This window comes from Methylorubrum pseudosasae, from assembly GCF_029504475.1.
In the GTDB taxonomy this organism is placed as follows: Bacteria; Pseudomonadota; Alphaproteobacteria; order Rhizobiales; family Beijerinckiaceae; genus Methylobacterium; species Methylobacterium extorquens.
This window is the reverse complement of record NZ_JAQGDU010000002.1, coordinates 3,415,797-3,471,814: the sequence shown is the minus strand read 5'-3', so window position 1 is coordinate 3,471,814 and position 56,018 is coordinate 3,415,797. Positions and strand designations below refer to the sequence as shown.

The following is a 56,018-nucleotide window of genomic DNA, read 5'->3' as shown; positions in this document are numbered from 1 at the left end:
AATTCCCACTCGGGGAAATTGCCGGCCTTGATGTTGTCGTAGAGGTCACGCGTCGCGTGGCCGACATCCTTGGCCTGGATCTCGGACGCCTGGGCCGAGGTCAGGTTGCGCACGCCCTGCTTGGGCTCCCAGTGGAACTTGCAGAGCACCGCCTCGCCCTGGTCGTTGACCAGCTTGTAGGTGTTGACGCCCGAGCCTTCCATCTCGCGATAGTTGGCCGGAATGCCCCACGGCGACTTCAGGTGGGTGACCATGTGGATCGCTTCGGGGTGCTGGGCCACGAAGTCGAAGAAGCGCCACGCCTCCTGGCGGTTCGTCACCGGGTCCGGCTTGAACGCGTGGATCATGTCGGGGAACTTGATCGCGTCGCGGATGAAAAAAACCTTGAGGTTGTTGCCCACGAGGTCCCAATTGCCGTCGACGGTCTTGAACTTCACCGCGAAGCCGCGCGGGTCGCGCTCGGTCTCAGGGCTTTCCTTGGCACCGGCCACGGTGGAGAAGCGCACGAACATCGGCGTCTTCACGCCGGTCTCGTTCAGCACGCGGGCGCGGGTGTACTTGGACGCGGGCTCGTCGCCGATCTTGCCATAGGCCTCGAACCAGCCATGGGCGCCAGCGCCGCGGGCATGCACCACGCGCTCCGGAATGCGCTCGCGGTCGAAATGGGTGATCTTCTCGATGAACTGGTAGTTCTCGAGCGTCGCCGGGCCCCGCTCGCCGACCGTACGCGTGCTCTGGTTGTCGCGGACCGGATGGCCCTGACGGGTCGTCAGAATCGGACGGTTCTCGCTCATGCGTCACTCTCTCCTTGGGAGGCAGGGGCTTCAGGGTGGATCGCTCGGCGCGTCCGCACAGCCTGGAACCATTCTGTTTCGATGGTATGACCCAGGCATGACCCATTAGCAAATGCATCGTCACAAACGCTGTGATAGATGCAGCCTATGAATCTTTCCGGGTTGTCCCTGCGCGATCTCGAATATGTCGTCGCTGTTGCCGATGAAGGGCATTTCGGCCGGGCTGCCGAGCGCTGCAACGTGAGCCAGCCGACGCTCTCCGTGCAGGTTCGTAAACTGGAAAACGCGCTCGGGCTGACCTTGTTCGAACGATCCAACCGTCGCGTGTTGCTGACGGTGGCGGGGCAGGGGATCGTGCGGCAGGCCCGGGTGGTGCTGGGCGAGGCACAGCGCCTGCTGGCACTCGCCGTCGAGGGGCGCGGCTCGCCGCTGACCGGCCGGCTGGTGCTGGCCGCGATCCAGACGCTGGGGCCCTATTACTTCCCGCTGGTTTTGCGCCTGCTGCGCCAGGAATTTTCCGCTGCTGACGCTGGCGCTCAGCGAGGCGCGCACCGCCGAGATCCTCGACGGCTTGCGCGACGGGCGGATCGATGCGGCCCTGGTTTCCCTGCCGGTGGCCGCCTCCGGGCTCACCATCTCGCCGCTCTTCGTCGAGCCGTTCCGGCTCGCCTGCCCGGTGGACCACGCCTTCGCCCAGGGCGCTCCGCCGCGAGCGGAAAACCTGAACGGGCCGGACCTGCTGCTGCTCGACGAGGGCAATTGCCTGCGCGACCAGACCATTGCCGCCTGTGGCACCCTGCGCGGCGCGGGCCGCCACGCCACCAGCCTCGAGACCCTGCGCTCGATGGTGGCGGCGGGCGCCGGCTATACCTTGATTCCGGCTTTGGCGATTCCCTCCGGCCCCGATCCGACCGGGCTCACGGTGGTGCGCCACTTCGAGGGCGAGGGCCCCGGCCGCACGCTCGCACTGGCATGGCGTTCCAGCGATCCGCGGGCGGCGGGCCTTGCGCATCTCGCGGCCTTCTTCCGGGCGCACGCCCCGCCCGGCACCGCCGCCTGCCGGGAGGATGAAGCCTATGGTGCCCCACCGCCCGGCGAGCGGGAACGGTGGACCGCCTGACGCCCACCCCGGTGGCAGCATCCCGAAGGCCAATCGCTCGAAGCCGCTTGGCGGCTTCCTGCGATCGCCGTGACAGTTCGGGGAAGAGCGTGTAGCGCGAGCCTCGCGCAATTCTTCTTCCTCTTCCTGCGCGCCATCCAGCATCCAGGCCCGTGCCCGAGACCCGCATCCTCCTGCGCTGGGCGGCGCTCGTCGCCGTCTCGGCCGCTCTTGCCTATGGCCTGAGCCGCGCGCATTTCCCCGCCGCCTTCCTCCTCGGGCCGATGCTCGCTGCGATCGCCTTCGGGGTTCGCGGCGCCGGGCTCTCGCTCGGCCGGCCGCTCTTCCTGGCGGCGCAGGCGGTGATCGGCTGCCTCGTCGCCCGCTCCGCCACCACCGAGATCGCCGCGACCCTGCGCGAGGACGGCCTCATCATCCTCGCGGTCGTCGGCGTGACGGTCGCGGCCGGCGCGCTCACCGGGCTGGCGCTCACGCGGCTGCGCGTCCTGCCCGGCACGACGGCGGCCTGGGGCTCCTCGCCGGGCGGGGCCGCGGCCATGGTGGCGATGGCGGAGGATTACGGCGCCGACCCGCGCTTGGTGGCGTTCATGCAGTACGTGCGCGTCGCCGCCGTGGTGCTCTCGGCCTCGCTCGCCGCGCGCCTCCTCGCCGACGTCGCCGGCCCGGCCGGCGCGGGCGCGTCCGGCGAGACGTGGAACTGGCCCGGCCTCGCGGCAACCATCGCGGTCGCCGCCGCCGGGTTCGGCCTCGCATCGCTGCTGCGGCTGCCCTCTGCCCCCCTGATCGGGCCGATGCTGCTCGGCGCGGGCCTGCACGCCGCCGGCTTCATCGACATCGCCTTGCCCGCGCCGGTGCTCGACGCGGCCTACGCGGCGATCGGCTGGTATGTTGGGTTGCGCTTCAATCGGCGCACCCTGGACGAGACACTCCACGCGCTGCCGGGCGTGCTGACGGCGACAATCGGGATCATCCTGCTCTGCGGCGTCTGGGCCTGGGTCCTGACGCACTGGCTCCCGATCGATTTCCTCACCGCCTTCCTGGCCACCAGTCCCGGCGGGCTCGATTCGGTGGCGATCATCGCCGTCGGGTCGCGGGCCGACGTGTCCTTCGTGCTGGCGGTGCAGACCCTGCGCCTGTTCGTCGTGCTCGCGACTGGTCCGATCCTCGCCAAGTGGATCGCCCGGGCGGTTCCGGGAGAGCGACCGTGACCGCGCTCTACCTCGCCTTCCTGAATTCCTGGCGCGGTCTCGTCCATGGCGGGCGCACGGAGCGGGCGGTCCGGCTCGAACTCGTCCTGCTGGGGCTCGGCCTACCCGTGGCGCTCGCTCTCGGCGGCCATCTGTGGGTCCGGGTGGCGCTCATCGCCAGCCTGCTGCTGATGCTCGGGGCGGAACTCCTGAACACCGCGATCGAGAAGCTGTGCGACCACCTCCATCCCGGCCGGCACGAGCGGATCGGCATCGTGAAGGATCTGGCCTCGGCGGGGGCGTTCCTGACGCAGGTCATCGCGGCCCTGATCTGGGGCGCGGCGGTGATCGACCGGTTCTAGAACGTCGTTCGAACGTCGGCCGTCAGCCGTCTTCCTGCTCGCTCCAGACGACCCAAGTGCCGCCGAACAGGGTGGCCGCAATCACGAGCCACAGGCCGGTTCGGCCGACCAGATCGAGCAGCCACGCATGGACCATCGAGAAGCTGAGACTCAAGGCGCAATCCAGAACGCCGAGATAGAGGGACAGCGCCAGAAGCGCGACGGCGAGAGGGCGGCTCATCGATCCTCCGTCTCCTTCCAGAGGGCCCAGGCCCCCGCGAACACCATCATCCCGATCAGAAGGCGCATCCCCGTATGGCCGATCCGGTCGAGAAGCCACGCATGGGCGGCGGACAGGCTCAAGTCCAGCATCCATCCCCATGCCGTCAGGATCACGGCAATGGCGACGACAATGAGGATTTTTGTCCAGACCGGCATGCCCGCCGCGCTAGCACGTTTGTACTGGTGCGCCGAGCGACACAGGTGACACTTCGCCACAAGTCCTGTGAAAAATGATGCGCATTTCGACACATCCGCGGTGATTAGCCCGCCAGTTAATTAGCTGCGGCTCGCGGATCGGCATCATTGTACCTTTTGTTATTGTTTGCGATGGAGGCCCGGCTGCGTCAAGCGAGCCGGGATCGTCGCGCCCGCGGATCCGTACACGCCCCGCCGAGCCCTTCGAGTTGTCTCACATCTTCGTGAAGAACGCATGGCAACCCTCTTCATCGCCGACACCCATTTCGGCGACGCCCGGCTCGTCGAGCGGCGACGCACCGGCTTCGCTTCGGTGGAGGCCCATGACGAGGCGCTGATCGCCCGCTGGAACGCGCGCGTCGCGGCCGCGGACGAGATCTGGCATCTCGGCGACTTCGCCGCCCATGCCAGCCGCGAGCATTGCGCCCGCGTCTTCGCCCGGCTCAACGGTATCAAGCGGCTGGTGCGCGGCAACCACGACAGCAACCGCGTGCTCGACCTCCCCTGGGCCGAGCCGCCGGTGGAAAGCGTCCGGATCTCCGTGTCGGACGCGGCGGGCCGGTCCTGGCGCCTGTTCCTCGCGCACTACGCCCACCGGGCCTGGCCCGGCCTGTGGCGCGAGACCCGGCACCTCTACGGCCACACCCATGCGACCCTGCCCGACACCACCCGCTCCTGCGACGTCGGCGTCGATGCCTGGGATTTCGCGCCGGTCGGTCTCGCGGAGATCATCGCCCGGCAGGATCGGGCGACGCTGGTGCCGGAGGAACTGGCGGCGTGGGAGAGGCGCTGACGGCCCGTCTCAGCACAGCGTCAGCGGCATCGCCTCGATCACCGTCTCGGACAGGCCCCGCCGCTCCAGCGAGCGGCCGAGCGCCGGGTTGAGCCCGGCCCCGCCGGTGAACACGGCGCAGGCGGGCGGCGCGTCGAGCGCGTGCGCGGGCATCTCGCCGAGAAGCTGGATCACCCGGCGGGCGATGGCCGGGGCCGGGTCGATCCAGGTGACCGGCCACGGGGCGAGGCGCTCGAAACCGGGCAGCAGCAGCGGGTAGTGGGTGCAGGAGAGGCAGACCACGTCGGTGTACGCGCCGTCCGCCCCCTCGACGAAACAGGGCGCGATCTCGGCCAGGATCGCCGCGTCCGAGACCGGCTCGCCGGCCATCTCGGCCTCGGCGTAGCCCGCGAGGTTCTTGGAGCCCACCAGCGTCACGGCGCAATCGCCCGCGAAGTTCGCCACGAGATCGTGGGTATAGGCCCGCGCCACGGTGCCGGGGGTGGCGAGCAGGGAGATGAGGCGGGTCCGCGTCAGCGCGGCGGCCGGCTTGATCGGAGGGACCACGCCGACGAAGGGCGTGACGAAGCGCTGACGCAGGGCCGGCAGCACCAGGGTCGAGGCGGTGTTGCAGGCGATCACCACGAGGTCGGGGGCGTGACGCAGCAGCAGCCGCTCCATCACCGCGATCACCCGCGCCACGAGCCGGTCCTCGGTCAGGGCGCCGTAGGGGAAGGCCGCGTCGTCGGCCGCGTAGACATAGGCCGCGTCCGGCCGGGCGCGGCGCACCTGCTCCAGCACGGTGAGACCACCGAGGCCGGAATCGAAGACGAGAATGACCGGCTGAGAATTCTGGGCCGGCAATGCCGCCGAAAGGGTCGCCCCTGCCATCAGATCGATCCGCATGACCGCCGCCCGGGCTCGCGCATCCATGGAAACCGTGGGGCAACGAGTGTCCGTCGGCGACGGTTAAGGACACCTCACTGCGGCTGCAAAAAGGCCGCGCTTCGGGCCGGGTGCGACAAGGGGTGCGACGAACAGCTTGGCGGGCCTCCACGTTGTCATTCGACATTCGGCGTCTATTTCCGGCGCGCAACGGAGGAAGAGATTCCAACAATGGCAGCCGGCGCAGCACGTCTCACCCATCCTGAGAGCGGCGCGGCCTTCCCGCCGCCCCCGCTCGACGCCCGCCCGATCGACCGCGATGCCTGGATCGCCGCCTTCCGCACCGTGCGTGAGGAGACCGAGCGCCGGGCCGCACCGCTCTCGCCCGAGGATCAGCAGATCCAGTCGATGGAGGATGCGAGCCCGACCAAGTGGCACCGGGCGCACACGACCTGGTTCTTCGAGCAGTTCCTTCTCGGAGACCATCAGCCGGGCTACCGCCTCTTCGACGAGCGCCTGCACTACCTGTTCAATTCCTACTACGTGCAGGCCGGTCCCCGGCAGCCGCGCTTCATGCGCGGCATGATCACGCGGCCGACGGCCCAGGAGACCGCCGCCTACCGCGCCCATGTCGATCGCGCGGTGTCGGTGTGGCTGCGCGAGGCCTCCGACGAGGCCCTGGCGCGGGCGCTGCCGATCCTGGAGATCGGCCTCTACCACGAGCAGCAGCACCAGGAGTTGATGCTCACCGACATCCTGCACGCCTTCGCGCAGAACCCGCTCGATCCGGTTTATGACGCGCACTGGAGCTTGCCTGCGGCGCAGGCATCCGCCGGCCAGTCTGCCCTGAAAAGAGGCATCACCCAGATCGGCTACGACGGTCATGGCTTCGCCTTCGACAACGAGAGCCCGCGCCACGACGTCCTGATGCTGGAGGCCCGCATCGATCGCGGCCTCGTGACCAACCGCGACTGGCTCGCCTTCATGGAGGACGGCGGCTACGCGCGGCCCGAACTCTGGCTCAACGACGGCTGGGTCGCGCTCCAGCGCGAGGGCTGGGAGGCGCCGGGCTACTGGCGGCGCGAGGCGGATGGCTGGTCGACGATGTCGCTCGCCGGCCGCAAGCCGGTCGATCCGGCGGCCCCCGCCGCCCATATCAGCTACTACGAGGCCGATGCCTATGCCCGCTGGGCCGGGCGCGACCTGCCGACGGAGGCCGAGTGGGAGGTCGCCGCCCGCGACGGCCTGATCGACGACGCTTTCGGCCTCGTCTGGCAATGGACCCGCAGTGCCTACGGCCCCTATCCGGGTTACCGGCCGGTGCCCGGCGCGCTGGGCGAGTACAACGGCAAGTTCATGTCGAACCAGTACGTGCTCCGCGGCTCCTCGGTCGCGACGGCGCAGGGGCATGCGCGGGTCGGCTACCGCAACTTCTTCTACCCCCATCAGCGTTGGCAGTTCACGGGCCTGCGGCTCGCCGATGCCGGGAGCTGAACGCACCCGCTCACCCTATCCGCACACCCGTCTGCCCCGCTGTCCCGGAGAAGGCCTTTGACGATCGATCCCCGCATGACGGATTCCCACCGAGCCGAACCGGTTACGGAAAACGGCGTGTTCCTGGCCGATGTCTGGGACGGCCTGGCGGCGAGCCCGAAGGCGCTGCCGGCCAAGTACTTCTACGACGCCGCCGGCTCGGCCTTGTTCGAGCAGATCACGGCCCTGCCCGAGTACTACCCGACGCGCACTGAGCTGCGCATCCTCGACGAGCGGGGCCCGGCCCTGGCCGCCCTGCTGCCGCAGGGCGCGGCGCTGGTGGAGTTCGGCAGCGGCTCGACCGCCAAGCTGCGGCGCCTGCTGCGGCACCTGCCCGGCCTCTCGGCCTACATCCCCGTCGACGTCTCGGGCGAGTTCCTGACGGAGCAGGCGCAGGCCCTGCGCGGCGATTTCCCCGATCTTGCGGTCGAGGCGGTCGTGGCCGACTTCACCCGGCCCTTCGCCCTGCCGGACGGCATCCGCGATCGGGCGCTGGCTGGCTTCTTTCCCGGCTCGACCATCGGCAATTTCGAGCCCGGCGAGGCGGCGCGCCTCCTCGACGTGTTCGGGCGCATTCTCGGCCCGGGCGCGACGCTGGTGATCGGCGTCGATCTCGTGAAGGACCGCGACGTGCTGGAGGCAGCCTACGACGACGACGCCGGCGTCACCGCCGCGTTCAACCTCAACCTGCTCCACCGCATCAACCGCGAGCTGGACGCGGCGATCGACGTCGAGGGCTTCACACACCGCGCTTTCTTCAACGCGCAGGCTTCGCGGGTCGAGATGCATCTCGTCAGCCGCCGGGCGCAGAGCCTGCGCGTGGCCGGGCGCAGCTTCGCCTTCGCGGAGGGCGACTCGATCCACACCGAGAACAGCTACAAGTACACGCTCGACGGCTTCCGGGCGCTCGCCGCCCGCGCCGGCTGGGCCTCGATCGAGGCCTGGACCGACCGGGACGGATTGTTCTCGGTCCACGCCCTGCGGCGGGACGCCTAAGGCGCCTTTCGACGAATCGGCCACCGGTTCGTCGAAAGAACGCGCGTCACAGCAAAGGTTTGGAGGTGTGACCCGACCCCACGTGGTCGGGCACGGCTCTCGGCTCGGCCGCCGGCCGCCGCGTCCGACGCGGGGTGTGGCCCGCGCGTGACGACCGCAGGCTGCAAAGCGCGATCGATAAAATCCGCAGTATCTAAACTATCAAAAAGCAGTTTTTGCGTGGTGTTTGCGCCCCAGGGTTGCCGCACGATCCGCGGCACGCCAGGGGCAAGACATGGTCAAAATCAGTACCGTCGAGAAGTCCGATAGCAGCTTGGTCAACGCCTTGATCACCCGCTACAAGTGGGGCGAGAACACGCTCAATTACGGCTTCAAAGTTCAGGACATCGACAAAAACAGCGTCTCCGACTTCGACGAAGGGTAGTGGCGCAGCTTCTACAAATCGATTTTCGACAACGTCTCAAGCTTCACGAATCTGGATTTCCGTGAGACCTCGTTCGAGGAATCGACGCTCGGGCAGATCCTGGAGGTCGGTGGCGGCGGGCAATCGTCGAATCCGTATCCGGAACTGCCCAACGGCAACACCTACACCGTCGTCAGATTTTTCGGCTCCGTCGCGTCGGCCTCCGAATCCATCTATCGGGGGCAGTGGTCGAGCGTCTGGTACCACGAAATCGGCCACAGCCTCGGCCTCGCCCACCCGTTCGAACAACCGGGCGTCATCGCGGGCGTCCGATCGGAGGCCGATCTGGGCACCAACTTCATCAACTCGTCGCTCTACACCGTCATGTCGTACAGCTCCTTCGTGTGGGGCGAGGACAATCCGTGGACGAGGGCCCAGGACGCCGGCAGAACCTTCATGAACGCGTCGGCCGGCTCCTACATGCCGATCGACATCGCCGCCCTGCAGCACCTGTACGGAGCCAGGGCGGCCAACACGGGCGACACCGTCTACACGTTCGGTGACGATCTCCGGACGAATGCCGGCTTCAACACTATCTGGGACACCGGCGGCAACGACACCATCCGGTACGTGGGCAGCAGCCGCGCCAAGATCGACCTGCGCGCCGCCACGCTGAAGGACGAGATCGGCGGCGGTGGCTTCGTGTCCACCTCGGACAAGCTGAACGGCGGGTTTCTGATCGCCAACGGCGTCGCGATCGAGACCGCGATCGGCGGATCGAAGGACGACATGCTGCACGGTCACGACGGCGACAACACCCTGATCGGCGGAGCGGGCAACGACACGCTCTTCGGGTATGCCGGAAACGATGTCCTCGAGGGGGGTACGGGAAGCGACCGGCTCGACGGCGGCGAGGGCATCGACGCGGCCCGGTTCGCCGGCCAGAGCCGGGACTACGCGATCGTCTACGACGCCTCGACCACGGCGAGCGCGTTCGCGGTCAAGCACATCGCCACGGGCGCGCTCGATACGCTCGCCTCGATCGAAACGCTGGTCTTCGACGACACCGCGCTGGGTTCCCAGGGCGTGTTCACCCACCTCGAAGCCCGGGTCGGCGCCCTTCCGTCCGGCAGCCAGAAGTTCGAGCTGGCGCTCTCGCCCGAGGCGGACGGCCCGATCGCGACGGACGTCGCCGACATCGACGGCGCGTTCACGGCCAGCGCGACGGTGCTGTTTGCCGATCTCGCCGGCGGTTCCTGGCAGCGCGTCTTCGACTTCGGAAACGGGCCGGCCTCCGACAACATCTTCCTGGGGCAGGTCGGCCGCTCGAGCGACATGGAGTTCACGGTCTTCAACGGCGGCAAGGCGGCCAGCATCGTCGCCAGGGGCGCCATCGTCCAGGGCCAGGAAGCCGAGTGGACCGCCGACGTCGATGCCGGCGGCTGGATGCGCCTGTTCAAGGACGGCGCGCTGCTGGCCCAGGGTCAGGGCGTCGTGCCGCGGGACATCGAGCGGGCCAACGAGTTCGTCGGCAAGTCCAACTGGTCCTGGGACACGCCGCTGATCGGCACGGTGAGCGATCTGACGGTGACGGCGCACAACGTCATCCCGGAGATCGACGGCGCCTTCACGATGTTCGCCGAGGCACGCTTCGACAACCTCGCCGGCGGACACTACCAGCGGCTGTTCGACACCGGCAACGGCCGGGACAGCGACAACATCTGGGTTGGCCAGGTCGGGAACGGCGACGACATGGCGTTCGAGATTCTGACCGGCTCGGTCAAGCACCAGATCACAGCTCACGACGTGATCGTCCAGGGTGAGACCGCGGACTGGCAGGCTAGCGTGACGGATGGCGGCTACATGCGCCTGTTCAAGAACGACCACCTCGTCGCCGAGGGGCAGGGCGCCGCCCCGCTCGACGTGACCCGCGCGGACGACCTGATCGGCCAGTCCAATTGGACCTGGGACACGCCGCTGATCGGCAAGGTAAGCGACCTGTTCTTCGTCTGATCCATCGCTCCCGTCCCGAGAGCCGGCCACCGGCTCTCGGGACCACGCGCTACAGGTGGCAGGCGCCCGACAGGGCCTCGTTCTCGGCGCTCGTGAACAGGCGCGAGCGGATGTGGAAGCGCTTCTCGCGGCCGTTCTCCAGGGAGAACATGCCGCCGCGGCCGGGCACCACGTCGAGCATGATGTGGGTGTGCTTCCAGACCTCGAACTGCGAGCGCGAGATGAAGAAATCCGCGCCGCCGACCTGACCCAGATGCACGTCGCCGTCGCCGGTGATGAAGTCGCCGACGGGGTAGCACATCGGCGAGGAGCCGTCGCAGCAGCCCCCCGACTGGTGGAACATCACCGGGCCATACGCGGCCTTCAGCTCGTCGATCAGTTCGAGCGCGGCCGGCGTCGCCGTCACCCGCAGGGGTGTGCCGGCATTGTCGGCCTGCTCGGCAGTCACGGGCTCGATCCGCTGGGCGGCGGGGATCGCGGACTCGCTCATGGTTTCCTCTCCTGATGGATCTTGTGGGCTATCTGAGGCTGAGGCAGCGGATATCCATGCGGCTTGAAGCGCGCCCGAGGATAGCAGACGAGCCCCGGCCCGAACCGCCTGAGACGGCTAGGCCTTTCGGCCACCTTCAGGTGGTGTGAGAGCGACCGGCCCGACTTTTGCGACCTCTGCCGAAACGTCCGTGTGGCGAAAAAATCCGCCGAGGATTCGCGATGTCTCAGCCCGCCCCCGATCTCGCCGCGCCTGCGGTGAAGACGACCTGCCCCTATTGCGGCGTCGGCTGCGGCGTGCTCGCGACTCCGGACGGGCAGGGCGGCGTGGCGATCGCGGGCGATCCCGAGCATCCGGCGAATTTCGGCCGCCTCTGCTCCAAGGGCTCGGCGCTCGGCGAGACGGTCGATCTCGGCGACCGGCTGCTCGCCCCGACCGTCGATGGCCAGACCGTGAGTTGGGAGGGCGCGCTCGGCACCGTGGCCGGCGGCCTCCGGCGGATCACCGAGCAGCACGGGCCGGATGCAATCGCCTTCTACCTCTCGGGCCAGATCCTGACGGAGGATTATTACGTTGCCAACAAGCTGGCGAAGGGCTTCCTCGGCACGCCGCATGTCGACACCAATTCGCGGCTGTGCATGTCCTCGGCGGTCGCCGCCCACCGCCGCGCCTTCGGCTCCGACACGGTGCCCGGCTGCTACGAGGATCTCGATGAGGCCGACCTGATCGTGCTCGTCGGCTCCAACGCCGCGTGGTGCCACCCGATCCTGTTCCGCCGCATGGTCGATGCGCGGACCAAGCGCGGCACCAAGATCGTCACCGTCGATCCCCGCCGCACGCAGACCGGCGAGGAGGCCGACCTGCATCTCGGCCTCCAGCCCGGCACCGATTCCGCGCTGTTCTCCGGCCTGCTCGCCTATCTCGCCGGGCAGGCCAAGCTCGATGGACGCTTCATCGAGGAGCACACCGCCGGCTTCGAGGGCGCCCTGGAGCGCGCCCGACAGATCGCGCCGGACGCCGCCGCCACCGCCCGCGCCACGGGGCTGGCCGAGGCCGACGTGCAAGCCTTCTTCGAGCTGTTCGCCCGAACGAAGCGCGTCGTCACCGCCTTCAGCCAGGGCGCGAACCAGTCGGCGCAGGGCACCGACAAGGGCAACGCCATCATCAACTGCCATCTCGCCACCGGGCGGATCGGCCAGCCCGGCATGGGGCCGCTCTCGCTCACCGGCCAGCCCAACGCCATGGGCGGGCGTGAGGTCGGCGGCTTGGCCAACATGCTCGCCGCCCACATGCACTTCGCCCCCGAGGAGGTGGACCGGGTCCGCCGCTTCTGGAAGGCGCCCAACATCATCACCGGCGAGGGGATGAAGGCGGTCGCCCTGTTCGAGGCGATCGAGCGCGGGAAGATCAAGGCGCTGTGGGTGATCGGCACCAACCCGCTCGTCTCGATGCCGCGGGCCGACCGCATCCGCGAGGCGATCAAGGGGCTCGACCTCTACGTCGTCTCGGAAGCCGTCGCGACCAGCGACAGCGCCCGCGCGACGGGTCAGAAGACCGTGCTGCTGCCGGCGCTCGCCTGGGGCGAGAAGGATGGCACGGTGACGAATTCCGAGCGGCGCATCTCGCGCCAGCGCGCCTTCCTGAAGGCGCCGGGGCAGGCGCGGGCCGATTGGGCGATCCTCTGCGACGTCGCCCGCCGCCTCGGCCACGGCGAGGCCTTCGCCTACAATTCCGCGGTCGAGATCTTCCGCGAGCACGCCGCGCTCTCGGCCTTCGAGAACGACGGCACTCGCGACTTCGATCTCGGCGGCCTCGCCGAGATCGACCGGCACGCCTACGACGTGCATCTGCCGATGCAGTGGCCGGTGCCGAAGCGCGGCCCGGATGCGAAGAAGGGCCGCGCCCGGCTCTTCGCCGACGGGCGCTTCTACACCTTCGATCAACGCGCCCGCTTCGTCGCGGTGCAGCCGCCGGCTCTGGCGCAGCCCGTGACCGCCGAGCGCCCGCTCGTGCTCAATACCGGCCGCATCCGCGACCACTGGCACACCATGACCCGCACGGGCAAAAGCCAGCGCCTCTCGGCCCACCGCGCCGTGCCCTTCGTCGAGATCCATCCCGACGACGCGGCCCGCTACCGCCTGAGCGACGGGGGCTTCGCCCGCGTCGCAACCGATCTCGGCAGCGCGATCCTCGAAGTCACGGTGACGGACGCCGTTCTGCCGGGCTCGATCTTCGTGCCGATGCACTGGAGCGACATGACCGCTTCGGACGGGCGCGCGGCGGCGCTGGCCCGCGGCATCCCCGATCCGGTCTCGGGCCAACCCGAACTGAAGGCGACGCCGGCTTGCGTCGAGGCCGTGGCCTACCGCTCCCGCGGCTACCTGCTGACGCGGGACGCCCAGGCGGCCCCCGCCGGCTGGTGGTGGGCACGGGCGACCGTCTCCGGCGGCTCGGGCCTGATCTTCGCGACCCAGGAGGGCTCGCGGGAGATGGCTTTGTCCGTGCGCGGGATGTTCCCCGGCCACGAACTGGCCGAGTACGTCGATCACGCCCGCGGACTCTACCGCTGCGTCGTCACGCGCGACGATCACCTCGTGGCGGCGCTCAGTGTGGCGCCGGGGGATCGGCGGCCGGACTGGGAACTCGCCAAGGGGGTGTTTGCCGCCCCCGACATCGAGGCGATCGACCGGCGCACTCTGCTCTCGGGCCGGGCGGCGACGGCCTCGACCGGGCCGGTGGTCTGCGCCTGCCACGGCGTCGGTCTCGACGTCATCACCGCGACCATCGCTGCCGGGGCCGGCTCGGTCGAGGCGGTGGGCGCGGCCTGCAAGGCGGGAACGAATTGCGGCTCATGCATCCCCGAGATCCGCAAGCTGCTGTCGCCGGCGCTTGCGCGCAGCGCCGCATAGGCGCAGTTTTCAGGTTCCCGGTCCCACTCTCGCCCTCATCCTGACGTGCTGCAAAGCAGCCTCTTCGGATGAGCGAGGCGGACCGGAACCTCGAGTCGAGTCGTACACAAAGACCATGAGCACGCCCCGCCAACCCCGCGAAACCCGCGCCGGCCTCGAGCCGCTGGCGGTGCTGCCCGTGTTCGTGCCGCTCCAGGACAAGCGGGCGGTGCTTGCCGGCTCCAACGGCGGCGCACCCTGGAAGGTGAAGCTGCTCGCCGCCGCCGGCGCCCGGGTCGATGTCTATGCCGAGGAGCCGAGCGAGGAACTGCGCGGCGTGCCGGCCGAGATCGCCGCCGGCTCGGTGACGCTGCACGAGCGCCGCTGGACCCCGGAAGATCTGCAGGGCGCGGCCTTCGCCATCGGTGCCATGGAGGACGAGGACGATTGCATTGCCTTCGTCGCGGCGGCGCGCGCAGCCGGGGCCATCGTCAACGCGGTCGACCGGCCGCATCTCTGCGACGTGAAGTTCGGCGCCATCGTCAACCGCTCGCCGCTCGTCGTCGGCATCTCGACCGAGGGCGCCGCCCCGGTCTTCGGGCAGACGGTGCGGGCGCGCATCGAGGCGATGCTGCCGCGCGGCTTCAAGCACTGGGTCGCGGCCGCCCGCGACTGGCGCGAGGTGGTCTCGGCCCGCTTCCACGGCTTCTCCGAGCGGCGCGGCTTCTGGGAGCGCTTCACCGACCGCGCCTTCGCCGAGCCGGACCGCACCCCGACGGAAGCCGACCTCGCCGACCTGATGGGTCAGGCCGAGGCGCTGCCCCTCGGCGGCGCCGTGACCCTGGTCGGGGCCGGGCCGGGCGATGCCGAACTGCTCACCCTCAAAGCGCTGCGGGCGCTGCGCAACGCCGACGTGATCCTCTACGACGACCTCGTCGCCCCGGAAATCCTCGACTATGCCCGCCGCGAGGCCCGGACCATGCTGGTCGGCAAGACCGGCCACGGCCCGTCATGCCGCCAGGACGACATCAACGCGCTGATGGTCTCGCTGGCGAAGTCCGGCAAGCAGGTGGTGCGCCTGAAATCTGGCGACCCGCTCGTCTTCGGCCGGGCCGGCGAGGAGATCGAGGCGTGCGAGGCCGCTGGCATTCCCTGCACCATCGTCCCCGGCGTCAGCGCGGCGCAGGGTGCGGCGGCCGCGCTCGGCGTCTCCCTGACTCATCGCGACGCGGCCCGGCGCCTGCAATTCGTCACCGGCCACGACCGCCGCGGCGCGCTGCCGGAGGATCTGAACTGGAGCGCGCTCGCCGACCGCAGCGTCACCACCGTGGTCTACATGCCCAAGCGCACGCTGCGCGTCCTGCTGGAGCGGGCGGTCGCCGAGGGGCTGGCACCCGAGACGCCGGCCCTCGTCGTGTTCAACGCGACCCGGGCCAAGCAGGCGACGGTGGCCGGCACCGCCGCCGACCTCGCCGATCGGGTCGAAGCCTCGGGACTCGAAGGGCCGGCGCTCCTGATGGTCGGCGAGGCCCTGCGCCAGCACAACGCCCGCAGCGCGCACCAGGACGTCGAGATCCGCGCGGAAGCCTCCTGACCCTGCTGCGAAGGCTCGTGCGACGCTAGAGCATCCTGCTGGATGCTCTAGCGTCTTGTTTTGCATCATCTTTTTCGAAAGCCGGTAACCACCTTTCGGGATGATGCTCTAAGCCTTGCGGCGTCGCGCGGGCTTGCGGCACGCCCCGGCTCTGTGATGTGAGGGGCATTACCCGACACGCTCGGACCGCCGCTTCCCCTTTCGGCGATGCCCTGTGCCGGGCCCTTTCCATACGGCCGCCGCGCCCGTCGGGTCGCCGCCACAGACACGCCTTCGAGGGCTCCCATGCGTTCCCCCATGCGTCCGTCCCGCAGCGTTCTCCTGCCGCTTGCCGCCTTCGTGGCCGGGCTCGTGGCGATCTCCGTCGCACTGGTGATGACGCTGGTGCCGCAGCATCCGCAGAGCGGCCCGAGCGGCATCGGTGGTCCCTTCACCCTGGTGAACCAGGACGGTGCGACGATCAGCGAGCGCGATTTTGCCGGCAAGCCCTACCTGATGTTCTTCGGCTTCACCCATTGTCCCGATGTCTGCCCGACCACGCTCCAGCAGATCAGCGACGTACTCGCGGCGCTCGGCCCCAAGGCGGATAGGCTGAAGGTCGCCTTCGTCAGCGTCGACCCTGAGCGCGACACGCCCGCTTCGCTGAAGACCTACCTGTCGAGCTTCGACCCGCGCATCGTCGGCCTCACCGGCAGCCCGGAGCAGGTGGCGGCGACCGTCAAGACCTTCCGCGCCTACGCCAAGAAAGTGCCGGGTTCGAGCGGCGACTACACGATGGAGCACACCGCACTCGTCTACCTGATGGACGCCCGCAACGGCTTCGTCGGCGCGGTCAACCTCAACCGGCCGGCAACGGAGACGGCGGCGGAGCTGTCGAAGCGGATCTGATCGCCGCCGAGGGGCGCCGCGCGAGCGCTCCCGTGCGGGAGGTGCGGGCCAGCCCGTGCTCGGTCTTGTTCCAGCGGTGCGGGTGCCGCGCCAACTCGAACACGGCGAGCCATGCCGCGAGACTGCCGAGAAGGAAGTAGACCGGCAGCAGCAGCACGAGCGGCACGAGATCGAACCAGCCGCGCCGGAGGCAGCCGACGAGGCCGGGCAGGCACATCGCCGCGAGCGCGCCGAGGAACACCGTCGTGGAGGCCGCCCGCTTGACGATGGCGAGGCTGTCGCCGTCCTCGGCCGGGATGATCAGGTCGGCGAGGCCGCCGAGCAGCATGAACGGATAGAACAGGGCCGAGACCACCGTGCCGGGCAGGAGCGCCAGCGCGCACAGGCTCTCCGCCGCGCCGAGGCGGCGATAGAGGTCGAGCGGGCGGCCGCCCGTGGGTGAAGCTCGTTTGCAGAAAGCCCTTCATCCAGCGCGTGCGCTGGCGCAGCCACTTGCGCGGATGGGCGAGCGCCTCCTCGAAGGTCGCGCTCGGCAGGTCGCCGACATGGTAGCCCGCGAGCGCCATGCGCAGGCCGAGATCGGCATCCTCGGTGACGTTCCAGGCATCCCATCCGTGGAGCTGGCGCAGGACGCGGGTGCGGAAATGCGTTGAGGTGCCGCCGAGCGGCGTCGGCATCCGCCACGCGGCCAGGGCCGGGCCGAGTACGTCGAACAGGGCCGCGTACTCGATGGCGAACAGGCGAGGCAGCCAGCCATCGCCCTGATTGTCGATCACGAGGCGACCCTGGAGGCAGGCGGTCGAGGCCGGCGCGCGGGCAAACAGCGTCGCGGCGAGGCGAAGCTGTTCGGGCGAGATCACATCCTCCGCGTCGTAGACCACGAGGTGCTCGCCGCGGGCGAGCGGCAGAGCCACGTTCAGCGCCCGCGGCTTGGTGCGCGGCATCCCCTCCGGCACGGTGACGATCTCGAAGCGGGCCGGGAGCGGTGTCGCGCGGAAAGCCGCGGCGGTCTCGTGGTCGTCGGCCTCCAGCAGGAACTTGATGTCGAGCTTGGCCGCCGGATAGTCGAGCCGGCGCAACGCTCCCAGAAGACGCGGCACCACCGGCGCCTCCCGGTAGAGGGCGACGAGAACCGTGTAAGTCGGGAGCGCGTCGTCCGTCAGTAGAATCGGTCGCGGCTCGGATGCATCGGCGCGCATGATCTCGGCGGCACCGATCGCCGCCGCGGCGAGGCGGAAGGTCAGCAGCGCCAGCATTAAACCCTGCACCAGCAGCAGCAGGACAAAGCCCGCCGCCGTCGGGAGGCGGGCGAGCAGGACGACGAGGGCGAGCACGCCGCCGGCCAGTGCGAGGTCGATTGCCAGCGGACCGGGCCGGCAGGACCATTCGGGACGAAGACGCCCCAGGGTCTCGGACGCGTCCTCGGCAATGGCGGCGCCGTACCGGGCGAACAGGGCCTGCCTCAGGGCCGTCGGGGTCGTGATGGCCGGAGGCTCCGCCAGCCGGTCCGCCGCCGCGATCAGTCGCGCCACCGCGGCTCCACGCGGTGCCGCGACGAGGGTTTCGCCCCCCTCGCAGCCCGCGAGCGGCGCGGCACCGGAGATGAGACAGCGCGCATAGGGAACGCCTTCGCCGATCGCGAGAGGCCCAACGAGAAATGGAGCGCCGAGCCGGCGGGCGAGCGCACAGTAGAAGACCTCCTCGGAGAGAAGCCCCTCGTTGAGAAGGGCCGTGGCGGCATCGGTGCCGCAGCGACGGGCGATGATCACGGCCCGGCTCAGCGTCTCGAGGGACACGCCCTCGGTGGCGAGGAAGCCGATTTCCAGCGGGAGCGGAGCGGCGCGGCTGCTCCGACGGCGGTCGAGGTCGGACAGGGCAACGGCTTCCCGCGGGCCCGCGCCGTGCTAGGGAGGGGCATGGGCCAGGACCTCTCCATGGACGTGCATTGCTCCACTCCGACAACCGAAGGGTCAATCCGCTACCACAGGATGCGGCGGATACTGGCGGCAACCTTTATCGTTTTGTTAACCAATGTTGCACAGGCACAACAGCCGTCCGACCCAGCGGCCCCGTCGGTCAGCATTCCGAACTTCTGGAATCCCCGTGCTCGCGGCGAGCGGGTCGAGGCGCCTCAGACGGGTCGGGCGGTTCGGTTCATGACCGACGACGAGTTTCCGCCGCTCCATTTCGCAGGCCCCGACGGTGTGCCGACCGGCTTTGCCGTGGAACTCGCCCGCGCGGTCTGCGAGCGGCTAACGGTGACGTGCACGGTGCAGGCGCGCCGCTTCGACACGTTGCTCGATGCGCTGGCCGACAAGCAGGGTGACGTCGTGGCCGCCGCCGTGCCCCTGACGCCGGGCCTGCGGGCGCGGTTCCTGGCGACGCGGCCCTATTTCCGCTGGCCGGCCCGCTTCATCGCCCGCAAGGACCGCAGCCTGCCCGCCCCCTCGACGACTGCACTCGCCGGGCGGAACGTCGGGATCGTCGAGGGCAGCGCTCACGAGGCCTATCTGAAGGCCTTCTTCCCCAACGCCACGAGAAAGACCTTCACCGACCTCTCGGCGGCCCAGAGCGCGCTCAAGCGCGGCGAGGTCGAGTACCTGTTCGCCGACGGCTTGAGCCTCGCGCTCTGGCTGAACGGCCAGGAGGCGGAGGGTTGCTGCACCTATTCCGGCGGCGATTATCTGGAGAATCGCTATTTCGGTGAAGGCATCGGCTTCGTCACCCGCACCGAGGACGCGGCTTTGGCCCGTGCCCTCGACGACGCGTTGCAGCGGGTATGGGACGACGGGAAATACGCCGAGCTGTATCTGCGGTTTTTCCCGATCAGTCCGTTCTGACGCGGTCCGGATCGTGGCACCTGTCGCGAAGCGGTGCCGTTCTCTAGTTTGAGATGCGAATCGAACACGAACGCAGGACCGAAGGGAGCGCGTGAATGCCGAAGCCGTACAGCACACCCCCCGCGAAGGGGCGGCGGCATATCGGGAACGCACATCGTCTCTATCAGGGCAGCGAGTTGACCTCGGAGCGACGACAGCAGCTCGCGCTCAACCGGTTCACCTATAGCGGCGGCTTCGACGGCTTCGAGGGCCGTATGATCCTGAGCCGCATAGAAGCGGACGGCTCGGACCGCAAGAAATAGCCGTCCGCGCGCCAGCGCTCACGTTAGACGCGGCTGAGTTTCACGCGCGACGTCTCTCCCGCCCGTCCAAGTGAGCCGAGATGGGTGTCTTTGAAGCCGCCGACATATTTCAGCCCGTACCCCACGGCGCGGTCGAGCCCGATATGTGCCAGCCAGACGAGAGCCAGCCCGGCTGCCATCGGACGTCCGAGGACCAGTGAGGCCGCCAGCAGCAGGAGCGGGACCGTGGTCGTGTGAGCCGCGTTGTAGCTCGCTGCGCCGATTCGGGGACCGGCCAGATACCCGATCATGCTGAGGTCGGGGAGAAGGATCAGGGCCGCCCACAGCCACCAGGATTGGCCCATCCAGGCATACCCGGCGAGGGCACAGACGAGCAGCGCCGCTCCCTCGATCCTGAGGAGCAGGCGCGGCACGCCACGCACATCACCCGACATCGGAAGGTCCTCGCTGGAGGCAACGCTTCCACACGGTAGGACGGCGAAGACCGCTTGCCAACCGGAGCTTTGCCGCTCCGGAGAACCGCCGGTTCAGCGCCGCCCGGCGACCCGCTTCATCCCACCGCCGCGCGACGCGCCCGTGTTCTCCTCGAACAGCTCGGCGAGCTTTTCCGTCATCGCGCCGCCGAGCTCCTCGGCATCGATGATCGTCACGGCACGGCGGTAGTAGCGCGTCACGTCGTGGCCGATGCCGATGGCGAGCAATTCGACCGGTGAGCGGGTCTCGATCTCCTCGATCATGTAGCGCAGGTGGCGCTCGAGGTAGTTGCCGGGATTGACCGAGAGCGTCGAGTCGTCGACCGGCGCTCCGTCGGAGATTACCATCAGGATCCGGCGCTGCTCCGGCCGCGCCAGCAGGCGCTTGTGGGCCCAATCCAGCGCCTCGCCGTCGATGTTCTCCTTCAGGAGCCCCTCGCGCATCATCAGCCCGAGGTTCTTGCGCGCACGGCGCCACGGCGCGTCGGCGCTCTTGTAGATGATGTGGCGCAGGTCGTTGAGGCGGCCGGGAGCGGGCGGCTTGCCGCCGGCGAGCCACGCCTCGCGGGACTGACCGCCCTTCCAGGCGCGGGTGGTGAAGCCGAGAATCTCGACCTTCACGCCGCAGCGCTCCAGCGTGCGCGCGAGAATGTCGGCGCAGGTCGCGGCCACGGTGATCGGGCGCCCGCGCATCGAGCCGGAATTGTCGAGCAGCAGCGTGACCACCGTGTCGCGGAAGTCGGTGTCCTTCTCCTGCTTGAAGGAGAGCGGCTGGAACGGATCGGTGACGACGCGAACGAGCCGAGCCGGATCGAGCTGGCCCTCTTCAAGATCGAAATCCCAAGCGCGGCTCTGCTGCGCCAGCAGACGGCGCTGGAGACGGTTGGCGAGGCGGCCGACGACGCCTTGAAGGTGGGCGAGCTGCTTGTCGAGATAGCTGCGCAGGCGCGCGAGTTCCTCGGCGTCGCACAGATCCTCGGCCTCGACGGTCTCGTCGAAGCGCGGGTTGTAGACCTTGTAGTCGGGGCCGGTGCGCTCGTTGCCGCGCTGGCTCGGCGGGCGCCAGGATTCGGAAGCCTCCTCCGACTCCGCGTCCTCGGCCTCTTCCGGCAGCTCGCCGGAGGGAGCGTCGGCGGATTCGGTGGCGCCCTCGTCGAGTTCGTCGGTGGCCTCGTCGGTCACCTCGATCTCGGCGCGGTCGCCCTGGCTCTGCTCCTCCGCCTCGCCCTCGCTCGGCTGCTGCTCGTCGTCCTGGGCTTGGTTCTCGTCCTCGTCGCTCTCGTCGTCCTGATCGAGAGGCGTCTCGTCGGCCATGTCGAGGGACGAGAGGAGATCGCGCACGGAGCGGGCGAAGTGGCGCTGGTTCTCGAGCGAGCCGAGCAATCCGTCGAGGTTCTTGCCGGCGCGGGCCTCGATATGTTCGCGCCACAGCTCGACGATCCGGGCGGCGGCGGGCGGCGGCTTCTGGCCGGTCAGGCGCTCGCGCACCATCAGCGCGACGGCATCCTCCATCGGCGCGTCGGCGCGGTCGGTGATGTTCTCGTACTTGCCACCGCGGTGGTAGCGGTCCTCCAGCATCGCGGTGATGTTGGCGGCCACGCCTTCCAGGCGGCGCGAGCCGATCGCCTCGACGCGCGCCTGCTCGACCGCGTCGTAGACCGCGCGGGCGGCTGCGTTGTCGGGGGCGAGGCGGCGGTGGACGCTGGTGTCATGGCAGCCGAGGCGCAGGGCCATGGAATCGGAATGCCCGCGCAGGATCGCCGCGTCCTCGGCGGTGATCCGCCGGGTCGGCTCCGGCAGGCGCGCCTTGTCACCGATCAGCGCCGGCCGATCGCTGGCATAGGTGACCTCGATTTCGGGCCGCTTGGCGATGGCGCGCAGGCAGCCGGCCACCGAGCGCTTCAGCGGCTCGGCGCCGGGCTCCTTGCGGTCGCCGGTCTTGGGGCGGTTGGTCAGGGCCATATCTTCGCGGACGCCACCGGATCGAGTTCGGAGGCCCGGCCGGGGGATCGCCCCCGGTCACGGGGAGAGGGGCGCCGTCCCCGCCGCACGCCGGGCGCGGGCGGGGACGGCGCCGTCAGGTCAGCTCAAGGCGACGTTGAGCGCGCTCTCGGGCAGTTCCTTGCCGAAGGCGCGCTGGTAGAACTCGGCCACCAGGGGCCGTTCCAGCTCGTCGCACTTGTTGAGGAACGTCACCCGGAAGGCGAAGCCGATATCGCGGAAGATGTCGGCATTCTCGGCCCAGGTGATGACCGTGCGCGGGCTCATCACGGTCGAGAGGTCGCCGTTCATGAACGCGTTGCGGGTCAGATCGGCCACGCGCACCATCCGGCTCACGGTGTCGCGCCCGCCCTCGCTCTGGTAGTGCGGCGACTTCGAGAGCACGATGTCGACCTCGCGGTCGTGCGGCAGGTAGTTCAGCGTGGTCACGATCGACCAGCGGTCCATCTGACCCTGGTTGATCTGCTGGGTGCCGTGATAGAGGCCGGACGTGTCGCCGAGGCCGACCGTGTTGGCGGTGGCGAACAGGCGGAAGCCCGGATGCGGGCGGATGACGCGCTTCTGGTCGAGCAGCGTCAGGCGGCCGGAGAGCTCCAGCACGCGCTGGATCACGAACATCACGTCGGGGCGGCCGGCATCGTACTCGTCGAAGACGAGCGCGACATTGTTCTGCAGGGCCCAGGGCAGGATGCCGTCCTGGAAGGCCGTGACCTGCTTGCCGTCCTTCAGGACGATGGCGTCCTTGCCGACGAGGTCGATGCGCGAGACGTGGCTGTCGAGGTTGATCCGGATGCAGGGCCAGTTCAGCCGTGCCGCGACCTGCTCGATATGCGTCGACTTGCCGGTGCCGTGATAGCCGGTGACCATCACGCGGCGGTTCCGGGCAAAGCCCGCCAGGATCGACAGCGTCGTCTCCCGGTCGAAGATGTAGTCCGGATCGAGATCCGGCACGTGCTCCTCGGGCTCGGAATAGGCCGGCACCTTCAGGTCGAGGTCGATGCCGAACACCTCGCGGACGGAAACCTGGCGGTCGGGCAGGGAAGCGGGCGTTTCGTCAGACAGCATACGGAACCTCATCGGGGCGGCCGGGAGCGGGCGTGAACCCGCGCGACCGCGCTTTCAATCGTCACTCACCTGCCGGGCGGCCCACAGGGAAGCGGGCGGATGTCTTCCTTAATCACCGCCCCTCGGCATCGCCAAGGGGGCTCAGCCAGAAAGAGGGCTCGGCGAAACGGAGGAGTCATCCGGGGAAGCCGGCTTCACATAGAAGCGGTATCCGAGAAATATAGGGCGCGCGCGGACATTTGCTGCCCCACCCGCCGCCGGGCGGACCGGCATTCGACGCATTGCCCGTTCGCATCCCCGGCTTCGCACCCGATTGAGTGGCGGCCCAAGCGGCGCGGGTCAGCACAGCCCGGCGGCGCGCAACACGTCGTGGGCACGGATGATGTCGCGCAGGCGCTCCTCGAAGGAGCGGTCGCCGCCATTGGCGTCCGGGTGGAAGCGCTTCACCAGCGTCTTGTACTGCGCCTTGATCGCCGCGGTGTCGGCCGTCTCGTCGAGCCCCATCACGTCGAGCGCCTTGCGCACCGCCGCCGAGTGGCGGGGACGCTGCGGCTCCGGCTCGGCCTGACGCCGGCCGGCCGCCCCGCCGCCGACCCCGTTCGCCCGCAGGATTCCCAGCGGGTCGGCATAGGCCCAGTCACGCTCGGCCTCGGGCTGGGCCCCCTTGGCCTTCCCCTCGGCCGTGGCGGCCGCCGCGTTCATGCCCATCGACCAGGTCGGCCGATGGCCGATGATCGCATCCTTCTGGTAGGCTTCGACCGCGGCATCGTTCATGCCGTCGAAGTAATTGTAGGAGGCGTTGTAGGCGCGCACGTGGTCGATGCAGAAGCGCCAGTACTGCCCCTCCTGCCTGCGGCCCTTGGGGGCGCGGTAGAGGCCGGGATGGGTGCAGCCTTCCGCCTCGCAGGACGCCTCGGCCGTGGCCGCACCGGCCTTCGCGCGCGCGCCGGCCTTCGCCCCCGCCTTCGCTCCCGGCTTGGGATCGTCACAGGTCGGCTTGATACGGATGCGGTCGAACAGCGGCGAGTTGAGATCCATGACGGGCCGATTATGAGGGGCGGACGCGCCGACGAAAAGGCCGTTGGGCCTGATGCCGCATGCATCGATCCGGGGTTGACGCTTTTGTGCCGGGACCGCGCCGGGCAAACGCCTCCGACACACGGCAAATGCACGGCCGTAGCGCTTCCGTTCGCAGCGAGGACATGATGACCGGGACCCTGAAGGACTGGATCGCCGAGCGCCTGGAGGCCGAGTTGGCACCGACCGCGCTCGATGTGACCGACGAGTCGCACCTGCATGCCGGCCATTCCGGCGCCCGGCCGGAGGGCGAGACCCATTTCCGACTGGATGTCGTGTCGGCGGCCTTCGAAGGGAAGAGCCGGGTCGAACGCCACCGGATCGTCAACGGACTTCTCGACGACGCCTTCAAGCGCGGTCTGCACGCCCTGGCGGTGCGTGCCCGAACGCCGGGCGAGGCCGGTTGAGGCCGAACGCTTTTAGGGAAGGGAACCCGCCGTGGCGCTCCAGTGCACGCCGCAGATCGAGATCGACGAGGCCGAACTCGAGGAGGCCTTCGTGCGCGCCTCGGGCCCGGGCGGACAGAACGTCAACAAGCTGTCCACGGCGGTGCAGCTTCGCTTCGACGTGCGCCGCTCCCGCAGCCTGCCCGACGCGGTGGCGGTGCGGCTGATGCGGCTCGCCGGCCGGCGGCTGACGGGGGAGGGCGTGCTCGTCATCAACGCCCAGCGCTTCCGCACGCAGGAGCGCAACCGGGCCGATGCCCGCGAACGGCTCGCGGCGCTGGTGGCGGAAGCGGCGGTGCCGCCGACGCCGCGCCGCGCCACCCGGCCGACACTGGCCTCGAAGAAGCGGCGCCTCGACGAAAAGAGCCGCCGCAGCAGTGTCAAACGGCTGCGCGGCGGCCCCGGGGACGATTGACGGCCGCCGAGCGTCAGGTGGCGGCGGGAACGGTCGCCGTCGGCTTGGCTTCCGGATGCGCGTCGGGCTGCGGAGCAGCGAGGCCGGAAACGTAGGGCGTGTCCTTGAGCAGGACCGTCAGCACCAGCGAGACCACGGCCAGCAGCGCCGCGAGTCCGGCCGGGAACAGGAAGGCCCGCTCGCCGTACCAGCCGTGCAGGAAGCCGCCGATCACGGCGCCCGTGCTGAGCGCGCCCCAGAGCGGCGCCTGCAGCCAGAAAGAGGGGGCCGGCTTGTGCAGGATCAGGTTGGCGATGCCCGCACCGAAGCGCACCACCGTTCCCGTGACGTAGGTGATGGCGAGGCTGCGGCCCGCCTCGTCCTGAAGCGTCGCGTTCTGGATGCCGAGCGCCAGAACGATCGGGTAGGCGTGGAGCGGGAAGGCCGTGGTGCCGAACGGAACGAACAGGCCGATGGCGAACAGCACGGCCTGGATGATCAGCAGGACCGTAAGCCGGAACCGGCCGGACCAGGCCGCGATCAGCGTGCCGATGCAGGCGCCGAAGCAGAACAGCGCGATCACGCTGGCGAACCGGGTGGCGCCGTCCCAGTCGAAGCCGGCGACGGCCACGCCGAACCGCGTGGTGTTGCCGCTCATGAACGACATGAAGAGCTGGGAGAATTCGAGGAAGCCGATCGAGTCGGCGGCACCTGCGGTGCCCGCGAGCATCAGCGCGATTGGTACACGTGTCACTGGACTTGCCGGAAAGGCCTTGTTGGACTCGTCAGCCATCGGTTCCTCTGATGTTGCTCCGCAGCACAACGGTATTACGGCTGTCCGGTTGCGTCCATTGCACCGGCTCCGATCAAGTGTTTGTGTAGGATTAAGATCCGGCCGGGCACGTTAGACTTCCTTTGGCGGCGAATGGCCGCCGGGCGCATCTCGGCGATGACCAGATGAGCCTGCTCGACCGCCTCTCGCAGGTAGGTGTCGGCATGGGCGTAGCGCCCGTCGGCACCGAGCACGACGCCCGATTCCTCCGGTTGCGGGGACTGGACGGTGAAGGCGGCCAGCCCGCCGGGCCGCAGTACGCGGGCTATTCCCGAGAGGGCCGACGTCAAATCCCCCAGATAGATGAAGACGTCGGCAGCCACGATCAGGTCGGCGGAGGCCGCCGGCTCGGCCGCGAGGAACGTGACGAGGTCGGCTTCGACCAAGCGCTCGTAGAGCCCGGTTCGGCCGGCCAGCGCCAGCATGGCAGGGGAGAGGTCGCAACCCGCCAGACGCCCGACCCGGCCCGCAAGCGCCCGCCCCATCAGGCCGGTGCCGCAGCCGAGATCGAGCCCGTTCGGGAAGTGTTGCGGCGCACAAGACGGGTCCGGCCGCGGAAGCGCGTCGAGGGCCGCGACCATCAGCGCCGGCCCGCAATAGCCGAGCTCGTCCACCAGATGCCGTTCGAAGCGCGGGGCGTAGCCGTCGAACAGCGCGCGAATATAGGCCGGCGTGATCGCCGCGAGCGCATCGCCTCCGCCAAGCGCGGCGAGATGCAGGCGGCTGCCCAGCGCATCCTCCGGATCGAGATCGAGCGCCCGCCCGAAGGCCGCGAGCGCCGCTTGCCGGTCGGCCGCGTCGCGGCTGTGCCCGAACACGGTCTCGCGGGCGCGCCCGAGCAGAAACCAAGCGGGTGCGTAGCCGGGCGCGCGTTCGAGTGCCTGCTCCGCCATCTCCGCCGCCCCGGCGGGGTCGTCCTCCGCGAGGCAGGCCTCGGCATAGGCGTAGCGGCGGTCGGCGAGGAGATCGCCGGAGGAGCGCTGTCGGGACATCGTGCGTTTGCGGCCTTGGTAAACCTCCGCCCTATATCCCGGCCGATGTCGCAACGCGCCTCCGATCTCCTCACCCTGACCCGCGAGGGCCTCTATTGTCCGCTCGGGCGCTTCCACGTCGATCCGACGCGGCCGGTCGAGCGGGCGCTGATCACCCACGGTCATGCCGACCACGCCCGCGCCGGCCACGGCACGGTGCTGGCCACGCCCGAGACCCTGCGGATCATGGCCGTGCGCTACGGCGAGGATTTCTGCACGACCCGCCAGGAGGCGCGGCTGGGCGAGCGGATGCGAATCGGCGACGTCACCGTGTTCTTCGCCCCCGCCGGCCATGTGCTCGGATCGGCGCAGATCGCGATCGAGCGCGGGGGCAAACGCATCGTCGTCTCCGGCGACTACAAGCGCGCGCCCGATCCGACCTGCCTGCCGTTCGAAGTGGTGCCCTGCGACGTGTTCATCACCGAGGCCACCTTCGGCCTGCCGGTCTTCCGCCATCCCGACACGCGGGGCGAGGTGCGTAAGCTGATCGACTCGGTGACGCTGTTTCCCGAGCGCGCCCACATCGTCGGCGCCTACGCGCTCGGCAAGGCGCAGCGGGTGATGGCGCTGCTGCGTGAGGAGGGCTGGGACCGGCCGATCCATCTGCACGGCGCGATGGAGAAGCTGACCGAACTCTACAAGCGGGAAGGCGTGCCGCTCGGCGAGACGCCGAAGGTGGTGGCCGCGGACCGGAAGTCCCTGCACGGCGCCATCGTGCTCTGCCCGCCGTCCTCGATTCAGGACGTATGGTCGCGCAAATTCCCCGATCCGGTTACCGCCTTCGCCTCGGGCTGGATGCGGGTGCGCGCCCGCGCCCGGCAGAAGGGCGTCGAGCTGCCGCTCGTCATTTCCGACCATTCCGACTGGCCGGACCTGTGCCGGACGATCCTCGACACGGGGGCCGAGGAGGTCTGGGTGACGCATGGCCAGGAGGACGCGCTGGTGCATTGGTGCGGCACGCGCGGCATCCGCGCCAAGCCGCTGCACCTCTTAGGGTATGGCGACGACGGCGAGGCCGAGCCCGATCCGGGACACGACCCGCGGATGGAGGAGGCCTCGGCGTGAACGACTTCGCCCACCTCCTCGACCGCCTCGCCTACGAGCCGCGCCGTAACGCCAAGCTGCGCCTGCTCCAGGATTTCTTCGCCGGCACCGCCGACCCGGAGCGCGGCTGGGCGCTCGCCGCCATGACCGGCGGCCTCACCTTCCGCGAGGCCAAGCCGGCGCTGATCCGCGGGCTGGTGGAAGAGCGGGTCGATCCGGTGCTGTTTTCGCTCTCGCACAACTATGTCGGCGATCTCGCCGAGACGACGGCGCTGATCTGGCCGGGGCCGGAGGAGAACCCCTCTCCCCGCATGCGGGGAGAGGGGGCCTTGAAGGATGAGGCTCTTTCGGAGTCGCCCCCTCACCGTCGCCTGCCGGCTCGCTCTGCCGACGACGAGGTCGGCAGAGCTCTCTCCCCGCAAGCGGGGAGAGGGGATCCCCCCGGTCCGGGCCACAACAACCCGCCGCCCTCCGTCCCCACCCTCGCCGAGGTCGTCGAAACGCTCGCCTCCACCCCGAAGCGCGAACTGCCGCAGCATCTCGCCCACTGGCTCGACGCCCTCGACGAGACCGGGCGCTGGGCCCTCCTCAAGCTCGTCACCGGCAACCTGCGCGTCGGCGTCTCGGCCCGTCTGGCCAAGACGGCGGTCGGCGCGCTCGGCGGCCACGAGGCGGATGCGGTCGAGGAAGTCTGGCACGGGCTGAAACCGCCCTACACCGAGCTGTTCGCATGGGTGGAGGGCCGGGGCGAGCGGCCGGAGAGCCGAAACCCGGCCCCGTTCCGGCCGCCGATGCTCTCGCACCCGGTGGAAGAGTTCGAAGACCTCGACAAGCTCGAGCCGGAGGCGTTCTCGGCGGAGTGGAAATGGGACGGCATCCGCGTCCAGCTCGCGGGCGGGCGCGACGGCCAGGGCCGGCAGGTCCAAAAAGTCTACTCGCGCACCGGCGAGGACATTTCCGACGCGTTCCCCGACCTCGCCGAAGCGATCACCTTCGACGGCGCGATCGACGGCGAATTGCTGATCCTGCGCGAGGGGCGGGTCCAGAGCTTCAACGTGCTCCAGCAGCGGCTCAACCGGAAGGCGGTGACGGGCAAGCTCCTGGAGGAGTTCCCGGCCCATGTCCGCGCCTACGACGTGCTGGCGGCCGAGGGCGAGGACTTGCGCCCGCTGCCCTTCGCCGAGCGCCGCCCCCGGCTGGAGGCCCTGGTCCGGCGGCTCGACCATGCCCGGATCGACCTGTCGCCGCTCGTCCCCTTCGCCACCTGGGACGAGGTAGCCGCCGCCCGCGCCGACCCGGCCTCGGCGGGCGCCGGCGCGGATGCCGACGCCATCGAGGGCGTGATGCTCAAGCGGCTCAACAGCCCCTACCTGCCGGGCCGCCCCAAGGGCCCGTGGTGGAAGTGGAAGCGCGAGCCCTACGTGGTCGATGCGGTGATGATGTACGCCCAGCGCGGCCACGGGAAGCGCTCGTCGTTCTACTCGGACTACACCTTCGGCTGCTGGCGCGAGGGGGCGGAAGGCGAGGAACTGGTGCCGGTCGGCAAGGCCTATCACGGCTTCACCGATGCCGAGCTGCAGAAGCTCGACCGCTACGTCCGCAACCATACGACCAAGCGCTTCGGCCCGGTGCGCGAGGTCGCCTATGGCCGCGAGGCTGGGCTGGTGCTGGAGATCGCCTTCGAGGGCGTGCAGCGCTCGACGCGGCACAAATCCGGCGTGGCGATGCGCTTCCCCCGCGTCAGCCGCATCCGCTGGGACAAGCCGGCCGCGGAGGCCGACCGGGTCGATGTGCTGGAACGGATTCTGGCGCGCGGCGAGCGCGAGGTCGCGCCGGGCGCCGCGATGGAGGCATCGGAATGAGACAGGCGGGCAGAAGTGCCGGAAAGATCGGGCCGCTCGAAGGGTTTTCGACGGCCGAAGTGACCCGGCAGGCAAGTGCGCGGGTGACGGTCGCCACGCCCGGGCCGGGCTTTACCGATATCACCGAGGCCGTGGCGGATTTCGTCGCGGAGAGCGGCATCCATTCCGGCCTCGTCAGCGTGTTCTGCCGGCACACCTCGGCCTCGCTGACGATCCAGGAGAACGCCGACCCGGATGTGCGCGTCGATCTGATGACCGCGCTCGACGGGTTCGCGCCGCGGCACCGGCAGTATGTCCACGGCATGGAGGGGCCGGACGACATGCCCGCCCATATCCGCACGATGGTGACCGACTCGGGCCTCACCATCCCCGTGCGCGACGGCCGCCTCGCGCTCGGCACGTGGCAGGGGATCTACCTGATCGAGCATCGCGACCGGGCGCATCGGCGGGAGATCGCGCTGCACGCCGTCGGCGCCTGAAGCCGCTTTCAGCGCCGGATCAGGATCACGCCGCCGACGAGCAGGGCGACGCCGATCAGGCGCGGACCGTCGAGGGGGCGCTGGGCGAGGGCCATCCAGCCGAAATGATCGAAGGTGACCGAGGCGAGCATCTGCCCGGCGACGAGAAGCGCGATGAAGGCCGCGGCGCCGAGCTGCGGCACGAGAACGATGGCCAGCCCGATGAAGAGCGCGCCGAACAGGCCGCCGCTCCAGGCCCACCACGGCACCCGCGCCGCCACGCCGGCTGCGGGCAGGGGATCGCGCAGAGCCAGGGCAAGCAGCGCCATGCAGGCGAGGCCGGCGGCGTAGCTCGCGAAACCGGCCCAGGCCGCGGAGCCGAGATCCGCACGCAGGCGGGCATTCAGCACCTGCTGGACGACGATGCTGACGCCCGCGGCGATGGCGAGGAGGGAGGGGAGCAGGAGACGAAGCATCGGCCCTCGGCCTCCGGCAATCCTTCGATCGACCGGCTCGGATATCCGGGTCGCTGAAGCGGCCCGGCTCATGGGATCGTCCGGGAGCCGAGCAGGATGCTCAGCTCCGCTCGATCAGCGGATCAGCGGTCGCTCAGCAGCAGGTAGAGCGCGTGGATCGAGCCCGGTAGGTAGAACAGCAGGCAGAGCAGGATGTTGAAGAGGAATTGAATCCCGAATCCATGCGTCATCAGCACCGAGATCGGCGGCAGGAAGAACGCGATCAGGATCTTGATGAGGGTCGACAACGGGAAACTCCGGTTCACTCAGTGCGGTCGGGCGGTGAACGAAAGCGGAGCTTTTCGGTTCCGCATAGCGGCCCTCCCACTCAGGGAGGGCCGGCCGGATCGTTATGCCGCCTGCTTCAGCGCGTCGTAGAAGCGCCCCCCGGACTCGGCCATCGCCAGGAGGTTGTCCGGCGGGGTGAAGCGGGCGCCGTGCCGGGCTTCGAGCTCACGGGCCAGCGCCACGAAGGCCTTGGCGCCCATGAAGTCGATGTAGGAGAGCGCGCCGCCGGTGAAGGGGGCGAAGCCGAAGCCCAGGATCGAGCCGACATCCGCCTCGCGCGGATCGGTCACAACGCCCTCCTGCATCGTGCGGGCGGCCTCCAGCGCCTGCACCACGAGGAAGCGGTGCTTCAGCTCGTCGATGTCGATGCCGTCCGGGTCGAGCCGGTTCGGCTGGATCTCGGCGAGCCCCGGCCAGAGCGTCTTCTGGCCGCCCTCGGGGTAGTCGTAGAAGCCGCGCTTGTTCTTGCGCCCGAGCCGGCCATGCGTCTCGACCATCGCGACGAGGAGCCGCTTCTGGTCCGGATCGACGGCGCCTTCGCCGAGCTGCGCCTCGGTCGCCCGCATGATCTTGAGGCCGAGATCGAGCGCCACCTCGTCGTTGAGCGAGAGCGGGCCGACCGGCATGCCGGCCATCCGCGCCACGTTCTCGATCATCGCCGGGGGCACGCCCTCGGTGAGCATCTTGTGGCCCTCATGGATGTAGGCGAGCACGCAGCGGTTGGCGAAGAAGCCGCGGGAATCGTTGACGACGATGCCGGTCTTCTTGATCGCGCGCACGTAGTCGAGGGCGGTGGCCACCGCGCGGTCGCCGGTCTGGTTGCCGCGGATGATCTCCACGAGCAGCATCTTCTCCACCGGCGAGAAGAAGTGGATGCCGACGAACTGCTCGGGCCGCTTCGAGGTCTGGGCGAGGCCGGAGATCGGCAGGGTCGAGGTGTTGGATGCGAAGATCGCGTGCGCGGGCAGCGCCGCCTCGACCTTGGCGATCACCTCGGCCTTGACCTTCGGGTCCTCGAACACCGCCTCGATCACGAGGTCGCAATCGGACAGGGCGCCGTAATCGGGCGTGGCGGTGATGCGGGCGAGGAGCGCGTCGCGGTCGGCGGTCTTGGCTTTGCCGCGGTTGATCTGGCCGGTGATGAGCTTGTGGCAATGCGCCTTGCCGGCATCGGCCGCCTCCTGATCGCGGTCGATCAGCACGACCTGCATTCCGGCCTGCGCCGTGACGTAGGCGATGCCCGCACCCATGAAGCCGGCGCCGATGACGCCGACCTTGCCGACCTTGGTCGCCTCGACGTCCTTCGGGCGGCGGGCGCCCTTGTTGATCTCGCCCATGGAGATGAACAGGGTGCGGATCATCGCCTGCGCCTCCTTGGTGCGCAGGATATGGGCGAAGTAGCGGCTCTCGACCCGGAGTCCGAGATCCATCGGCAGTTGCAGGCCCTCGTAGACCGAGGCCAGGATCGCCTTGGCGGCCGGATAATTGTCGTGGGTCTCGCGGCGATAGATCGCGTTGGCCGGCGGCCAGATCATCATGCCGGCGGGGGAGTAGACCTTTCCGGACGGCGCCTTGAACTTCGGCACGTCCCAGGGTGCCACCGCCGAGCCGCCCTCGCGGATCCAGGCCTTGGCCCGCTCGACGATCTCCGCGGCCGGGGCGACAGCGTGGGCCAGCCCCATGTTCTTGGCCATGAGCGCGCGGATCTGCTCGCCCTTAAACAGCATCTGCAGCGCGTCGCCGGTCTGCATCAAACGGGACACGCGCTGCGTGCCGCCGCCGCCGGGGAACAGGCCGACCTTGATCTCGGGCAGGCCGACGCGGGTCTTATCGTCGTCGGCGAGCACCCGGTGGTGGCAGGCCAGCGCCAGCTCGAAGGCGCCGCCGAGGCACAGGCCGTGCACCGCCGCCGCGAACGGCTTGCCGCAGGTCTCGAGCTTGCGGAACACGAGGCTAAGGCGGCGCGACTCCTCGAAGAAGTGGCGCATGGCCACCTCCTCGCCCTCACTCGCCTTCAGCCGCTCGTACTCGACCCCGAGGCCCTGAAGCATGGTGAGGTCGGCGCCGCCGGAGAAGTTGTTCTTCCCCGAGACGATGACGCAGCCCTTGATGGCTTCGTCGGCGACGACCGCGTCGACGATCCGCTCCAGCTCCGCCATCACCTCCATGGTGATGACGTTCATCGAACGGCCCGGCATGTCCCAGGTCGCGAGCGCGATGCCGTCGGCATCGGTCTCGAAGCGGAAATTCTCGGTTGCGGTCATCGCGGAGCCTCGAAGGAAAAGAGCCTGGCCGTATCGGATTCTTAAGGGGAGGGGGCCGTCATGGGGGATGCAACGGGTGCGCGACTGGACCCGGCTCTCCACACCAGCCCCCAGACGGATCATGAAGACGGACGCCACACCGCGAACCGCCTGCCGAGCCTGCCGCGACGGTGCGGATCTCGACTTTTCCTTCACCATGGCCTTCCAGCCCATCGTCGACGTCGCCAACGCGCGCGTCTGGGGCTACGAGGCGCTGGTGCGCGGACTGGACGGCCAGTCGGCCGGCTCGATCCTGTCGCGGGTCACCGACGAGACGCTCTACCGCTTCGATCAGGCGGCGCGGGTCAAGGCGATCGAACTCGCCGGCCGCCTGTTCCCGCCCGGCGGCGACACCAAGCTGTCGATCAACTTTATGCCGAACGCCGTGTACGAGCCGGCGGCCTGCATTCGCGCCTCGCTGGAGGCCGCCCGCCGCGTCGGCTTCGACAACGGACGCCTCAACTTCGAATTCACCGAGAACGAGCGCTTCCACGACATCGCCCATGTCCAGCGCATCGTCACGGAGTATCGGCGGCAGGGCTTCTTCACGGCGCTCGACGATTTCGGTGCGGGCTATGCGGGCCTCGGCCTGCTGGCCAATTTCCGGCCGGACCTGATCAAGATCGACATGGATCTCGTGCGCGGCATCGATGCGGATGCCGGGCGCCGCACCATCGTCGCCGGCATCAACCAGATCGCGCGGGCGCTCGGCGTCGCGGTGATCGCCGAGGGCATTGAGACCGCGGCCGAGGCCGAGGCGCTGCATGGCCTCGGCATCGACCTGCTGCAGGGATACCACTTCGCTCGTCCGGCGCTGGAAGCCCTGCCGCCGGTGGCGGGCTTCGCGGCCGACGGCGCACCGGTGAAGCGCGTCGCCTGACGCCCTTCGCCCGAAGCTGCCCGTCGCACCGCTCATCCCTGCCTCGCCCGCTGACTTTGCTGTCTACTTGCTCGCTTACTTGGCGGGCGTCGGCATGCCGCCGGGCAGGCCGCCCCGGGGCGCCGCCGGTCTGGTCGCTGGCGGCCGCCAGCGTCAGCATGTTCAGGAGCCGGGTCACCACCGCCTGCGAGAGCAGGTTCACCTCCGACTTCGGGTCGGCGTTGACGGCCTGGAACTTCTGGTAGGTCTTGTCCTCGTAGATCTTGTCGAGCTGGTTCAGCTCGTCGAGGCTGAACTTGTCGGCATACTGCTTGGACAGGCCTTCGAGCAGCTCCTTGCGCTGCTTGTCGAACTCGGCCTTGGCCTCTTTGCGCACCTTCTCGGCCTTGTCCTCGGGCATGGTCGAGACGGTCTTCTCGAGCGCGCCGCCGAAGCCGGTATCGAGGTTCTTCAGAACCGTCTTCTCGGTCAGCTTGGTGGCGACGGCGAGCTTGTCCGCGTTGTCGTCGGCCCGCGCCGCGAGCGGCAGGGCCAGCACGAGGGCGAGGCACAGGGCAGCTTTTGTCGACTTCATCGTGGCGTTTCTCCCATGGGTGTTCTGGGGCCGCACCCGATCGAAAAAGGGCGCGGCGTGGGAGGCCCTTAGCAGCGTTTGCGCGGCGATGGCAGGGCAGGGCGGCGGCGTGACGCCGCCCGGCCGATCACACCCGCTCTATGATCGTGGCGGTGCCCATGCCGGCGCCGATGCACAGGGTCACGAGCGCCCGCTCCTTGCCGGTGCGCTCCAGCTCGTCGAGCACGGTGCCGAGGATCATCGCGCCCGTGGCACCCAGCGGATGGCCCATGGCGATGGCGCCGCCGTTGACGTTCACCTTCGCCGGGTCGAGGTCGAAGGCCTGATGGAAGCGCAGGACCACCGAGGCGAAGGCCTCGTTGATCTCGAACAGGTCGATGTCGGACAGGCTCATGCCGGCCCGCGCCAACACCTTCTTCGTGACATCGACCGGGCCCGTCAGCATCAGCGCCGGATCGGAGCCGATATTGGCGAACGCCCGGATGCGGGCGCGGGGCCGCAGGCCCGCGGCGTCGCCGGCCTCGCGCGAGCCGATCAGCACCGCCGCCGCGCCGTCCACGATGCCCGACGAGTTGCCGGCATGGTGGACGTGATGGACCGCCTCGACATCCGGGTGGGCATCGACGGCCACGGCGTCGAAGCCGCCCATCTGGCCCATCTGCACGAAGGACGGTTTCAGGCTCGCCAGCGACTGCATGTCGGTCGTCGGCCGCATGTGCTCGTCACGGTCGAGCAGGGTGATGCCGTTGATGTCCCGCACCGGCACGACGGAGTTCTTGAACAGGCCCTCATTCCAGGATTGGGCCGAGCGCTTCTGCGACTCGACGGCGTAGGCATCGCAATCGTCGCGGCTGAACCCGTACTTGGTGGCGATGAGGTCGGCCGAGACGCCCTGCGGCATGAAGTAGGATTTGACCGCGATCGCCGGATCGACCGGCCAGGCGCCGCCCGAGGCGCCGAGGCCGACGCGGCTCATCGATTCGACGCCGCCGCCGACGGTGAGATCGTGCTGGCCGGCCATGACCTGCGCGGCGGCGAAGTTGATGGCGTCGAGGCCCGAGGCGCAGAAGCGGTTGATCTGCACGCCGGGCACGTGGGTGCCATAATCGGCCACGAGTGCGGCGGCGCGGGCGATGTCACCGCCGGCCTCGCCGACCGGATCGACGCAGCCGAGCACCACGTCGTCCACCTGCCGCGTGTCGAGGCCGTTACGGTCCTTGAGTGCGCGCAACGCCGTCTCGGCGAGGCGCAACGCCGTCACCTCGTGCAGCGAACCATCCGGCTTGCCGCGGCCGCGGGGGGTGCGGACGTGATCGTAGATGTAGGCCTCGGGCATATGCGCTTCCTCGTGTCCTTCATCGCTGCCGCGGCTCCCCCTCTCCCTCGGCGGGAGTGGGTGCCCGCGTGGGCGGGCGGGTGAGGGGCCGGCTCCGGTCGTTCTGGATGCGGCGCTTCCCCTCGCCCCACCCTCCGCCGCCGAGACGGGGGAGGGCTCAGGTCTCGCGCGTGCTTAGAACGCCTCGGCGGGCAGCGCCATGGTCGTCTCGGCGCCGGCCTTGATCCGGGCGAGGCGAAGGCTCGTCTCCGGCAGCATCCGCTCCATGAAGAAACGGCCGAGCACAAGCTTGGCATCCATCCGCTCGACGTCGGCGCCCTCCGCCTTCTTGGCGAGCGCCGCTCGCGCGATCTTGGCCCACATGTAGCCCAGCACGACCTGGCCGAGCAGGTGCATCAGGTCGGTGGCGGCGGCGCCCGCGTTGTCGGGCTTCGAGAAGGCGTTCTGCATCAGCCACATCACCGCGGCCTGGAGGTCGTTCAGGGCCGGCTGGAGCGGCGCCACGAAGGGCTTCATCCCCTCGTCCTCGCCGTGGTCCTTGATGAAGGTCTGCACCTCGGTGAGGAAGGCCATCATCGCCCGGCCGCCATCCTTGGGCAGCTTGCGGCCGATCAGATCCATCGCCTGGATGCCGTTGGCGCCCTCGTAGATCATGGCGATGCGGGCATCGCGCACGAACTGCGACATGCCCCATTCCTCGACATAGCCGTGGCCGCCGAACATCTGCTGCGCCTCGACCGCGTTGGCAAAGCCCCGGTCGGTCAGCACGCCCTTCACCACCGGCGTCATCAGGCCGAGCATGTCCTCGGCCGCCTGCCGCTCGGCCGCGTCCTGCGAGCGGTGGGCGATATCGGAGTTGAGGGCGGTCCAGAGCATGAGCGCGCGCGCGGCCTCGTTGAAGGCGCGGATCTGCATCAGCGTGCGGCGCACGTCCGGGTGGACGATGATCGGGTCGGCGGCCTTGTCCGGCGCCTTCGCGCCGGTGAGCGAGCGGCCCTGGAGACGCTCCTGCGCGTAGGCGACCGCGTTCTGATAGGCGGCCTCGGACTGGCCGAGCCCCTGGACGCCGACGGCGAGGCGGGCCTCGTTCATCATCACGAACATCGCGGCCAGACCGCGGTTCTCCTGGCCGACGAGCCAGCCCTTCGCCCCGTCGTAGTTCATCACGCAGGTGGAGTTGGCGTGGATGCCCATCTTGTGCTCGATCGAGCCGCAGGCCACCGCGTTGCGCTCGCCCACGGAGCCATCCGCGTTCACGAGGTACTTCGGCACCACGAACAGCGAGATGCCCTTGGTGCCCGACGGCGCGCCCTCGATGCGGGCGATGACGAGGTGGACGATGTTCTCCGACAGGTCGTGCTCGCCTGCCGAGATGAAGATCTTGGTGCCGGTGAGGCTGTAGGAGCCGTCGCCGTTGGGAACCGCCTTGGTCTTCAGCAGGCCCAGATCCGTGCCGCAATGCGGCTCGGTGAGGTTCATGGTGCCGGTCCAGGCGCCCTCGACCATCTTGGGCAGGTAGGTCGCCTTCTGCTCGGGCGAGCCGTGGACGAGCAGCGCGGCGATCGCCCCCTGCGTCAGGCCGGGATACATGCTGAGGGCGAGGTTGGCGCCGGAGACGAATTCCTGCATCGCCGTGTTGAGCACGTGCGGCAGGCCCTGGCCGCCGAACTCCTCGGGGATCGACAGCCCCATCCAGCCGCCGGCGGCGTAGGCGTCGTAGGCCGCCTTGAAGCCCTTCGGCGTCACGACGCTGCCATCCTCCCGGCGGGTGCAGCCCTCCCGGTCGCCGGACAGGTTCAGCGGCGCGAACACTTCCCCCGCAAGCCTGCCGCCCTCGCTCAGCACCGCCTGGGCCAGATCGGCGGAGGCGTCGGCGAAGCCGGAAAGATTGTCGTAGCGGTGGATCGCGAGAACGTCGTTGAGGAGGAACAGGGTGTCCTCGACCGGGGCCCGGTAGCTCGGCATCGCGTCAGCCTCCCGCATCCTTTTGAGGTGGTCCGCACCGATTCGGCGGGCTCCGATCCTCGATAGTTTACATGTAAACTATCCCGTGGCGGCTTCGCAAGAGCCCGCCGGGCCGGTCCCCAGCGCGGCCCGCGCGCCACCAATTCGGCCCGTCCCGGAAAAGCGCGGCCCTTCGGTCACGCGCTTAACCAAGCATTTACCAAGAATGGAAAAGGTCGTTTCAGTCCGATCCGCAGTCCGCCGTTTCACGCCTTGCGCGAAACGATGGTCCGCCGGGCACCGGAAGCCGCCGACTTCGGATCTCCGCGAGATGAAACAGACTGCCCCGATCAGCCTCGACAGCTTTGACCCGGAGGTACTCGCGGCTGCCCGCGAGGTCGCCCGGCGAGCGGGGGTGCCGCTGGAGAGCTGGATCGCCTCGGTGGCGACGCCCGACCCGTCGAAGCCGGGCCCGCGGCGGCGGCGCGCGGATGCCGTGCCCCAAGCCAGGGAGGCCGGCGCGGAGACGGCCCGGCACGTCGGAGGCCGGGCACCGGAGAAGGCGCCCGCACCCGCCTCGCGGAAGGACGGGCCGCAGCACAAGCGCCGGGAAGCCACTCAGGGCACTTCGGCCGCCGAGGCTTCCGAAACGACGTCGCTGGAAGCCTCGCTCGGCGCGATGATGCGGCGGCTCGACGCCCTCGACCGCTCGATCAGCGAGGAGCGCGAGGCCTCCAAGGCCGATGCCGCCCGGATGATCGACGAGATCGAGGCGCGGTTGACCACCGCCCGCCAGCCGGTCGCACCGGAAATGATCGCCGGACGCATCGCCGACATCGAACGCAAGATGGGCGAGATCGCTGGCCAGCTCGACACGCCCCGCCCGCTGGGTCGGCGCGGGCGCCCGCTCGCCACCGAGGTCCGCGATGCCGTCGCCGAGGTGCGCCGCCGCCAGCGCGAGCTGGAAGAGGGCATCGCCGAGTGGAACGCCGCCAGCGCGGGAGAATTGAAGGACGGGCCGCAGGATGGCCCGGCCGCACGTGCGGTGACGCCGGCCGAGGAAGGCTCCGGCCAGGAGCCGTCCCCGGCCATCGCCGAACTGCAACGCGAGACGAACCGGCTGCGCGACGCGCTCGGCAGCCTCGCCACCGGCCGCGACGTCAGCGAGCTGGAGCGGACCATGCAGGCCGTCGCCAGCGACCTTCAGCGGGCGCGCGCGCCGCAGGAACTCGCGGCCATCGCCGCACCGGTCGAACTGATGCGCCTCCAAGTGGAGCGGATCGCCGAAGACGTGGCGGACAACGTCCATGCCCGCATCGCGGGTGAGGTGGAGCGCTTGGCCGGGAAGGTCGATGCCGTTCTCTCCGGCGTCTTGTCCGGCCCCGCCGACCAGAGCGCCCTCGACGGCGTGTTCCGCGAACTCGACGAGATCCGCCGCCTCGTGGCGTCCCTGGCAGGGCCGGAGCGCATCCAGAGCCTCGCCCAGGGCGTGCAGGCGATCAGCGCCCAGATCACCCAGCTCCAGCGGGACGAGGATGCGGGCATCGCCACCCTCAAGCCGCTGCTGGAGGAGATCCGCGGCGAGCTGAAGGCGCCCGATTCCTCCCGCGAGCTTCCCGGCGCGCTTCTCGGACGTTTCGAGGCGCTCGCACAGCGGCTCGACGGGGCCGAGTCCGGCTCGGTCGGCGAGCTGATCGAGCGGCTCGAAGGCGTGGCTGAAAAAGTCGACCGCGTCAGCGCGGGCGGCAGCGGGCTCGATGCCCTGGAGCGCCACGTCCTCGCCCTGGCCAGCCGGCTCGAAGCGCCGCGCGACACCGATCCGGCCGTGGCGCGCCTCGAGCGCTCCATGGGCGACCTGCTCGCCCAGGTCACGGCCCTGCGCAACGGAACCGATCTGGAGGCCACCGTCGCGCAGGCGGTCCGTGAGGCCGTGGCGGGCTCGGCCGCCCCGCTCGCGGCCGGCGGCGGTTTCGAGCTGCTGCGGGCCGATCTCGCCGAGATGCGGGCTAACCAGAAGGGCGCGGACCAGCGCCTCCAATCGACGATGGAAGGCGTCCAGTCGGTGCTGATGCGGCTGAGCGAGCAGCTCGACCGCACCATGACCTCGTCCGCGGCCCTCACCGCCGCCGCCCCGCAGGAGCGCGCGCCCGTCGTGCTGTCCTCGGCCGAGCGCGTCTCGCACGAGCGCCCGGCTGCCCCGAAGACGGCGGCCAAGCCGTCATCCGAGCCGTCGTCCCAGAACCTTGCCCGCCCGAACCGCACCGCAACCTCCGACGAGGCCGGCGGGACGGAGGCGAGCCGCCTATCCGACGAGTTGCTGGAGCCCGGTGCCGGCCGGCCCGGATCCGGCCGCCCGACCGCGCCGGAGGCGAGCCCCACCGCGACCGGCGGCGCCGACATCAAGACCAGCTTCATCGCCGCCGCGCGGCGCGCGGCGCAGGCCGCGCAGGCCGAATCGGCCACCGAGGCGCCGCTGACGGCGCGGCTGCGCGACAAGGTCGCTCCGGCCCGCATGCCGGGCGCGGAGACGACGCCCCTCTCGCGGATCCGCGGTGCCCTCGACAGCCGCCGCCGCACGCTCCTGCTCGGCCTCGCGGCCGTGGTGCTGGCGCTCGGCGCCTACCAAGCCTTCGTCGCGGGCAAGGGAAATCCAACGGGAACTCCGACTGGCGACCCGGCCGTGCCGGAGGCCCGTCCGGTGGCGAGCACCGCCCCGGCGGCCTCCACCGACGCCGCCGCGAGCCGTACCGAGACCACGGCCGAGCCCGTTCAGGCAGCGGCGTCGCAGGCCCAGGCTCCGTCCGAGACGTCTCCCCAGACCGGTACATCCGCCCAGACGACGCCCGACCCGGCGACCACCCAATCCATCGCCGAGCCGAAATCCGCGCCGGCCAAGCGCGGGCTGCCCCAGGTCGCGGGCATGAGCACGCTCGGCCCCGACCTTGCCGGCCTGCCGCCGGCCCTGGCCAAGCTCAAGCAGGATGCGCTCGACGGCGACGGGGCCGCGGTCTGGGAGATCGCCTCTCGCGAGGCCGAGGGCCGGGGCGTGACGCGCGACCTCGCGGTCGCCGCCAAGCTCTACGAGCGGCTCGCGAATGCCGGCTACGCGCCGGCTCAGTTCAAGGTCGGCAACGCCTACGAGAAGGGGTCGGGCGTGGTCCGGGACATCGAGAAGGCGAAGGCCTGGTACGGCCGCGCCGCGGATCAGGGCAATATCCGCGCGATGCACAACCTCGCCGTGCTGCATGCCGAGAACCCGGCGGCCAACGGCAAGGCGGATTTCGTGACCGCCGCGAACGCCTTCCGCCGGGCGGCGGAACACGGCGTGCGCGACAGCCAGTACAACCTGGCCGTGCTCTACGCCCGCGGCCTCGGCGTCGGGCAGGATCTCGTCCAGTCCTATCTCTGGTTCTCGGCCGCTGCCACGCAGGGGGACCAGGAAGCGGGCCGCAAGCGGGACGAGGTCGCCGCCAAGCTCTCGCCGAAGGATCTCACCGAAGCCAGGAACCTCGCTGGGAGCTTCAAGGCGAAGGCCGTCGATCCGGCCGCGAACGAGGCCCCGTCCCAGAAGGCCACCGCCGCAGCGGGAATGTCCCTGATGGGCGCGCCGTCGCCGGGCATGCCGATCGCCGCCTCCCCATCGGCGCAGAAGCGCTTCGGGGTCTGAGAGGCACCCAAGCCGACGACGGCCGGCATGGCATTTCGGTTTTGAAAACAGGCCGCGTTCCCGACGGGAACGCGGCTTTTCTCGTCTTCGTCTTCCGGGGATCCCCGGCAACCGCCGCCGTTGAGACGGGACGGCGGAGCGGCACACCATTTCACACGCACGGGCTGCATATCCGGCTCAACGAATGCGGCCCGATTTCGCGCGCCTCCGCCGATGAGGCGCCAGCAGCCATCGCGCCATCGGGCGCGAGCGCGTACGGCCCGCGACACTCGCTGACACCTGTATAGTACGGGCGAGTAATGGTTTTAATCCTTGAAGATTAAAATATATTTCTACGGATTAAAATTTATCGCATTACTGTGCTTTTACACACTTTGATTGCCGGATTTGCATGTTACGTGTGCTCTTGCTTGGAAATTAAGCGGCAATTGAACACGAGAGGAGCACACAATGCTGCGCTTTGCATCATACGCATCCGTCCTCCTGCTTGCGTTCGCGACCACGGTGACGCCGGTCGCGGCGCAGTCGGCCCGGCCGAAGAAGGGAACTTGGACCGCGCTGCCGTCGCAGGCCGTACCGCCGGTGCCCTCCCTCGTCGCCCATGGCGGCTTTGGCGCGCTCCCGCTCGCGGCGGGCAGCCGGTCGGGCTATTGCGACATCGTGGTGAAGCGGGGCGGCGGTAATCCGACCCAGGACATGACCGGCTCGATCGGCCACGCGAAGAGCTACCAGGCCGGCGGCGGCGGCCCGGCCCGCCAGCGGGTCTGCTCGCGCTAAGCGCTTCAATGGTTGAGCAATCGGCGGCGCTCCTCGGTTCGAGGGGCGCCGTTCGCGTCAGACCAGCGGTTCCATCTCCGCCTGACGCGCCGGCTTCTGCATACCCGGCTTCTCGTAGGCCGCGACGTCGAAATCGTCGCTCGGGATGCGGACGAGGAAGCGCTCGGCCATCTCGAACATCAGGATGTCGGGGCGCACGCGCTCGACGTAATCCCAGTCGATGCTGGACGACCAGACGAAGTGCATCTCGCGGAACGTCTCGGCGAGGAAGCTGGTCAGCATGATCGGCGCGAAATGCGCGTAGGAATCCCCGAACAGCACCAGGGTGCGCGGGTCCGCCTGGGGGGAGGGGTTCCGGTAGATGACATGGGCGCCGACATGGAGGTCGCCCGCCCGGCCCTCCGCCTCGTAGGACTCGACGAGCGGGCTCGCATAGGCGCGGGACGCATCGCGATGCACCGCCCAGTTCACCACCGTCTCCCGCGGCCGGTCGGGCAGCTTGTCGCCGAGATCCCACAACCCGTCATGAGGAAAGCGCGGTCGGTCGGCAATGTCGGGCGGCGCCACGGCGCCGCAGGCCCGCAGCAGCGCCCGGCACGCGACCAGGCATCCCTCATAGGTCCAGTGCGAATCGGTGCGGCGGTAGAGCGGCTCCGCCCCGTCGCGGGCGGCGCGCAGGGGTGCGACGAGATCGACGAAACCGCTCATTCGGTCGAGACGCCGGGCGAGCCGCCGGGCCGGCGACAGGCGCGCGTCGTAGTCGAGGTCGAGGGTGCGGTCGTCGTAGACCGAGAGCTTTTCCGGCACGATGGTGTGGATGTAGCGGATGCCGAGCCCCTGGGCGCGGGCCGCACGCGCCTCGATCAGCCGCGCCCAGCGGCGCAGATGCCACCACCCGGCGAGCGAGCGCCGGTACTGCAGGAGCACCCCGTTGGTGCCCCCGATCAGGAACAGCCATCCGTCGCGTCCCCGGTGGATGATCTCTCTGTTCCTGCGGGTCATCGCAGCTACCTAGACGCAGCTCGACCGGCTGAACAGCGCAGCCACACCACAGCCCGCCCGCTGGATACGCGGTCCGGCCGCGCCATCTTGCTCGGACCCGCGCCGGACGCCCCGGCCTCGACCGAAAGTTCAACGCGTTGCCCGAGCCCGCCCCGCTGATCCTGACCCTGCAGATGGACGAGGCGGCCTTCGCCACCTTCGACGGTTTGCGACGGCGGCATTTTCCCGAGGCGCTGAACCACATCCCCGCCCACGCGACGCTGTTCCACCACCTGCCGGGCGAAGATACGGCGGGCGTGACCGAGACGGTGACGGCGCTCGCCCGCGCGCAGGCCGCACCGGAGGTCGCGGTGACGGGCGTACGCTTCACCGGGCGCGGCGTCGCCTACGCACTGGAATCGGACGCGCTGTCCGACTTCCACCAGCGGGTCGCGGCAGCGTTCCGCGACCATCTCACGGCGCAGGACCGGCAGGGCTGGCGCCCGCACGTCACCGTGCAGAACAAGGTCGCCCCCGAGACCGCCCGCGCGCTGCATGCCGCGTTGGCCCAGGACTTCGAGCCTTCGCACTTCCGTGCACCGGGCGTGCTGCTATGGCGTTATCTCGGCGGCCCGTGGGAGCGGGTCGCAACTATCGCATTCGGGGATGCGGCATGAGACTACCCGGTATCGCCCGCACCGGCGGGGGCGCCCTCTGGCGCGGATCGTCCGCCGTCTGGGTGCGACTGCACCTCAACGAAGTCGGGCCAATGGTGTCGCTGCTTCTCGTCAGCACCCTCGGCTACGGCTTCTTCGCGCTCGCCCGCGAGGTCGGCGAAGGATCGACCGCCGCGCTCGACCGCAAGATCCTGCTCGGGTTGCGCAACCCCGCCGACCTCTCCGACCCGCTCGGGCCGGCTTGGCTGGAGGAGGCGATGCGCGACATCACCGGATGGGGCAGCGTCGTCACCATCGTCTTCCTCACGGCGGCGGCGGTGATCTACCTCGCGCTTTCCGGCCGGCGGCGCGTCGCGGTGTTCGTGCTGGCCGCCGTCGGCGGCGGCGAGGCCGTCTCAACGGTGCTCAAGCTGTTCTACCACCGCCCCCGGCCCGATCTCGTGCCGCACGGCATGGACGTGTTCACGGCGAGCTTTCCGTCGGGCCACGCGATGATGTCGGCGATCGCCTACCTCACGCTCGCGACTTTGCTCGCCCGCGTCGAGCGGCGGCACAGCGTCAAGGCGCTGATGCTGGCGCTCGGCATCGGGATGACGGTGCTGGTCGGCGTCAGCCGGGTCTATCTCGGCGTGCACTGGCCGAGCGACGTGGTGGCGGGCTGGTGCGTCGGCGCCGCCTGGGCGGCCCTGTGCTGGTTCGTCGCGCTGCAGCTTCAGCGCCGGGGCGAGGTGGAGGATCCCGATCCGACACCGGCCTCGACCGGCCCGGGCCAGATCAAAGGAACCTCCGCGCCGGGCTGACGCGTTCCGGCCTCGTGCTCGCAAAGCACGTGATCAGCAAGGCCGGAATCCTGTCATGAGCGACGACCCTCAACTGTCTCGGCGCCTCCTCCTCGCGGGCGGTGCCGGCCTGACCGGTGCGGCCCTCGGCCTCGGCGGGGCTGCGCGGGCCGCCTCTGATGCACCGGCTCCATCGGTGCCGGCCGATACCGGCGCGGTTCAGGGCGATCGGATCGTCTTCCCGAACTGGCGCGATGCCGGCGACGTGCCGCCCCCGCCGCCGCCCGCGCCGATGCCGCCCTCCCAGCGGGTCGGCTTCGCCATCGTCGGGCTCGGACGCCTGAGCCTGGAGGAAATCCTTCCGGCCTTCGGCGAGGCGAAGAAAGCGAAGGTCGTCGCGCTGATGTCGGGCTCGCCCGACAAGGCCAGGATTACGGCGGCGCAGTACGGCATCCCCGCCGACGCGATCTATGGTTACGACCAGTGGGACCGGCTCAAAGCCAACCCCGCGGTCAAGGCGGTCTACATCGTCACGCCGAACGGCCTCCACCGGGACAACGTGCTCGCCGCGGCGGGCGCCGGTAAGCACGTGCTATGCGAGAAGCCGATGGCGAATAATTCGGCCGAGGCGCAGGAGATGGTCGAGGCCTGCCGCAAGGCCGGCGTCAAGCTGATGATCGCCTATCGCTGCCAGTACGAGCCATTCAACCGCGAGGTCGTGCGGCTCGCCCGCTCCGGCGAGTTCGGGCGCGTGAAGATGGTCGAGGCCTTCAACGGCCAGACCACGGCGCTGCCCGAGCAGTGGCGCCTGCGCAAGGCGCTCGCGGGCGGTGGGGCGCTGCCCGATATCGGCCTCTACTGCCTCAACGGGGTGCGGGCGCTGCTGGGCGAGGAGCCGGTCTCGATCCAGGCGCAGATCGTCACGCCCGAGAACGATCCGCGCTTCAAGGAGGTCGAGGAGAGCGTCGCCTTTACGCTCCGCTTTCCCTCCGGCGTGATCGCGCAATGCGGCACGAGCTACGGCGTCCACGAGAGCCGATCGCTTCGGGTCCACACGACGGGCGGCTCGCTCGATCTGGCCAACGCCTTCGCCTATCGCGGCCAGCGCCTCACCATCGCCCACCGCGAGGGCAGCCACGTCCAGCGCGACGAGCCGGTGCTGACGCACAAGAACCAGTTCGCGCTCGAACTCGACCACATGGCCGAGTGCATCCTCGCCGATCGCCGTCCCCGCACGCCCGGCGAGGAAGGCCTGCAGGACATGATCCTGATGGAGGCGATCTACGCCGCCGCCCGCTCCGGCCAGCCCGTCACGGTCGGCCCGCTCGCCGGAACGGGGCAGGGGGCCGATGCGACGCGGGGACCGGCGCTGGAGGAGAAGTAACGCCGTTTCCGGTCTGTCGATTCGGTGCGACGCGCACTCCCTCTCCCCGTACGCGGGGAGAGGGGAGCCGCATCGATCTTGAGAGATATCAACGCCTCTGCGGCGGCACCGCTTAGTCCCCCCAGCGCACGAACAGCGCGATGGCGACGATGGCGAGGACGGCGAGCAGCCACGCCTCGCCCACGGTCAGCGCATAGGCGAGCAGGCCGAAGAAGCCGAGGGCGATGCCGAGCATGGTCGCGACGGCGACGGGGTTCATGGCGGGTGGTTTTTATCGCTGGGATCGGGGCCCAGCGCCCTTCGCAGCGCCGGACTTCACAACTTTGAGGTAGGGCGGCGTCAGGCCGCCTGAAGGGCCGTCGCGACGCGCGCGAGCGAGGGCAAGCCCTTCACCGGGCCGATCGCGGCCAGGGTCGGGGCGCCGCGCAGCAGGGCACGGCCGGCCGCGCGCACATGCTCGACCTCGACCGCATCGACCTTGGCAATCAGCTCCTGCGGCGGGATCACCCGACCCCAGGCGAGAAGCTGGCGGGCGTTGCGCTCGATGCGCCCGCCCGGCGTCTCCAGGGCGGTGAGCAGGGAGACCTTGAGCTGAGCCTTGGCCCGGGCGAGTTCGGCCGCGTCGAGCCGCTCCGCCGCCTCACGGGTGGTGGCGATGGTGACATCGACGAGTTCGGCCAGATCCGCGCCCGAGGTGCCGGCGCCGATACCGAACAGGCCGCAATCGTTGAAGGGCCAGTGGAAGGCCTGGATGTCGTAGGCGAGCCCGCGGGTCTCACGCACCTCGTGCCAGAGCCGCGAGGTCAGCCCGCCGCCGAGCACCTGCGAGAACAGGTGGAGCGCGTAATAGCCGTCATCGCGGAAGGAGAGACCGGGCAGGCCGAGGACGAGGTTGGCCTGTTCGAGCCGCTTCTGCATCCGCCGCTCGCCGCCGCCGTAGACGCCGGCCACGGCCGGGGGGGCCGCGACGGACTTCAAGCCGCCGAAATGGCGCTCGGCTGCCTCGACGATCTCGGCGTGTTCCACCGCCCCGGCGGCAGCGAGCACCATGCGCTCGGGCACGTATTCGCGGGCGATATAGGCTTCGATCGCCGCGCGATCGAAGCTCTGGATCGTCTCTGGCCGGCCCAGGATCGGCCGGCCGATCGGCTGGTCGGGGAAGGCCGTCTCGATGAACGCATCGTAGACGACGTCGTCGGGCGTATCCTCGACCGCCGCGTATTCCTGAAGGATCACGCCCTTCTCGCGGGCGAGTTCGCCCGCGTCGAAGACCGAGCGGGTCAGGATGTCGCCGAGCACGTCGAGGGCCACGCCCGCATCCTCGCCGAGCACCCGCGCAGTGTAGCTCGTGCTCTCGGTGCTGGTGGCGGCATTGATCTCACCGCCGACATTCTCGATGTCCTCGGCGATCTTCCGGGCCGAGCGCGTCGCCGTGCCCTTGAAGGCCATGTGCTCGATCAGGTGGCTGAGCCCGTGCTCGTCCGGCCGTTCGTGCCGCGAGCCCGCCCCGACCCAGACGCCGAGCGTGGCCGTGGCAACGCCGGGGATCGTCTCGGTGGCGACGGTCAGGCCGTTCTCGAGCCGGCTGACGGTGAGGCCGGGCGAGGCGCCGAAGGTCGAGAAATGCTGGTTCATTCGATCTCAGTGCCTGTTCGGCCCAACTCACCACGTATTTCGGAGGTGGACAAACGGTCGGTCGATCCGGTCTCCCACCCTGATCCTCATCCTGAGGTGCGGAGCAAAGCGGAGCCTCGAAGGATCGTCCAGAGATCGCGCGGGATCTGGAGGACCCTTCGAGGCCGCTTCGCGGCACCTCAGGATGAGGGGGTTGGGTTGGATGTCACGCTGTCGGTCCGTCAGTTGCCCCGGGTGATGCGGGCGTGTTCCGTGATGTAGCGCTCGATCGCGGCCTGATCGTTGGCGAGGTTCGCCACCGTCTCGGGCCGGGTCATCAGTTCGGCGAGGTGGGGCGGCAGAACCGGGCGCCCGCCGCCGGTCGCCTGCGAGACCGCATCCGGGAATTTGGCGGGGTGCGCGGTTGCCAGCGCCACGACCGGGGTGGCCGGATCCTTCTCCAGTAGCCGGCGACCGGCGCGCACGCCGATGGCGCTGTGCGGATCGAGCACGAGGCCGGTCTTGCGGAAGGTGCCCGCGATCTCTTCCACGACGTCGGGCTCGCGCACGGCGGTCGCGTCGAACTCGTTGCGCACGGTGCCCAGCACCTCGGGGCTCAGCGAGAACCCGCCCGACTGCTTCAGACCCGCCATCAGGCGGCCGAGCGCCGAGGCGTCGCGGCCCAACGCCTCGAACAGCAGCCGCTCGAAGTTCGAGGAGATCTGGATGTCCATCGAGGGCGAGGTCGTCGGCTGCACGCCGCGGGGCTCGTAGGCCCCATGCTCCAGGGTGCGGGCCAGAATGTCGTTGGCATTGGTGCCGATCATCAGCCGCTCGATCGGCAGGCCCATCCGCTTGGCGACCCAGCCGGCGAGAATGTCGCCGAAATTGCCGGTCGGCACCGCGAACGACACCTTCCGGTGCGGGGCGCCCAAGGCCACGGCGCTCGTGAAGTAGTAGACGGTCTGCGCGGCGACGCGGGCCCAATTGATCGAGTTGACGCCCGAGAGCTTCACCCTGTCGGCGAAGTCGCCGTGCTGGAACATCGCCTTCACGATGTTCTGGCAATCGTCGAAATTGCCGTCGATGGCGAGCGCGTGGACGTTCGGCGCGTTGACCGTGGTCATCTGCCGGCGCTGCACCTCCGAGACCCGGCCGTGCGGAAACAGGATGAACACGTCGACCTGATCGAGGCCCTTGAAGGCCTCGACCGCGGCACTGCCCGTATCGCCCGAGGTGGCGCCGACGATGGTGGCACGGCCGCCCTTCTGGCGCAGCACGTAATCCATCAGCCGCCCGAGGAGCTGCATCGCCACGTCCTTGAACGCGAGCGTCGGCCCGTGAAACAGCTCCATCAGGAACAGGTTGTCGTCGATCTGGGTGAGCGGGCAGATCGCCGGATGGCGGAAGGTGGCGTAGGCCGCCTCGATCATCTCGTCGAGCGCGTCGTCCGGAATCTCGCCGTCGATGAGCGGACGCAGTACGCGCTTGGCGACCTCGGCGTAGCGCATGCCGGCAAAGCCCGCGATCTCCGCACGGCTAATCTGCGGCCAGCTCTCGGGCACGTAGAGACCGCCGTCGCGGGCAAGGCCGGCGAGCAGCGCATCGGAAAAGCTCAAGGGCGCAGCGGCGCCGCGGGTCGAGACGTGCAGCAAAGATGCCTCCGGGAAGGCGCTCCCTCTACACGATCGATTCGGCCGTGTCGAAGCGGGGCCGCATCGGTTTCTCACATCTGCGGCGTCAAACCTTCTCGCCCGGCGCCTTCTTCAAGTGACAGCCGGTGATGCGCCACTGCCCGTCGGCTTGACGTTGGAGCGTGTAGAGCGCGACCCAATCGATGCCGGCCTCGTCCTGAAGGCTCATGCCTTGGGCTAACTCGTCCTCGCCCGACGTCTCGGTCGCCTCGAAGCGGTAGCTGCGTGGGCGCAGGACTGGGGCGTAGCCCTTCGCGACCATGGCGATGAAGGTTTCGGCCGAGGGAAACAGGTTGCGGACCTGCGGCGCGGCCTCGGCATAGGCCGCCGCGGCGTCGCTTCGGCGGAAGGCCTCGATCTGCCGCTCGATGGTGGCGCGGGCGGCATCGCGGGCCGCGTCGTCGGCCCGGACCGCGGCCGATGTCAGGAAAACCAACAGAAAGACGGCGACGGCACGCATCGGGAGCCCTCCGCATCTCAGATCGCGAGGCTTGCCGCGGGGGCTGGTCGTCCCCCCGCGCAGGCTTACGATCGAGGCAACACGCGGGCCAACGCCGTCAACCCGCCTTCGGGTCCGCCGGATCGTAGAACCGTTTCCACGCGAAAACGGAAAAGACGCCGATCAGGCAGGCGGCGATGCCGAACCACGTGAAGGCGTATTGCAGGTGGTTGTTCGGCAGATCGACGCGAAGCTGTCCGCCGCGGGGCCAGCCGCCGGGGTTCGGCGTCGCGTCGGCCTCGATCAGGTAGGGGGCGACGTTCGTGAGATTGCGGGCGGCGCTGATGCCGGGGATGTCGCGGGTGAACCACGCCTCCCGCTTCGGATCGGATTCCGGCACGAACAGCGTGCGTGTCTCGCTCGCGCGCAGCATGCCGGTCACCGTTGCCGCGCCCGAGACCTGACCAGCGGCGCGGTCCTCGGGGCGCTTCAACTCGGTCGGCACGAAGCCGCGGTTGATCAGGATGGTCGTCCCGTCGTCGCGCTTGAGCGGCGTGATGACGTAGAAGCCCTGGAGCGCCCGGCCGGGCTCGCCCGGCGCCAGCCCGTGCACCAGGGCCTCCTGATCGTGCAGGAAGGTGCCGTGCGTCCGCACCCGGCTGAACTCGTCGGCCTTCGCGTCCCATTCCTCGAACGGGGGAGGGCCGGCCGGCGGCTCGGCATGCGAGCGCTCGATGATGCGGGCGATCAGCGCTTCCTTCTCGCTCTTGCGAGCCAACTGCCACGTGCCCAGGCTCAGCAGGATCGCGAGACAGACCAGGGCCGCGAGGCCCGGCGCCCACAGGCTGCGCAGGCGGGCGCTTCGCTCGGTCGAGGACAAAGCGGCCACTAGCGGAAGCGCCCCTGCGCGGCCTTGTTGGCGAACTGGACGGCCGCGAGCAGCCCCTTCAGCGGGCGCACCAGAGCCAAGCTCAGGCCGATGGCGAGGCTGCCGGCGACGAGGGCGTGAACCCAGACCGGCGGCTCGTAGGTGATCTCCATCCACAGGGCCATGCCGACGACGACGAAGCCGGTGATCGACATCACGAAGAAGGCCGGCCCGTCCGCCGAATCGAACGCGGAGAAGTCCTGGCCGCAGACCTCGCAGGCCGGTTTGACGGCGAGGAAGCCCTTGAACAGGTGACCCTCGCCGCAGGCGGGGCAGCGCCCGCGCAGGCCCGTCGCGATCGGGGAGGGGGGCGGATTCGTGGCGGTTCGGCTCAAGGGATGCTCCTCGCTGTCCGCCGGTATGGTGCAACGGACGGCACGCCGCACGTGAAAAAGGGCGGCTCGCGCCGCCCTTCAGGGTTGCCGCCCGAGCAGGGCGGCGGATGCTGTCGGCTCGACCCGTTAGTGGGCCGCGCCGCCGGCGCCTGCGCCCCAGACGTAGATGGCGGCGAACAGGAACAGCCACACCACGTCGACGAAGTGCCAGTACCAAGCGGCGAACTCGAAGCCGAGATGCTGCTTCGGGGTGAAGTCACCCTGGTAGGTGCGCAGCAGGCAGACGGCGAGGAAGATCGTGCCGATGATGACGTGGGCGCCGTGGAAGCCCGTCGCCATGAAGAAGGTCGCCGAGTAGATCGAGCCCGAGAAGCCGAAATGGGCGTGGGCGTACTCGTAGGCCTGGCAGGCGGTGAACAGCACACCGAGGATGATCGTCAGCCACAGGCCGTACTTCAGGCCCTTGCGGTCGCCGTGCAGCAGGGCGTGGTGGGCCCAGGTCACGGTGGTGCCCGAGGTGAGCAGGATCAGGGTGTTGAGGAGCGGCAGGTGCCAGGGGTCGAACGCCTCGATGCCCTTCGGCGGCCACATACCGCCGGTGAACTCGACGCGCTGCGGCTGGATCGGGTCGGCGGTGTAGAGCGCGGCCTCGAAATAGGCCCAGAACCACGCCACGAAGAACATCACCTCGGAGGCGATGAACATGATCATGCCGTAGCGGTGATGGAGCTGGACGACGCGGGTGTGGTCGCCGGAATTCGCCTCGTGGGTGACGTCGCGCCACCACGACAGCATCGTGTAGAGCACGCCGAGCGTGCCGGCGCCGAACACGTAGGGGCCGATGGCGAGGCCGCCCGCGGAGAGACCCTTCATCCAGAAGACGGCGCCGAACGCCATCAGGAACCCGGAGAACGCGCCCAGCAACGGCCACGGGCTCGGGTTGATGATGTGGTAGTCGTGGTTCTTGGCGTGCGCCCCGGCCATCGCAATGGTTCTCCCTCAGCCCTTGCCCGTCACCGCCTGACGGCCGGGCCCTGTTGCCTTGGAGGTCCGGCGGGACCGGACCTCGGTTGAAAACCCTCTACTGCGGCGGTCGCGCCATTGTCACGCTTGGCCCGCCGCTTCACCCCTCAAAAGTTGCGCGTCGCGGCGGGTTTGGCCGCCTCCGCCACCGGCGCCCCGTTCTTCGAAGGGTAGTAGGTGTAGGACAGCGTCATCTCCGAGAGATCGCCGATGTCCGGATCCTTGCGCAGGGCCGGATCGACGTAGAACACCAGCGGAAATTCCGCCGACTCGCCCGGCTGCAGCGTGTGCTCGTCGAAGCAGAAGCACTGCACCTTGACGAAGTAGCTGCCCATCAGATCCGGCTGCACGTTGAACACGGCGATGCCGGCGGACGGCGCCGGGCCGGTATTCGTCACCTTGAAGAACACGGTCGCGGTCTGGCCGGGCACGGCGTCGACCCGAGACTGCTCCGGCTGGAAGCGCCAGGACAGGTTCTTCGAGACGTTGGTATCGAAGCGCACCGAGACCGGAGCCAGAGCCTCGCCGGTCGGAGCGGTGGGCGCGGCGCCGACGAGCGGCGTGCCGTTGAAGCCGGTCGCCTTGCAGAACATGGAGTAGAGCGGCGCCGAGACGGCCGCGAGGCCGCCCATGCCGAGCACGACGCCCGCACAGGCGAGCACGGTCCAGCGCGTACCGCGCGCCGCCTGTTTCTGCCTCTCGCCCATAGTCGTCATCGGGTCACGCCTTCAGAGCGGCCGTTGCAGGATCTGCGGTCCAAGCTTGGCGATCGTCAGCACGAAGAACAGCAGCACCAGGGCGCCGAGCGTCAGGGCGATGGCGACCGAGCGCTTGCGGCGGGTCCTGGCCTCCGCCGGCGTCAGCGGACGGATCCCCTCGGGAAGATCGGACATGGCGGGCCTCACGCTGCGACCGCGCGGAACAATCCGAGTCCCTGCTCGGCGAGCAGCGCCGAGAAGAGCAGGAACAGGTAGAGGATCGAGAAGGCGAACAGGCCCATCGCCGCCTTGCGCTCGGGCTCGCCCTCACGCAGCCGGTAGACCTGCACCGCGCCCGCCAGCATGCCGAGCCCGCCGAGCACGCCGACGACGGCGTAGAGCCAGCCGCCGAATCCGAGCCAGACCGGCAGGAGGGCCAGCGGCGCGAGGACCAGCGAGTACCAGATGATCTGGCGGCGGGTGGAATCCGGGCCGGCGACGTTCGGCATCATCGGGATGCCGGCGCGGGCGTACTCGCCGCTCTTCACGAGCGCCAGCGCCCAGAAATGCGGCGGGGTCCAGATGAAGATGATCGCGAACAGGACCAGAGACTCGATACCGACATGGCCAGTCACGGCGGCCTGGCCCACCACCGGGGGGAGGGCGCCGGCCGCGCCGCCGATGACGATGTTCTGCGCGGTCGCCCGCTTCAGCCACATCGAGTAGATCACGGCGTAGAACACGATGGTGAAGGCGAGCAGCCCGGCCGCGAGCCAGTTCGAGGCCAGCCCGAGGATCAGCACCGAGCCGACCGACAGGACGATGCCGAAGGCCAGCGCCTCATCGGGGCGGATGCGCCCGTCCGGGATCGGACGCTTGGCGGTGCGGGTCATCAGCGCGTCGATATCGGCGTCCCACCACATGTTGAGGCAACCCGAGGCGCCCGCGCCGACGGCGATCATCAGCAGCGAGATCGCCGCGATCACCGGGTTCACGGTTGCGTCCGAGACCACCATGCCGACGAGCGCGGTGAAGATGACGAGCACCATCACCCGCGGCTTCAGCAGGGCGAAGAAGTCGGAAACCTCGCCCCCCGCGGCGGGGGAGAACGACGTGGTGCCGGTGTCGGCACTCAGGCTGTTCGACAGGCTCGTCATGGAAACCGTGCTCTGACGCTTGTTCTGATGTTTTCGTAGGTCTTCGGATCGCGCCGTTCGGGGCGCCGCCCTTTGCGGGAGGCCTCGCCTTAGCGGTGAGAGGCCTCCGGGAAAGAGCGAGGACCGCCGGGGCGGTCCTCGCGATCTTCGGTTTTCGTCCCGCCCTTAGTGGGCCGGCTCGTCGACGATCTTCGGGAGCGTCTCGAACTGGTGGAAGGGCGGGGGCGAGGAGAGGGTCCATTCCAGGGTGGTGGCACCCTCGCCCCACGGATTGTCCGCGGCGCGGGTCTTGGAGCGGAAGGCCAGCACGATGCCGATCACGAAGACGATCATGCTGAGGGCGAAGACGTGACCGCCCAGCGTCGCGACCTTGTGCCAGCCGGCGAAGGCCTCGGGATAGTCGGCGTAGCGACGCGGCATGCCGGCCAGACCCAGGAAGTGCATCGGGAAGAACAGGACGTTCGCACCGATGAAGGCCAGCCAGAAGTGCAGCTTGCCCGCCCATTCCGGGATGACGTGGCCGGTCATCTTCGGGAACCAGTAGTAGATACCGGCGAAGATGATGAACACGGCACCGAGCGAGAGCACGTAGTGGAAGTGCGCCACGACGTAGTAGGTGTCGTGCAGGTACTTATCGACCGAGGAGTTCGCGAGCACGACGCCGGTGACGCCGCCGACCGTAAACAGGAAGATGAAGCCCACCGCCCAGTGCATCGCCGCGGTGAAGCGGATCGAACCGCCCCACATCGTCGCGATCCAGGAGAAGATCTTCACGCCGGTCGGCACCGCGATCACCATGGTCGCGAAGACGAAGTAGGACTGCGTCTGGAGCGACAGGCCGACGGTGTACATGTGGTGGGCCCACACGACGAAGCCGACGACGCCGATGGCGACCATGGCGTAGGCCATGGCGAGGTAGCCGAAGACGGGCTTGCGCGAGAAGGTGGCGATGATGTGCGAGACGATGCCGAAGGCCGGCAGGATCATCACGTACACTTCGGGGTGACCGAAGAACCAGAACAGGTGCTGGTAGAGCACCGGATCGCCGCCGCCCTCGGGGGCGAAGAAGGTGGTGCCGAAGTTACGGTCGGTGAGCAGCATCGTGATCGCGCCGGCCAGAACCGGGAGCGACAGGAGCAGCAGGAAGGCGGTGACGAGCTCGGCCCAGGCGAACAGCGGCATCTTGTGCAGCGTCATGCCGGGGGCGCGCATGTTGAGGATGGTGGTGATGAAGTTGATCGCGCCGAGGATCGAGCCCGCACCGGCGAGGTGGAGCGAGAAGATCGCGAAATCGACCGCCGGGCCGGGATGTCCGGCCGAGGAGGACAGCGGCGGGTAGACGGTCCAGCCGGTGCCCGCGCCGGTGGCGCCGGGCGAACCCTCGACGAACAGCGAGCAGAGGAGGCAGGCGAAGCCCGACACCGTCAGCCAGAACGAGACGTTGTTCATCCGCGGGAAGGCCATGTCCGGCGCGCCGATCATCAGCGGGACGAACCAGTTGCCGAAGCCGCCGATGAGGGCGGGCATCACCATGAAGAACACCATGATGAGGCCGTGGCCGGTGACGAACACGTTGTAGGTCGCCGGATTGGAGAAGTACTGGAGCCCCGGTTCCTCCATCTCCATGCGGATGCCGAAGGACAGGAACGCACCGATGATGCCCGCCATGAAGGCGAAGATCAGGTAAAGCGTGCCGATGTCCTTGTGGTTCGTCGAGAGGAACCAGCGGGAGAAGAAGGAGGGCTTATGGTCGTGGTGGGCGTCATGCCCGGCATGTGCTGTGGCGGTGGCCATCGATCCTTGCCTTAATCAGATGTCT

50 protein-coding genes and 3 pseudogenes (1 of these 53 only partly in view) are annotated in these 56,018 nt (G+C 69.3%); 24 read left to right on the top strand and 29 right to left on the bottom strand.

Annotated features, from left to right (window positions below; all coding sequences use genetic code 11):
* Positions 1–794 carry the 5' portion of a catalase gene (locus tag M2437_RS17320; RefSeq protein WP_003606859.1) on the bottom strand. 799 nt of this gene lie to the left of the window's left edge, so only the first 794 of its 1,593 coding nucleotides appear in the window; its start codon is at positions 792–794; its stop codon lies off the left edge, out of view.
* Between the two features lie 147 nt (positions 795–941).
* On the opposite strand from M2437_RS17320, the pseudogene M2437_RS17315 reads away from it, so the two are divergent.
* The 3 genes and pseudogenes from M2437_RS17315 to M2437_RS17305 all read left to right on the top strand — a co-directional run bounded on the left by M2437_RS17315 (position 942) and on the right by M2437_RS17305 (position 3,463).
* A pseudogene (locus tag M2437_RS17315) lies at positions 942–1,914 on the top strand (LysR substrate-binding domain-containing protein).
* Positions 1,915–2,066: 152 nt separating this feature from the next.
* Positions 2,067–3,122, top strand: a complete 1,056-nt coding sequence (locus M2437_RS17310; protein ID WP_253388189.1) for an AbrB family transcriptional regulator — start codon at positions 2,067–2,069, stop codon at positions 3,120–3,122.
* Complete coding sequence (locus M2437_RS17305; RefSeq protein ID WP_147017208.1) at positions 3,119–3,463, top strand: diacylglycerol kinase; 345 nt, start codon at positions 3,119–3,121, stop codon at positions 3,461–3,463. The genes M2437_RS17310 and M2437_RS17305 overlap by 4 nt, the downstream gene beginning before the upstream one ends.
* A 22-nt stretch (positions 3,464–3,485) precedes the next feature.
* Here the strand turns inward: M2437_RS17305 and M2437_RS17300 are convergent, their stop codons facing one another.
* A complete protein-coding gene (locus M2437_RS17300) occupies positions 3,486–3,683 on the bottom strand; it encodes a hypothetical protein (RefSeq protein ID WP_253388188.1) in 198 nt (65 codons plus the stop codon).
* Entirely contained in the window at positions 3,680–3,880 is a 201-nt protein-coding gene (locus tag M2437_RS17295) for a hypothetical protein (protein ID WP_003600970.1), read from the bottom strand. Before M2437_RS17295 ends, M2437_RS17300 begins: the two co-directional genes overlap by 4 nt.
* A gap of 274 nt (positions 3,881–4,154) precedes the next feature.
* On the opposite strand from M2437_RS17295, the gene M2437_RS17290 reads away from it, so the two are divergent.
* Positions 4,155–4,712 (top strand): metallophosphoesterase family protein, encoded by a 558-nt coding sequence (locus M2437_RS17290; protein WP_253388187.1) that lies wholly within the window; start codon positions 4,155–4,157, stop codon positions 4,710–4,712.
* A gap of 9 nt (positions 4,713–4,721) precedes the next feature.
* Here the strand turns inward: M2437_RS17290 and murI are convergent, their stop codons facing one another.
* On the bottom strand, positions 4,722–5,597 hold the full coding sequence (murI, locus tag M2437_RS17285) for a glutamate racemase (protein ID WP_253388186.1): 876 nt from the start codon (positions 5,595–5,597) through the stop codon (positions 4,722–4,724).
* 210 nt (positions 5,598–5,807) lie between these two features.
* Here murI and egtB point away from each other — a divergent pair, with 210 nt between their 5' ends.
* The 3 genes and pseudogenes from egtB (at position 5,808) to M2437_RS17270 (ending at position 10,521) form a co-directional block, all read left to right on the top strand.
* A complete protein-coding gene (gene egtB / locus M2437_RS17280; RefSeq protein WP_253388185.1) occupies positions 5,808–7,070 on the top strand; it encodes an ergothioneine biosynthesis protein EgtB in 1,263 nt (420 codons plus the stop codon).
* A gap of 57 nt (positions 7,071–7,127) precedes the next feature.
* Entirely contained in the window at positions 7,128–8,105 is a 978-nt protein-coding gene (egtD, locus tag M2437_RS17275; RefSeq protein WP_253388184.1) for an L-histidine N(alpha)-methyltransferase, read from the top strand.
* Positions 8,106–8,379: 274 nt separating this feature from the next.
* Positions 8,380–10,521: pseudogene (locus tag M2437_RS17270) on the top strand (M10 family metallopeptidase C-terminal domain-containing protein).
* A gap of 49 nt (positions 10,522–10,570) precedes the next feature.
* Here the strand turns inward: M2437_RS17270 and M2437_RS17265 are convergent.
* Entirely contained in the window at positions 10,571–11,011 is a 441-nt protein-coding gene (locus tag M2437_RS17265; RefSeq protein WP_253388182.1) for a DUF779 domain-containing protein, read from the bottom strand.
* A 221-nt stretch (positions 11,012–11,232) separates the two neighbouring features.
* On the opposite strand from M2437_RS17265, the gene M2437_RS17260 reads away from it, so the two are divergent.
* The 3 genes from M2437_RS17260 (at position 11,233) to M2437_RS17250 (ending at position 16,381) form a co-directional block, all read left to right on the top strand.
* Entirely contained in the window at positions 11,233–13,920 is a 2,688-nt protein-coding gene (locus M2437_RS17260; protein WP_253388181.1) for a nitrate reductase, read from the top strand.
* 115 nt (positions 13,921–14,035) lie between these two features.
* Positions 14,036–15,493 carry a siroheme synthase CysG gene (gene cysG / locus M2437_RS17255; protein WP_253388180.1) on the top strand — a complete coding sequence of 486 codons (1,458 nt, stop codon included), beginning with the start codon at positions 14,036–14,038 and terminating at the stop codon, positions 15,491–15,493.
* Between the two features lie 285 nt (positions 15,494–15,778).
* On the top strand, positions 15,779–16,381 hold the full coding sequence (locus M2437_RS17250; protein WP_253388179.1) for an SCO family protein: 603 nt from the start codon (positions 15,779–15,781) through the stop codon (positions 16,379–16,381).
* Here the strand turns inward: M2437_RS17250 and M2437_RS17245 are convergent.
* Positions 16,332–18,177: pseudogene (locus tag M2437_RS17245) on the bottom strand (glycosyltransferase family 2 protein). The gene M2437_RS17250 and the pseudogene M2437_RS17245 overlap by 50 nt on opposite strands.
* A gap of 120 nt (positions 18,178–18,297) precedes the next feature.
* Here M2437_RS17245 and M2437_RS17240 point away from each other — a divergent pair.
* Both M2437_RS17240 and M2437_RS17235 read left to right on the top strand, forming a co-directional pair.
* The gene (locus M2437_RS17240; protein ID WP_012254504.1) at positions 18,298–19,221 is read left to right on the top strand and encodes a transporter substrate-binding domain-containing protein; all 924 of its coding nucleotides are present in this window, start codon (positions 18,298–18,300) and stop codon (positions 19,219–19,221) included.
* A 95-nt stretch (positions 19,222–19,316) separates the two neighbouring features.
* Positions 19,317–19,523, top strand: a complete 207-nt coding sequence (locus M2437_RS17235; RefSeq protein WP_253388177.1) for a hypothetical protein — start codon at positions 19,317–19,319, stop codon at positions 19,521–19,523.
* A 23-nt stretch (positions 19,524–19,546) separates the two neighbouring features.
* Here M2437_RS17235 and M2437_RS17230 read toward each other — a convergent pair whose 3' ends face one another.
* The 4 genes from M2437_RS17230 to M2437_RS17215 form a co-directional block, all read right to left on the bottom strand.
* Positions 19,547–19,957 (bottom strand): DUF4260 domain-containing protein, encoded by a 411-nt coding sequence (locus M2437_RS17230; protein ID WP_253388176.1) that lies wholly within the window; start codon positions 19,955–19,957, stop codon positions 19,547–19,549.
* Positions 19,958–20,050: 93 nt separating this feature from the next.
* The gene (gene cobT, locus M2437_RS17225; RefSeq protein WP_253388175.1) at positions 20,051–21,958 is read right to left on the bottom strand and encodes a cobaltochelatase subunit CobT; all 1,908 of its coding nucleotides are present in this window, start codon (positions 21,956–21,958) and stop codon (positions 20,051–20,053) included.
* Between the two features lie 120 nt (positions 21,959–22,078).
* Positions 22,079–23,062, bottom strand: a complete 984-nt coding sequence (cobS, locus tag M2437_RS17220) for a cobaltochelatase subunit CobS (protein ID WP_003600943.1) — start codon at positions 23,060–23,062, stop codon at positions 22,079–22,081.
* A gap of 339 nt (positions 23,063–23,401) precedes the next feature.
* The gene (locus M2437_RS17215; RefSeq protein WP_253388174.1) at positions 23,402–24,100 is read right to left on the bottom strand and encodes a J domain-containing protein; all 699 of its coding nucleotides are present in this window, start codon (positions 24,098–24,100) and stop codon (positions 23,402–23,404) included.
* 167 nt (positions 24,101–24,267) lie between these two features.
* On the opposite strand from M2437_RS17215, the gene M2437_RS17210 reads away from it, so the two are divergent.
* Both M2437_RS17210 and arfB read left to right on the top strand, forming a co-directional pair.
* Positions 24,268–24,546 (top strand): BolA family protein, encoded by a 279-nt coding sequence (locus M2437_RS17210; RefSeq protein ID WP_253388173.1) that lies wholly within the window; start codon positions 24,268–24,270, stop codon positions 24,544–24,546.
* Positions 24,547–24,577: 31 nt separating this feature from the next.
* Complete coding sequence (arfB, locus tag M2437_RS17205; RefSeq protein WP_012254510.1) at positions 24,578–25,000, top strand: alternative ribosome rescue aminoacyl-tRNA hydrolase ArfB; 423 nt, start codon at positions 24,578–24,580, stop codon at positions 24,998–25,000.
* 13 nt (positions 25,001–25,013) lie between these two features.
* Here arfB and M2437_RS17200 read toward each other — a convergent pair whose 3' ends face one another.
* Complete coding sequence (locus M2437_RS17200; protein WP_003603164.1) at positions 25,014–25,772, bottom strand: YoaK family protein; 759 nt, start codon at positions 25,770–25,772, stop codon at positions 25,014–25,016.
* Positions 25,773–25,807: 35 nt separating this feature from the next.
* Positions 25,808–26,803, bottom strand: coding sequence for a methyltransferase domain-containing protein (locus M2437_RS17195; protein ID WP_253388172.1), 996 nt, complete (start codon positions 26,801–26,803; stop codon positions 25,808–25,810).
* 45 nt (positions 26,804–26,848) lie between these two features.
* Here M2437_RS17195 and M2437_RS17190 point away from each other — a divergent pair, with 45 nt between their 5' ends.
* The 3 genes from M2437_RS17190 to M2437_RS17180 are packed head-to-tail and all read left to right on the top strand — an operon-like array spanning position 26,849 to position 30,227.
* A complete protein-coding gene (locus M2437_RS17190; RefSeq protein ID WP_253388171.1) occupies positions 26,849–27,907 on the top strand; it encodes a ligase-associated DNA damage response exonuclease in 1,059 nt (352 codons plus the stop codon).
* Entirely contained in the window at positions 27,904–29,748 is a 1,845-nt protein-coding gene (locus M2437_RS17185; protein WP_253388170.1) for a cisplatin damage response ATP-dependent DNA ligase, read from the top strand. The genes M2437_RS17190 and M2437_RS17185 overlap by 4 nt, the downstream gene beginning before the upstream one ends.
* A complete protein-coding gene (locus tag M2437_RS17180) occupies positions 29,745–30,227 on the top strand; it encodes a secondary thiamine-phosphate synthase enzyme YjbQ (RefSeq protein ID WP_253388169.1) in 483 nt (160 codons plus the stop codon). Before M2437_RS17185 ends, M2437_RS17180 begins: the two co-directional genes overlap by 4 nt.
* Positions 30,228–30,235: 8 nt before the next feature.
* Here the strand turns inward: M2437_RS17180 and M2437_RS17175 are convergent, their stop codons facing one another.
* The 3 genes from M2437_RS17175 to M2437_RS17165 all read right to left on the bottom strand — a co-directional run bounded on the left by M2437_RS17175 (position 30,236) and on the right by M2437_RS17165 (position 33,273).
* A complete protein-coding gene (locus M2437_RS17175; protein ID WP_253388168.1) occupies positions 30,236–30,682 on the bottom strand; it encodes a DMT family transporter in 447 nt (148 codons plus the stop codon).
* A 122-nt stretch (positions 30,683–30,804) separates the two neighbouring features.
* Entirely contained in the window at positions 30,805–30,969 is a 165-nt protein-coding gene (locus M2437_RS17170) for a YqaE/Pmp3 family membrane protein (protein WP_003603154.1), read from the bottom strand.
* Positions 30,970–31,071: 102 nt separating this feature from the next.
* On the bottom strand, positions 31,072–33,273 hold the full coding sequence (locus M2437_RS17165) for an FAD-dependent oxidoreductase (RefSeq protein ID WP_253388167.1): 2,202 nt from the start codon (positions 33,271–33,273) through the stop codon (positions 31,072–31,074).
* 121 nt (positions 33,274–33,394) lie between these two features.
* Between M2437_RS17165 and M2437_RS17160 the strand changes: the two genes are divergently transcribed.
* The gene (locus M2437_RS17160; protein WP_015951647.1) at positions 33,395–34,192 is read left to right on the top strand and encodes an EAL domain-containing protein; all 798 of its coding nucleotides are present in this window, start codon (positions 33,395–33,397) and stop codon (positions 34,190–34,192) included.
* Between the two features lie 79 nt (positions 34,193–34,271).
* Positions 34,272–34,838: a hypothetical protein gene (locus M2437_RS17155; protein WP_499006914.1), complete on the top strand. Its 567-nt coding sequence runs from the start codon at positions 34,272–34,274 to the stop codon at positions 34,836–34,838.
* Between the two features lie 55 nt (positions 34,839–34,893).
* Here the strand turns inward: M2437_RS17155 and M2437_RS17150 are convergent, their stop codons facing one another.
* Both M2437_RS17150 and M2437_RS17145 read right to left on the bottom strand, forming a co-directional pair.
* Positions 34,894–36,102, bottom strand: a complete 1,209-nt coding sequence (locus tag M2437_RS17150) for an acetyl-CoA C-acetyltransferase (protein WP_253388166.1) — start codon at positions 36,100–36,102, stop codon at positions 34,894–34,896.
* 174 nt (positions 36,103–36,276) lie between these two features.
* A complete protein-coding gene (locus M2437_RS17145) occupies positions 36,277–38,067 on the bottom strand; it encodes an acyl-CoA dehydrogenase C-terminal domain-containing protein (protein ID WP_253388165.1) in 1,791 nt (596 codons plus the stop codon).
* Between the two features lie 310 nt (positions 38,068–38,377).
* On the opposite strand from M2437_RS17145, the gene M2437_RS17140 reads away from it, so the two are divergent.
* Together M2437_RS17140 and M2437_RS17135 are read left to right on the top strand one after the other, a co-directional pair.
* A complete protein-coding gene (locus M2437_RS17140; protein WP_253388164.1) occupies positions 38,378–41,713 on the top strand; it encodes a hypothetical protein in 3,336 nt (1,111 codons plus the stop codon).
* Between the two features lie 450 nt (positions 41,714–42,163).
* Complete coding sequence (locus M2437_RS17135) at positions 42,164–42,490, top strand: hypothetical protein (protein WP_253388163.1); 327 nt, start codon at positions 42,164–42,166, stop codon at positions 42,488–42,490.
* A 57-nt stretch (positions 42,491–42,547) separates the two neighbouring features.
* On the opposite strand, the gene M2437_RS17130 is transcribed toward M2437_RS17135, so the two are convergent.
* Positions 42,548–43,492, bottom strand: coding sequence for an alginate O-acetyltransferase AlgX-related protein (locus M2437_RS17130; RefSeq protein WP_253388162.1), 945 nt, complete (start codon positions 43,490–43,492; stop codon positions 42,548–42,550).
* Between the two features lie 137 nt (positions 43,493–43,629).
* Between M2437_RS17130 and M2437_RS17125 the strand changes: the two genes are divergently transcribed.
* Genes M2437_RS17125 through M2437_RS17115 form a run of 3 tightly spaced genes read left to right on the top strand, consistent with a single transcriptional unit; the run spans position 43,630 to position 46,311 of the window.
* On the top strand, positions 43,630–44,148 hold the full coding sequence (locus M2437_RS17125; RefSeq protein WP_253388161.1) for a 2'-5' RNA ligase family protein: 519 nt from the start codon (positions 43,630–43,632) through the stop codon (positions 44,146–44,148).
* Positions 44,145–44,948 (top strand): phosphatase PAP2 family protein, encoded by an 804-nt coding sequence (locus tag M2437_RS17120; protein WP_015951654.1) that lies wholly within the window; start codon positions 44,145–44,147, stop codon positions 44,946–44,948. Before M2437_RS17125 ends, M2437_RS17120 begins: the two co-directional genes overlap by 4 nt.
* Positions 44,949–45,003: 55 nt before the next feature.
* Positions 45,004–46,311 (top strand): Gfo/Idh/MocA family protein, encoded by a 1,308-nt coding sequence (locus tag M2437_RS17115; RefSeq protein ID WP_253388160.1) that lies wholly within the window; start codon positions 45,004–45,006, stop codon positions 46,309–46,311.
* A gap of 112 nt (positions 46,312–46,423) precedes the next feature.
* Here M2437_RS17115 and M2437_RS17110 read toward each other — a convergent pair whose 3' ends face one another.
* From M2437_RS17110 to ctaD, 11 genes are all read right to left on the bottom strand, one after another.
* Positions 46,424–46,570, bottom strand: coding sequence for a hypothetical protein (locus M2437_RS17110; protein ID WP_253388159.1), 147 nt, complete (start codon positions 46,568–46,570; stop codon positions 46,424–46,426).
* 80 nt (positions 46,571–46,650) lie between these two features.
* A complete protein-coding gene (locus M2437_RS17105) occupies positions 46,651–47,946 on the bottom strand; it encodes a M16 family metallopeptidase (protein WP_253388158.1) in 1,296 nt (431 codons plus the stop codon).
* Positions 47,947–48,167: 221 nt separating this feature from the next.
* On the bottom strand, positions 48,168–49,580 hold the full coding sequence (gene thrC / locus M2437_RS17100) for a threonine synthase (RefSeq protein WP_253388157.1): 1,413 nt from the start codon (positions 49,578–49,580) through the stop codon (positions 48,168–48,170).
* 85 nt (positions 49,581–49,665) lie between these two features.
* A complete protein-coding gene (locus M2437_RS17095) occupies positions 49,666–50,079 on the bottom strand; it encodes a DUF4864 domain-containing protein (RefSeq protein ID WP_056499374.1) in 414 nt (137 codons plus the stop codon).
* 97 nt (positions 50,080–50,176) lie between these two features.
* On the bottom strand, positions 50,177–50,947 hold the full coding sequence (locus M2437_RS17090) for an SURF1 family protein (protein WP_253388156.1): 771 nt from the start codon (positions 50,945–50,947) through the stop codon (positions 50,177–50,179).
* A complete protein-coding gene (locus tag M2437_RS17085) occupies positions 50,947–51,321 on the bottom strand; it encodes a DUF983 domain-containing protein (protein ID WP_004446931.1) in 375 nt (124 codons plus the stop codon). The genes M2437_RS17090 and M2437_RS17085 overlap by 1 nt, the downstream gene beginning before the upstream one ends.
* Before the next feature lie 126 nt (positions 51,322–51,447).
* Positions 51,448–52,305 carry a cytochrome c oxidase subunit 3 gene (locus M2437_RS17080; RefSeq protein WP_004446930.1) on the bottom strand — a complete coding sequence of 286 codons (858 nt, stop codon included), beginning with the start codon at positions 52,303–52,305 and terminating at the stop codon, positions 51,448–51,450.
* 146 nt (positions 52,306–52,451) lie between these two features.
* Entirely contained in the window at positions 52,452–53,060 is a 609-nt protein-coding gene (locus M2437_RS17075; RefSeq protein ID WP_012254531.1) for a cytochrome c oxidase assembly protein, read from the bottom strand.
* Between the two features lie 12 nt (positions 53,061–53,072).
* On the bottom strand, positions 53,073–53,237 hold the full coding sequence (locus M2437_RS17070) for a cytochrome c oxidase system small membrane protein (protein ID WP_012254532.1): 165 nt from the start codon (positions 53,235–53,237) through the stop codon (positions 53,073–53,075).
* A gap of 8 nt (positions 53,238–53,245) precedes the next feature.
* Positions 53,246–54,199, bottom strand: coding sequence for a heme o synthase (locus M2437_RS17065; RefSeq protein WP_004446925.1), 954 nt, complete (start codon positions 54,197–54,199; stop codon positions 53,246–53,248).
* Between the two features lie 165 nt (positions 54,200–54,364).
* On the bottom strand, positions 54,365–55,993 hold the full coding sequence (ctaD, locus tag M2437_RS17060; RefSeq protein WP_004446924.1) for a cytochrome c oxidase subunit I: 1,629 nt from the start codon (positions 55,991–55,993) through the stop codon (positions 54,365–54,367).
* Between the last annotated feature and the right edge of the window lie 25 nt (positions 55,994–56,018).

Excerpts from the sequence above, each read along its gene's own strand:
- murI (WP_253388186.1), bottom strand. The coding sequence starts at position 5,597 with ATGCGGATCGATCTGATGGCAGGGGCGACCCTTTCGGCGGCATTGCCG.
- M2437_RS17130 (WP_253388162.1), bottom strand. The coding sequence starts at position 43,492 with ATGACCCGCAGGAACAGAGAGATCATCCACCGGGGACGCGACGGATGG.
- M2437_RS17190 (WP_253388171.1), top strand. The coding sequence starts at position 26,849 with ATGTCGCAACGCGCCTCCGATCTCCTCACCCTGACCCGCGAGGGCCTC.
- M2437_RS17195 (WP_253388172.1), bottom strand. The coding sequence starts at position 26,803 with ATGTCCCGACAGCGCTCCTCCGGCGATCTCCTCGCCGACCGCCGCTAC.
- ctaD (WP_004446924.1), bottom strand. The coding sequence starts at position 55,993 with ATGGCCACCGCCACAGCACATGCCGGGCATGACGCCCACCACGACCAT.
- M2437_RS17080 (WP_004446930.1), bottom strand. The coding sequence starts at position 52,305 with ATGGCCGGGGCGCACGCCAAGAACCACGACTACCACATCATCAACCCG.
- M2437_RS17295 (WP_003600970.1), bottom strand. The coding sequence starts at position 3,880 with ATGCCGGTCTGGACAAAAATCCTCATTGTCGTCGCCATTGCCGTGATC.
- M2437_RS17075 (WP_012254531.1), bottom strand. The coding sequence starts at position 53,060 with ATGACGACTATGGGCGAGAGGCAGAAACAGGCGGCGCGCGGTACGCGC.
- M2437_RS17110 (WP_253388159.1), bottom strand. The coding sequence starts at position 46,570 with ATGAACCCCGTCGCCGTCGCGACCATGCTCGGCATCGCCCTCGGCTTC.
- M2437_RS17235 (WP_253388177.1), top strand. The coding sequence starts at position 19,317 with ATGCCGAAGCCGTACAGCACACCCCCCGCGAAGGGGCGGCGGCATATC.
- M2437_RS17120 (WP_015951654.1), top strand. The coding sequence starts at position 44,145 with ATGAGACTACCCGGTATCGCCCGCACCGGCGGGGGCGCCCTCTGGCGC.
- M2437_RS17135 (WP_253388163.1), top strand. The coding sequence starts at position 42,164 with ATGCTGCGCTTTGCATCATACGCATCCGTCCTCCTGCTTGCGTTCGCG.
- M2437_RS17115 (WP_253388160.1), top strand. The coding sequence starts at position 45,004 with ATGAGCGACGACCCTCAACTGTCTCGGCGCCTCCTCCTCGCGGGCGGT.
- M2437_RS17175 (WP_253388168.1), bottom strand. The coding sequence starts at position 30,682 with ATGCTTCGTCTCCTGCTCCCCTCCCTCCTCGCCATCGCCGCGGGCGTC.
- M2437_RS17065 (WP_004446925.1), bottom strand. The coding sequence starts at position 54,199 with ATGACGAGCCTGTCGAACAGCCTGAGTGCCGACACCGGCACCACGTCG.
- M2437_RS17230 (WP_253388176.1), bottom strand. The coding sequence starts at position 19,957 with ATGTCGGGTGATGTGCGTGGCGTGCCGCGCCTGCTCCTCAGGATCGAG.
- M2437_RS17240 (WP_012254504.1), top strand. The coding sequence starts at position 18,298 with ATGGGCCAGGACCTCTCCATGGACGTGCATTGCTCCACTCCGACAACC.
- M2437_RS17165 (WP_253388167.1), bottom strand. The coding sequence starts at position 33,273 with ATGACCGCAACCGAGAATTTCCGCTTCGAGACCGATGCCGACGGCATC.
- M2437_RS17140 (WP_253388164.1), top strand. The coding sequence starts at position 38,378 with ATGAAACAGACTGCCCCGATCAGCCTCGACAGCTTTGACCCGGAGGTA.
- M2437_RS17290 (WP_253388187.1), top strand. The coding sequence starts at position 4,155 with ATGGCAACCCTCTTCATCGCCGACACCCATTTCGGCGACGCCCGGCTC.
- M2437_RS17150 (WP_253388166.1), bottom strand. The coding sequence starts at position 36,102 with ATGCCCGAGGCCTACATCTACGATCACGTCCGCACCCCCCGCGGCCGC.
- M2437_RS17300 (WP_253388188.1), bottom strand. The coding sequence starts at position 3,683 with ATGAGCCGCCCTCTCGCCGTCGCGCTTCTGGCGCTGTCCCTCTATCTC.
- M2437_RS17180 (WP_253388169.1), top strand. The coding sequence starts at position 29,745 with ATGAGACAGGCGGGCAGAAGTGCCGGAAAGATCGGGCCGCTCGAAGGG.
- M2437_RS17215 (WP_253388174.1), bottom strand. The coding sequence starts at position 24,100 with ATGGATCTCAACTCGCCGCTGTTCGACCGCATCCGTATCAAGCCGACC.
- M2437_RS17250 (WP_253388179.1), top strand. The coding sequence starts at position 15,779 with ATGCGTTCCCCCATGCGTCCGTCCCGCAGCGTTCTCCTGCCGCTTGCC.
- M2437_RS17200 (WP_003603164.1), bottom strand. The coding sequence starts at position 25,772 with ATGGCTGACGAGTCCAACAAGGCCTTTCCGGCAAGTCCAGTGACACGT.
- cobT (WP_253388175.1), bottom strand. The coding sequence starts at position 21,958 with ATGGCCCTGACCAACCGCCCCAAGACCGGCGACCGCAAGGAGCCCGGC.
- M2437_RS17145 (WP_253388165.1), bottom strand. The coding sequence starts at position 38,067 with ATGCCGAGCTACCGGGCCCCGGTCGAGGACACCCTGTTCCTCCTCAAC.
- cobS (WP_003600943.1), bottom strand. The coding sequence starts at position 23,062 with ATGCTGTCTGACGAAACGCCCGCTTCCCTGCCCGACCGCCAGGTTTCC.
- M2437_RS17210 (WP_253388173.1), top strand. The coding sequence starts at position 24,268 with ATGACCGGGACCCTGAAGGACTGGATCGCCGAGCGCCTGGAGGCCGAG.
- egtB (WP_253388185.1), top strand. The coding sequence starts at position 5,808 with ATGGCAGCCGGCGCAGCACGTCTCACCCATCCTGAGAGCGGCGCGGCC.
- M2437_RS17070 (WP_012254532.1), bottom strand. The coding sequence starts at position 53,237 with ATGTCCGATCTTCCCGAGGGGATCCGTCCGCTGACGCCGGCGGAGGCC.
- M2437_RS17105 (WP_253388158.1), bottom strand. The coding sequence starts at position 47,946 with ATGAACCAGCATTTCTCGACCTTCGGCGCCTCGCCCGGCCTCACCGTC.
- M2437_RS17265 (WP_253388182.1), bottom strand. The coding sequence starts at position 11,011 with ATGAGCGAGTCCGCGATCCCCGCCGCCCAGCGGATCGAGCCCGTGACT.
- M2437_RS17160 (WP_015951647.1), top strand. The coding sequence starts at position 33,395 with ATGAAGACGGACGCCACACCGCGAACCGCCTGCCGAGCCTGCCGCGAC.
- M2437_RS17260 (WP_253388181.1), top strand. The coding sequence starts at position 11,233 with ATGTCTCAGCCCGCCCCCGATCTCGCCGCGCCTGCGGTGAAGACGACC.
- cysG (WP_253388180.1), top strand. The coding sequence starts at position 14,036 with ATGAGCACGCCCCGCCAACCCCGCGAAACCCGCGCCGGCCTCGAGCCG.
- M2437_RS17095 (WP_056499374.1), bottom strand. The coding sequence starts at position 50,079 with ATGCGTGCCGTCGCCGTCTTTCTGTTGGTTTTCCTGACATCGGCCGCG.